This is a genomic window from Meridianimarinicoccus marinus, assembly GCF_040689105.1.
In the GTDB taxonomy this organism is placed as follows: domain Bacteria; phylum Pseudomonadota; class Alphaproteobacteria; order Rhodobacterales; family Rhodobacteraceae; genus Meridianimarinicoccus; species Meridianimarinicoccus marinus.
The window spans coordinates 1-56,234 of the sequence record NZ_JBFBVU010000006.1; the positions used below are offsets into that span (position 1 = coordinate 1).

The 56,234-nt window shown below is 65.2% G+C and carries 54 protein-coding genes, 3 pseudogenes and 1 riboswitch (1 of these 58 running past the window's edge); of the genes and pseudogenes, 25 read left to right on the forward strand and 32 right to left on the reverse strand.

Features of this window, described 5'->3' with window-relative positions:
• The 15 genes from AB0T83_RS06550 to xseA form a co-directional block, all read right to left on the reverse strand.
• A partial coding sequence (locus tag AB0T83_RS06550; RefSeq protein ID WP_366192396.1) for a dihydroneopterin aldolase occupies positions 1–298 on the reverse strand: 298 nt, incomplete at its 3' end.
• A gap of 114 nt (positions 299–412) precedes the next feature.
• Positions 413–1,090: a cell wall hydrolase gene (locus tag AB0T83_RS06555; protein WP_366192397.1), complete on the reverse strand. Its 678-nt coding sequence runs from the start codon at positions 1,088–1,090 to the stop codon at positions 413–415.
• A 185-nt stretch (positions 1,091–1,275) separates the two neighbouring features.
• Positions 1,276–3,825 carry a putative PEP-binding protein gene (locus tag AB0T83_RS06560; RefSeq protein WP_366192243.1) on the reverse strand — a complete coding sequence of 850 codons (2,550 nt, stop codon included), beginning with the start codon at positions 3,823–3,825 and terminating at the stop codon, positions 1,276–1,278.
• A gap of 65 nt (positions 3,826–3,890) precedes the next feature.
• A complete protein-coding gene (gene glyS / locus AB0T83_RS06565) occupies positions 3,891–5,987 on the reverse strand; it encodes a glycine--tRNA ligase subunit beta (RefSeq protein WP_366192244.1) in 2,097 nt (698 codons plus the stop codon).
• Positions 5,988–5,996: 9 nt separating this feature from the next.
• Positions 5,997–7,205: a sodium/glutamate symporter gene (gene gltS / locus AB0T83_RS06570; RefSeq protein WP_366192245.1), complete on the reverse strand. Its 1,209-nt coding sequence runs from the start codon at positions 7,203–7,205 to the stop codon at positions 5,997–5,999.
• A 4-nt stretch (positions 7,206–7,209) separates the two neighbouring features.
• Positions 7,210–7,680, reverse strand: coding sequence for a DUF6446 family protein (locus tag AB0T83_RS06575; RefSeq protein WP_366192246.1), 471 nt, complete (start codon positions 7,678–7,680; stop codon positions 7,210–7,212).
• A 64-nt stretch (positions 7,681–7,744) separates the two neighbouring features.
• The gene (locus AB0T83_RS06580) at positions 7,745–8,683 is read right to left on the reverse strand and encodes a glycine--tRNA ligase subunit alpha (RefSeq protein ID WP_366192247.1); all 939 of its coding nucleotides are present in this window, start codon (positions 8,681–8,683) and stop codon (positions 7,745–7,747) included.
• 90 nt (positions 8,684–8,773) lie between these two features.
• Positions 8,774–10,219 (reverse strand): TrkH family potassium uptake protein, encoded by a 1,446-nt coding sequence (locus AB0T83_RS06585; RefSeq protein ID WP_366192248.1) that lies wholly within the window; start codon positions 10,217–10,219, stop codon positions 8,774–8,776.
• A gap of 214 nt (positions 10,220–10,433) precedes the next feature.
• Positions 10,434–11,534 (reverse strand): GTP cyclohydrolase FolE2, encoded by a 1,101-nt coding sequence (gene folE2 / locus AB0T83_RS06590; protein ID WP_366192249.1) that lies wholly within the window; start codon positions 11,532–11,534, stop codon positions 10,434–10,436.
• 89 nt (positions 11,535–11,623) lie between these two features.
• Complete coding sequence (gene metZ / locus AB0T83_RS06595) at positions 11,624–12,817, reverse strand: O-succinylhomoserine sulfhydrylase (RefSeq protein ID WP_366192250.1); 1,194 nt, start codon at positions 12,815–12,817, stop codon at positions 11,624–11,626.
• Between the two features lie 35 nt (positions 12,818–12,852).
• Positions 12,853–12,930: riboswitch (SAM riboswitch) on the reverse strand.
• 40 nt (positions 12,931–12,970) lie between these two features.
• Complete coding sequence (locus tag AB0T83_RS06600; protein ID WP_366192251.1) at positions 12,971–13,582, reverse strand: inner membrane-spanning protein YciB; 612 nt, start codon at positions 13,580–13,582, stop codon at positions 12,971–12,973.
• Between the two features lie 61 nt (positions 13,583–13,643).
• Positions 13,644–14,546, reverse strand: coding sequence for a DMT family transporter (locus tag AB0T83_RS06605; RefSeq protein ID WP_366192252.1), 903 nt, complete (start codon positions 14,544–14,546; stop codon positions 13,644–13,646).
• An 87-nt stretch (positions 14,547–14,633) separates the two neighbouring features.
• Complete coding sequence (ftsY, locus tag AB0T83_RS06610) at positions 14,634–15,701, reverse strand: signal recognition particle-docking protein FtsY (protein WP_366192253.1); 1,068 nt, start codon at positions 15,699–15,701, stop codon at positions 14,634–14,636.
• Between the two features lie 306 nt (positions 15,702–16,007).
• A complete protein-coding gene (locus AB0T83_RS06615) occupies positions 16,008–17,705 on the reverse strand; it encodes an NAD(P)H-dependent oxidoreductase subunit E (protein ID WP_366192254.1) in 1,698 nt (565 codons plus the stop codon).
• A gap of 99 nt (positions 17,706–17,804) precedes the next feature.
• On the reverse strand, positions 17,805–19,397 hold the full coding sequence (gene xseA / locus AB0T83_RS06620) for an exodeoxyribonuclease VII large subunit (protein ID WP_366192255.1): 1,593 nt from the start codon (positions 19,395–19,397) through the stop codon (positions 17,805–17,807).
• 73 nt (positions 19,398–19,470) lie between these two features.
• On the opposite strand from xseA, the gene purD reads away from it, so the two are divergent.
• The 3 genes from purD (at position 19,471) to AB0T83_RS06635 (ending at position 22,509) form a co-directional block, all read left to right on the forward strand.
• The gene (gene purD / locus AB0T83_RS06625) at positions 19,471–20,736 is read left to right on the forward strand and encodes a phosphoribosylamine--glycine ligase (protein WP_366192256.1); all 1,266 of its coding nucleotides are present in this window, start codon (positions 19,471–19,473) and stop codon (positions 20,734–20,736) included.
• A gap of 125 nt (positions 20,737–20,861) precedes the next feature.
• Positions 20,862–21,281 carry a hypothetical protein gene (locus tag AB0T83_RS06630; RefSeq protein WP_366192257.1) on the forward strand — a complete coding sequence of 140 codons (420 nt, stop codon included), beginning with the start codon at positions 20,862–20,864 and terminating at the stop codon, positions 21,279–21,281.
• Positions 21,274–22,509 (forward strand): HlyD family secretion protein, encoded by a 1,236-nt coding sequence (locus tag AB0T83_RS06635; protein WP_366192258.1) that lies wholly within the window; start codon positions 21,274–21,276, stop codon positions 22,507–22,509. The genes AB0T83_RS06630 and AB0T83_RS06635 overlap by 8 nt, the downstream gene beginning before the upstream one ends.
• A gap of 282 nt (positions 22,510–22,791) precedes the next feature.
• On the opposite strand, the gene AB0T83_RS06640 is transcribed toward AB0T83_RS06635, so the two are convergent.
• From AB0T83_RS06640 to AB0T83_RS06650, 3 genes are all read right to left on the reverse strand, one after another.
• The gene (locus AB0T83_RS06640; RefSeq protein WP_366192259.1) at positions 22,792–23,166 is read right to left on the reverse strand and encodes a cupin domain-containing protein; all 375 of its coding nucleotides are present in this window, start codon (positions 23,164–23,166) and stop codon (positions 22,792–22,794) included.
• Between the two features lie 91 nt (positions 23,167–23,257).
• The gene (locus AB0T83_RS06645; protein WP_366192260.1) at positions 23,258–23,965 is read right to left on the reverse strand and encodes an FG-GAP repeat domain-containing protein; all 708 of its coding nucleotides are present in this window, start codon (positions 23,963–23,965) and stop codon (positions 23,258–23,260) included.
• A gap of 2 nt (positions 23,966–23,967) precedes the next feature.
• Positions 23,968–24,291 carry a 2Fe-2S iron-sulfur cluster-binding protein gene (locus AB0T83_RS06650; protein WP_193142469.1) on the reverse strand — a complete coding sequence of 108 codons (324 nt, stop codon included), beginning with the start codon at positions 24,289–24,291 and terminating at the stop codon, positions 23,968–23,970.
• Between the two features lie 126 nt (positions 24,292–24,417).
• Between AB0T83_RS06650 and AB0T83_RS06655 the strand changes: the two genes are divergently transcribed.
• Entirely contained in the window at positions 24,418–24,780 is a 363-nt protein-coding gene (locus AB0T83_RS06655) for an OB-fold nucleic acid binding domain-containing protein (RefSeq protein WP_366192261.1), read from the forward strand.
• A 24-nt stretch (positions 24,781–24,804) separates the two neighbouring features.
• Here AB0T83_RS06655 and AB0T83_RS06660 read toward each other — a convergent pair whose 3' ends face one another.
• From AB0T83_RS06660 to AB0T83_RS06715, 12 genes are all read right to left on the reverse strand, one after another.
• Complete coding sequence (locus AB0T83_RS06660) at positions 24,805–25,503, reverse strand: DUF2270 domain-containing protein (RefSeq protein WP_366192262.1); 699 nt, start codon at positions 25,501–25,503, stop codon at positions 24,805–24,807.
• A gap of 180 nt (positions 25,504–25,683) precedes the next feature.
• On the reverse strand, positions 25,684–27,156 hold the full coding sequence (locus AB0T83_RS06665; RefSeq protein ID WP_366192263.1) for a Do family serine endopeptidase: 1,473 nt from the start codon (positions 27,154–27,156) through the stop codon (positions 25,684–25,686).
• Positions 27,157–27,283: 127 nt separating this feature from the next.
• Complete coding sequence (locus AB0T83_RS06670) at positions 27,284–28,168, reverse strand: TonB-dependent receptor (protein WP_366192264.1); 885 nt, start codon at positions 28,166–28,168, stop codon at positions 27,284–27,286.
• An 81-nt stretch (positions 28,169–28,249) separates the two neighbouring features.
• Positions 28,250–28,444, reverse strand: a complete 195-nt coding sequence (locus AB0T83_RS06675) for a DUF2065 family protein (protein ID WP_366192265.1) — start codon at positions 28,442–28,444, stop codon at positions 28,250–28,252.
• A complete protein-coding gene (gene hflC / locus AB0T83_RS06680; RefSeq protein WP_366192266.1) occupies positions 28,441–29,322 on the reverse strand; it encodes a protease modulator HflC in 882 nt (293 codons plus the stop codon). The genes AB0T83_RS06675 and hflC overlap by 4 nt, the downstream gene beginning before the upstream one ends.
• A gap of 11 nt (positions 29,323–29,333) precedes the next feature.
• Positions 29,334–30,482 (reverse strand): FtsH protease activity modulator HflK, encoded by a 1,149-nt coding sequence (gene hflK, locus AB0T83_RS06685; protein WP_366192267.1) that lies wholly within the window; start codon positions 30,480–30,482, stop codon positions 29,334–29,336.
• A gap of 66 nt (positions 30,483–30,548) precedes the next feature.
• Positions 30,549–31,907, reverse strand: a complete 1,359-nt coding sequence (gene gor / locus AB0T83_RS06690) for a glutathione-disulfide reductase (protein ID WP_366192268.1) — start codon at positions 31,905–31,907, stop codon at positions 30,549–30,551.
• Between the two features lie 24 nt (positions 31,908–31,931).
• Entirely contained in the window at positions 31,932–32,711 is a 780-nt protein-coding gene (gene rpiA / locus AB0T83_RS06695; RefSeq protein ID WP_366192269.1) for a ribose-5-phosphate isomerase RpiA, read from the reverse strand.
• A 73-nt stretch (positions 32,712–32,784) separates the two neighbouring features.
• The gene (locus tag AB0T83_RS06700; RefSeq protein WP_366192270.1) at positions 32,785–33,471 is read right to left on the reverse strand and encodes a thiamine diphosphokinase; all 687 of its coding nucleotides are present in this window, start codon (positions 33,469–33,471) and stop codon (positions 32,785–32,787) included.
• Complete coding sequence (locus tag AB0T83_RS06705; protein WP_366192271.1) at positions 33,468–33,710, reverse strand: DUF2842 domain-containing protein; 243 nt, start codon at positions 33,708–33,710, stop codon at positions 33,468–33,470. Before AB0T83_RS06705 ends, AB0T83_RS06700 begins: the two co-directional genes overlap by 4 nt.
• A gap of 59 nt (positions 33,711–33,769) precedes the next feature.
• Positions 33,770–35,065: an adenylosuccinate synthase gene (locus AB0T83_RS06710; protein ID WP_366192272.1), complete on the reverse strand. Its 1,296-nt coding sequence runs from the start codon at positions 35,063–35,065 to the stop codon at positions 33,770–33,772.
• 131 nt (positions 35,066–35,196) lie between these two features.
• Positions 35,197–35,763, reverse strand: a complete 567-nt coding sequence (locus AB0T83_RS06715) for a carboxymuconolactone decarboxylase family protein (protein ID WP_366192273.1) — start codon at positions 35,761–35,763, stop codon at positions 35,197–35,199.
• Positions 35,764–35,907: 144 nt separating this feature from the next.
• On the opposite strand from AB0T83_RS06715, the gene AB0T83_RS06720 reads away from it, so the two are divergent.
• The 3 genes from AB0T83_RS06720 (at position 35,908) to AB0T83_RS06730 (ending at position 38,484) form a co-directional block, all read left to right on the forward strand.
• The gene (locus tag AB0T83_RS06720) at positions 35,908–36,513 is read left to right on the forward strand and encodes a TetR/AcrR family transcriptional regulator (protein WP_366192274.1); all 606 of its coding nucleotides are present in this window, start codon (positions 35,908–35,910) and stop codon (positions 36,511–36,513) included.
• A 94-nt stretch (positions 36,514–36,607) separates the two neighbouring features.
• Positions 36,608–37,639 carry a M42 family metallopeptidase gene (locus tag AB0T83_RS06725; RefSeq protein ID WP_366192275.1) on the forward strand — a complete coding sequence of 344 codons (1,032 nt, stop codon included), beginning with the start codon at positions 36,608–36,610 and terminating at the stop codon, positions 37,637–37,639.
• Complete coding sequence (locus AB0T83_RS06730) at positions 37,639–38,484, forward strand: phosphatase PAP2 family protein (RefSeq protein WP_366192276.1); 846 nt, start codon at positions 37,639–37,641, stop codon at positions 38,482–38,484. The genes AB0T83_RS06725 and AB0T83_RS06730 overlap by 1 nt, the downstream gene beginning before the upstream one ends.
• Here AB0T83_RS06730 and AB0T83_RS06735 read toward each other — a convergent pair.
• A pseudogene (locus AB0T83_RS06735) lies at positions 38,469–39,335 on the reverse strand (helix-turn-helix domain-containing protein). The gene AB0T83_RS06730 and the pseudogene AB0T83_RS06735 sit on opposite strands and share 16 nt — an antisense overlap.
• A gap of 768 nt (positions 39,336–40,103) precedes the next feature.
• On the opposite strand from AB0T83_RS06735, the pseudogene AB0T83_RS06740 reads away from it, so the two are divergent.
• The 8 genes and pseudogenes from AB0T83_RS06740 to AB0T83_RS06775 all read left to right on the forward strand — a co-directional run.
• Positions 40,104–40,274, forward strand: a pseudogene (locus AB0T83_RS06740) (c-type cytochrome); the annotation flags it as partial.
• A 103-nt stretch (positions 40,275–40,377) separates the two neighbouring features.
• A pseudogene (locus tag AB0T83_RS06745) lies at positions 40,378–40,737 on the forward strand (DUF302 domain-containing protein); the annotation flags it as partial.
• 228 nt (positions 40,738–40,965) lie between these two features.
• Complete coding sequence (locus AB0T83_RS06750) at positions 40,966–41,535, forward strand: YeeE/YedE thiosulfate transporter family protein (protein WP_366192398.1); 570 nt, start codon at positions 40,966–40,968, stop codon at positions 41,533–41,535.
• Between the two features lie 31 nt (positions 41,536–41,566).
• On the forward strand, positions 41,567–41,953 hold the full coding sequence (gene secG / locus AB0T83_RS06755) for a preprotein translocase subunit SecG (protein ID WP_366192277.1): 387 nt from the start codon (positions 41,567–41,569) through the stop codon (positions 41,951–41,953).
• Positions 41,954–42,119: 166 nt separating this feature from the next.
• On the forward strand, positions 42,120–43,763 hold the full coding sequence (pyrG, locus tag AB0T83_RS06760; RefSeq protein WP_366192278.1) for a CTP synthase: 1,644 nt from the start codon (positions 42,120–42,122) through the stop codon (positions 43,761–43,763).
• 86 nt (positions 43,764–43,849) lie between these two features.
• A complete protein-coding gene (locus AB0T83_RS06765; RefSeq protein ID WP_366192279.1) occupies positions 43,850–44,422 on the forward strand; it encodes a hypothetical protein in 573 nt (190 codons plus the stop codon).
• The gene (locus AB0T83_RS06770; RefSeq protein ID WP_366192280.1) at positions 44,419–44,994 is read left to right on the forward strand and encodes a hypothetical protein; all 576 of its coding nucleotides are present in this window, start codon (positions 44,419–44,421) and stop codon (positions 44,992–44,994) included. Before AB0T83_RS06765 ends, AB0T83_RS06770 begins: the two co-directional genes overlap by 4 nt.
• 294 nt (positions 44,995–45,288) lie before the next feature.
• Positions 45,289–46,224: a hypothetical protein gene (locus tag AB0T83_RS06775; RefSeq protein WP_366192281.1), complete on the forward strand. Its 936-nt coding sequence runs from the start codon at positions 45,289–45,291 to the stop codon at positions 46,222–46,224.
• Here the strand turns inward: AB0T83_RS06775 and AB0T83_RS06780 are convergent.
• On the reverse strand, positions 46,203–46,535 hold the full coding sequence (locus AB0T83_RS06780) for a GYD domain-containing protein (RefSeq protein ID WP_366192282.1): 333 nt from the start codon (positions 46,533–46,535) through the stop codon (positions 46,203–46,205). The two genes, AB0T83_RS06775 and AB0T83_RS06780, sit on opposite strands and share 22 nt — an antisense overlap.
• A 139-nt stretch (positions 46,536–46,674) precedes the next feature.
• Between AB0T83_RS06780 and AB0T83_RS06785 the strand changes: the two genes are divergently transcribed.
• From AB0T83_RS06785 to AB0T83_RS06830, 10 genes are all read left to right on the forward strand, one after another.
• The gene (locus AB0T83_RS06785; RefSeq protein ID WP_366192283.1) at positions 46,675–46,929 is read left to right on the forward strand and encodes a hypothetical protein; all 255 of its coding nucleotides are present in this window, start codon (positions 46,675–46,677) and stop codon (positions 46,927–46,929) included.
• Between the two features lie 123 nt (positions 46,930–47,052).
• A complete protein-coding gene (locus tag AB0T83_RS06790; protein ID WP_366192284.1) occupies positions 47,053–47,493 on the forward strand; it encodes a tellurite resistance TerB family protein in 441 nt (146 codons plus the stop codon).
• Between the two features lie 116 nt (positions 47,494–47,609).
• The gene (locus AB0T83_RS06795; RefSeq protein ID WP_366192285.1) at positions 47,610–48,383 is read left to right on the forward strand and encodes an ABC transporter ATP-binding protein; all 774 of its coding nucleotides are present in this window, start codon (positions 47,610–47,612) and stop codon (positions 48,381–48,383) included.
• Between the two features lie 34 nt (positions 48,384–48,417).
• Positions 48,418–49,134, forward strand: a complete 717-nt coding sequence (locus tag AB0T83_RS06800) for a transporter substrate-binding domain-containing protein (protein WP_366192286.1) — start codon at positions 48,418–48,420, stop codon at positions 49,132–49,134.
• A gap of 170 nt (positions 49,135–49,304) precedes the next feature.
• Entirely contained in the window at positions 49,305–50,186 is an 882-nt protein-coding gene (locus AB0T83_RS06805; protein WP_366192287.1) for an ABC transporter permease, read from the forward strand.
• Entirely contained in the window at positions 50,183–51,022 is an 840-nt protein-coding gene (locus tag AB0T83_RS06810; protein ID WP_366192288.1) for an ABC transporter permease, read from the forward strand. Before AB0T83_RS06805 ends, AB0T83_RS06810 begins: the two co-directional genes overlap by 4 nt.
• A 4-nt stretch (positions 51,023–51,026) precedes the next feature.
• Entirely contained in the window at positions 51,027–52,340 is a 1,314-nt protein-coding gene (locus AB0T83_RS06815) for a glutamine synthetase family protein (protein WP_366192289.1), read from the forward strand.
• Positions 52,341–52,463: 123 nt separating this feature from the next.
• Positions 52,464–53,834: a glutamine synthetase family protein gene (locus AB0T83_RS06820; protein WP_366192290.1), complete on the forward strand. Its 1,371-nt coding sequence runs from the start codon at positions 52,464–52,466 to the stop codon at positions 53,832–53,834.
• Positions 53,831–55,135, forward strand: a complete 1,305-nt coding sequence (locus AB0T83_RS06825; RefSeq protein ID WP_366192291.1) for an NAD(P)/FAD-dependent oxidoreductase — start codon at positions 53,831–53,833, stop codon at positions 55,133–55,135. The genes AB0T83_RS06820 and AB0T83_RS06825 overlap by 4 nt, the downstream gene beginning before the upstream one ends.
• Positions 55,136–55,251: 116 nt before the next feature.
• Positions 55,252–56,234, forward strand: partial view of a DegT/DnrJ/EryC1/StrS family aminotransferase gene (locus tag AB0T83_RS06830; protein WP_366192292.1) — the 5' portion only. 211 nt of this gene lie beyond the right edge of the window; the window shows 983 of its 1,194 coding nt (coding positions 1–983); the start codon lies at positions 55,252–55,254; its stop codon lies off the right edge, out of view.

Consider the following 56,234-nt stretch of genomic DNA (forward strand, 5'->3'; position numbering starts at 1 on the left):
CCTGCGCCACCTGCTTGTGCGCCAGAACCCGCGCGGCGACGCCTTCGGCAAGGGTTTCCATCAGGTTGAGCCGGCCGGCGGCCAGTTCATCCTCGATCGCTTCAGGCAGAATGTCATAGCTGAGGATGCCGTCCACATCGTCATGGGCGGCCCCCGGCGCGGTCTGCTTCAGATCGGCAACGATGTTGAAGCGCACGCGCTGGGTGTGGCCACGTTCCTGCTGGAACGCGCCGATCTCGACCTCAAGGACGTGGTCGTGCAGCAGCAGCTTGTCGGCGGTCCCGCTTTGCGCGGTCATCTGGACATCCACGGGCGCAACGGGGCGCGTGTTCAAGCCAGTGGGCTGGTCGGTCACGGTCGGTCCTTCTCTGATGCGGCGGGGCGGCGTGAGAAGGCCGGTTTAGACCAAAGTTCAGCGCGTCGCCACCCGCGAGGGCTGACGATAGAAATGGTGCACGCCGATGGTGGCAGTGCGCGGGAACTTGCGCGACCAGGACGGGCGAACCTGCTTGGTATGATAATGCGTTGCACCCTGCGTCAGATCTTCGGAAACGCCGCGCAGCACCGCATCCGCGACCTTGCTGACGTTGGTATAGGCGCGTTTCTCGCGGATCACCTCGGGATTGCCATCGCAGGTGTAGGTAAACTGGCACTGGTACTTGCGCCCGGTGCCCTGATTGATGACGCCGCAGACCGAGTCGGGATACCGGGGCGAGGACACACGGTTCATGATGACCTCGGCCACCGCAAACTGGCCTTTCACGCTTTCACCGCGCGCTTCGAAGTACAGCGCCTCGGACAGGCATTTCAGATCTTCGCTGGCTTTCGGCGCGGGCTGGGCCGCCAGCCACGCTTTGGTGTAGCTGACCTGCGGTTTGTTGCGCTTGGACGGCGTCGCGCTCTGCACCGGCGCATTGGACGGTTGCGGCACCACAAGGCGCAGCAGATCGCCCTCCTCAAGGCGCGAGATCTCGGATTTCTCCTGACCGAAGAGAGCGCTCAACTGGCCGTTGACACTGACCGACGGATCGTTGGAAGTACTGACAGTGGCACCCGCATGAACAGCGGAAGACAGGCAGATCGAGAACATCAAGGCAGCGGCAGCACGAATAGTCACGGTTTTTTCCCAAATTTGTTGGAACCAGAAGGGTGCTACCGGAGTTGACCCCTCGTTGGCAAATCCGTGACCGTGCGGAAGGTCAAAGCCGTTGTCATAACACTACAATTTAAAATGCTGCAGGTGCGAAGATGCCGGTTTTGCAGGCACTTAGCGCCCTAGGTTCCGTAAGCGGATTTCAGCGCAGACTGGGCCGCCGCAAGCCGCGCCAGGGGCACGCGGTATGGCGAACAGGACACATAATCGAATCCCTCGCCCCGGCAGAAGGCAATAGATTCGCTGTTTCCGCCGTGTTCGCCGCAGATCGACAGGGTCAGATCGGGGCGAGCCGCGCGCCCCCGCGCCGCTCCGATCTGCAACAATTCGCCGACGCCATCGGTGTCGAGGCTGAGGAACGGATCCTCGGAAAACACCCCCTGGCGGACATAAGCGCCCATGAAACGCCCCGCATCGTCGCGCGACAGCCCATAGGTCATCTGCGTCAGGTCGTTGGTGCCGAAGCTGAGAAACTCGCAATGGGCCGCGATTTCGCCGGCTTTGAGGGCCGCACGCGGGGTTTCCACCATGACGCCCAGCCGATAGGTCAGCTTGCCCCGGCGTTCGGTCTGCACCGCGGCCGAGATCGCCTCGACCCGCGCCTTGACGATTTCCACCTCGCGGCAGGCCGAGACCAGTGGGATCATGATTTCGGGCACCACCGGCGCGCCGCCTTCCGAGGCATCCAGCGCCGCCTCGAAAATCGCGCGGGCCTGCATGTCGTAGATTTCCGGCAGGGTCAGGCCGAGGCGCACGCCGCGCAGGCCCAGCATCGGGTTGAATTCGGTCAGCGCGTCGATGCGGCGCTGCACGTCCGACACCGGGCGGTTCAGCGCCTCGGCCAGTTCGATGATGCCCTGACGATCGTGCGGAAGGAACTCGTGCAGGGGCGGGTCGAACAGGCGGATGCAGACCGGTTTACCGGCCATGATCCGGAAGATCTGGGTAAAATCGGCGCGCTGCATCGGCAGCAGCTGCGCCAGCGCATCGGCGCGATCCTCGGGCAGGTCAGCGAAGATCATCTCGCGCATGGCGGTCAGCCGGTCCTCGGCGAAGAACATATGCTCGGTGCGGCACAGCCCGATACCATCGGCGCCGAACCGGCGGGCCAGCGCCGCATCCTCGGGGGTGTCGGCATTGACCCGCACGTCGATGTCGCGGACCTCGTCGGCCCAGCCCAGGAAGGACTCGAAAGCATCGTCGCGGCCCGCCGCCACCATCGCCACAGCACCCTTCAGCACTTCGCCGGCGGTGCCGTCCAGCGTGACGATCTCGCCTTCCTTGTAAATGGTGCCATCGGCGGTGGTCATGGTGCGGCTGCGGCGATCGATGGTGACGCTGGAGGCGCCGACCACGCAGGGCACGCCAAGGCCGCGTGCGATCACCGCCGCATGGCTGGTGGTGCCGCCGCGCTCGGTCAGGATCCCGCGGGCGGCGTGCATGCCGCGCACGTCCTCGGGGGTGGTTTCGCGCTTGGCGAGAATACAGGCTTCATCCTGCGCCGCCATCGCCTGCGCCGTGGTCGAGGAAAACACCAGCTTGCCCGCCGCAGCACCGGGGCTGGCGGCAATGCCCTGCACGATCCGGGTGCGCGGCGTTTCGGGGTCGATGCGCGGATGCAGAACCTCGTTCAGGGCGCGTGGCGGAATGCGGCTCAGCGCCTCGTGGCGCGAGATGATGTTGTCCTCGGCCAGACCGACCACCACCCGCACCGCCGCCTGCGCGCTGCGGATCACCGGAATCGCATCCAGGATCGCCAGATCGCCTTCGTGGATAGTGAATTCCACCTGCGCCTCATCGCGCAGCGTGGTCCGGCAGCGTTCGCCGTACTGCACCAGCCGGTCGAAAATGTCCGGGCAGAGCTCTTCCAGCGAGGGGCCGCGCGGATCGCGGGTCAGGTACAGCGCCCTCTCCCGGTCGACCAGCGCGTCGCGGCCCTGGCTCTGGCCCAAATAGCGGCCGGTGATCTGCGACTGGCCGGTGACCGGATCGATGAACTGCATCACCCCCGAACCGCTTTCGTCCGCCCCCACCCCAAGCGCCATTTCCTGCACCACAAGGCCCAGCCCGGCTTCGGCGGGTGCGCCGCGCGCCTGCCGCAGCAGCCGCGCCGAGGTGCTTTCCCAGGCCCGCGCCATGGAGCGCAACACGCCGACCAGCTGTTCGGCGGGATTCTGCGGGAAATAATCCTCGGTCTCGATCTCGTATTCCCGCAAGGCGGTTTCGACGGCCGTGCGCGACGGGGTGTCGGGGCTGTCGAACAGGTCGTCATCCAGATGCGAGACCTGCACCGCGTAGGTCTGGATGAACCGCAGGTACAGGGCGCTGGCCGCGGCCTCGCCCAGGGTTGTCACCATGTCCTCGTAGCGGGCATCGTTCATGCCGATGTTCAGAACCGCCCCCGGCCCGCCCCAGCGTGCCTCTTGCGAGGACGGGCGCACCGACACCAGTGGTGCGCCGCCAAAGGCGCTCAGGATCCGCTCCACATCCGGCATCCGCCCGGCGGCGATGCCATGCACCGTCTCGAACGACAGCGCTACGGTGCGCGGCACCGGCAGATCCAACTGGATCAGCGTCTGCAACCGCCCCGCGCGCCACCCGTGCTGGCGCGTGTCGATCGACGCGCTGCGGGTGATCGTGGTAAATTCCTTGAAGGTGACGAGCTTCTGCATCGGCGGGTACTCCTGGCGCAGAGCCTAGCCTTCCCCCGCCGTCAATGAAAGCGGCCCGGCGGGGATTACCCCGCCAGACGTGTCAGATCGGCCACCTGCCCGCAGGTCTGGCGGATCATGTGCAACAGGTTCAGGCGGTTGCGGCGCACGACTTGGTTGTCGGCATTCACCTGCACCGCCTCGAAGAAGGCATCGATCGGCCCGCGCAACTGCGCCATGGCGCCCATGGCGCCAGCGAAATCCTCGGCCTTGATGGCTGAGGAGATCGCTGCCCCCTGCGACTCCAGCGCCGCGAACAATGCCTTTTCCGCGTCGGTTTCGGCCAGCTTGACCTCGGCGCCATAGGAGTACTCCACCCCATCGGCCTCTTCCGCCTGGGTCAGGATGTTGTTGGCGCGCTTGAACCCCTGGATCAGGTTCTCGCCATCGTCGGTCTTCAGCACCGCCGCCAGCGCCTCGGCCCGCTTGACCAGCAGCGCCAGATCGTCATTGCCCGGCATGGCCAGGCAGGCGTCGATCACGTCATGCGGAATGCCCCGGTCGCGCAGATAGACTTTCAGGCGGTCGTGGATGAAGGAGAGAAGGTCATTCTCGTCGGCGAAGCTGGAGCCGCCCTGAGTCACTCGGACACCAACCAGTTCCTTTGCTTTCGCAAGGACACCGGGTCGCGACTTGAGATTGCACCTAACACCATTCTCCAGCACCAGCCGGATCACCCCCAGTGCCGCACGGCGCAAGGCAAAGGGGTCTTTCGAGCCGGTGGGCTTTTCATCGATGGCCCAGAACCCGGTCAATGTGTCGATCTTGTCGGCCAGCGCCACGGCGACCGAGATCGGCGCGGTGGGGACATCGTCGGACGGACCAAGCGGGGCGTAGTGTTCCTGCGCCGCCACCGCCACATCAGCGGGCAGGCCCGCGGCCTCGCTGTAATACCGCCCCATAACCCCCTGAAGTTCCGGGAATTCATAGACCATTTCCGACGACAGATCTGCCTTGGCCACCTGCGCGGCCTTCTCGGCGGCCTCGGGATCGGCGCCGACCAGCGGCGCGATCTCGCGCGCCAGCGCGGCGATGCGGTCGATGCGGGCCTTCTGGCTGCCCAGCTTGTTGTGGAAGGTCACATTGTCCAGCGCCGCCAGCCAGGTGCCCATGCCGGCGCGGGCTTCGCGCAGGTCGTTCTCCCAGAAGAACTTGGCATCCGACAGCCGCGCCGACAGCACCTTCTGGTTGCCCGCAAGGATGGTCGCGCCGTCATCCGCCGTCACCCGGTTGGCGACGGTGATGAAATGGGTGATCTTGCCGCCCTTGCCCACCGAGAAGAACTTCTGGTGTTCCTTCATCGAGGTTTGCAACACCTCGGCGGGCAGGCCCCGGAAGGCTTCGTCGATCTCGCCCAGCAGGACCACCGGGCATTCGACCAGCCCGGCGACCTCGGTCAGCAGGCCCTTGTCCTCGACCACTTCCAGCCCCTGCGCGAAGGCGGCGTTGGTGGCGTCGTGCCAGATCTGCGCCCCGCGTTCCTCGGCATCCAGGATCACATGGGCGCGCTTCAGCTTGGCGGCGTAATCGTCGAACGAGGTCACGGTGAAGGCATCGGGCGCCATGAAGCGGTGCCCGCGCGTGGTGTTGCCCGCAACGATCCCATCCACGTCCAGCGGCACCACTTCGGCCCCGGCGTCATCGGTCATCAGGCACAGGATCGAGTGCAGCGGGCGGACCCAGCGCAGCTCTCCGCTGCCCCAGCGCATGGATTTGGGCCAGGGGAAGTTGCGGATGGTCGCCTCCAGCACCTCGGCCACGATCTGCGCCGCCGGGCGGCCTTCCTTCACGATCATCGCGAAATAGGCCTGGCCCTTCTTCTCGTCGCGCACCTCAAGATCCTCGCGCGCGACGCCTGCGCCGCGGCAGAAGCCTTCGATGGCCTTGTCGGGCGCGCCGACGCGCGGGCCCTTGCGTTCTTCGCGGGTGGTGGGGCTTTCGGCGCTCAGCCCCTGCACCGTCAGCGCCAGGCGGCGCGGCGTGGTGAAGGCCTGCGCCCCGGCATAGGTCAGCCCGGCCTCGACCAGCCCGTCGGTGATCAGGCGCTTCAGGTCCGCACCGGCCTTGCCCTGCATCCGCGCGGGGATTTCTTCGGAAAACAGCTCGATCAGAAGGTCAGGCATGGAAGGGTCCTAGAAACTCAGAAGGGTCTGGATCACCGCCGCATTCGCCAGATCGACGAAAAAGGCAGAGACAAGCGGAAGGATGACGAAGGCGATGGGCGACGGGCCATAGCGTTTGGTCACGGCGTTCATATTGGCGATGGCAGTGGGCGTGGCGCCCAGCCCGAATCCGGCGAACCCGGCGGACAGCACCGCGCCGCGATAGCCCGATCCCATCAGCGGGAACACCGCCAGCAGGACGAACAGAACCGTCACAAGCGTCTGCAGCCCCATGGTCACCGCCATCAGTGCCCCCATCCCGGCCAGTGTCCACAATTGCAGCGACATCAGCGACATGGACAGAAAGATGCCCAGCGAGAATTCCGACATCAGCGCCAGCGCCGGGGTGCGCGACACCCGCGGCCCGATCCGGGTCAGCCCCAGCAGGTTGCCGACGACGATCCCCATCAGCAGGCAGGGCACGAACAGCGGCAGATTGAGCCCGGTGGCAGCAATGGCCTGGCTGAGCAAATAGCCCAGGATGATGGTCACATGCAGCACGAACAGCACGCGCATCAGGTCCACATGGGTGACGCGGGCCTCGTCGACCTTGTCGAACGGCAGGCCGACGGTATGGGTGTGTTCGGGGCGGTCCGGGGTCAGCTGGCCGCGTTCGATCAGATACTTGGCAATCGGTCCGCCGATCAACGCCGCCAGCACCAGCCCGATGGTGGCCACCGCGATGCCCAGTTCCGCCGCCCCGGCAAAGCCACTTTGTTCGGCTACCATCGGCGCCCAGGCAATCGCCGTGCCGTGGCCGCCGATCAGGGCCGCCGAGCCCATCAGCACCCCCAGTTGCGCAGGCATCCCGAAGGCCAGCGCCGCGCCAATGCCCACGATGTTCTGCACCACGATGAACACGATGGTCAGCCCCAGCAGGATCGCCAGAGGCTTGCCGCCGGTTTTCAGGTCGGACAAGCGCGCGTTCAGCCCGATGCCCGCGAAGAACACCACCAGAAAGTAGTTGCGCGAGCCGAGGTCGAACTCGACGCTGCGATCCATCAACAGGAAAATTCCCCAGGTGATGGCCGCGGCGACCAGCCCGCCGGACACCGGTTCGGGTATGTTGAAATCGCGCAGGACCCGGATCTTGCGGGTGACCTGCACACCCACCAGAAAGACCAGCAGGCCCAGGGTGGTGGCGACGAAATCGGGGATGACGAGGGGGGTAGATTCCATGCGCTCAGTCCCGGAATTCCGCGTTCAACTGGTGCCAGGCATAGGCACGCCCGTCGTCGAACACCGCGACCACGCGATCCACGCCCTGCGAGATGCTTTCTTCGGACAGGAAGGCGATAGCCCGGCCGTCCTGGATTGCGGCCCCGATCTCGGTGGCGTCGAAGCAGTCGAACCAGCCCGGCGCATTCAACGGCTCGGCCCCGTCGTACAGCCGAAAGGTCTCGGTCAGCAGCGCCTGGCTAAGGGGCGTGGTAAAACAGGCCCGGAACCGGATCGGCGAACTGGTCGCGTCGATGGCTTCGATCCCAGCAGCAGGGATCGGCTCTGGCGCGCCCTCGTGGATCGGGGTCAGCCGGATCTCGACCGTCTCGGTCGCGACCTCGTCGTAGAAATGATAGACCTGCAGGTAATAGAGCGACACCCCCGCGATCAGTGCGAACGCCAAGATGACTCCTCCGACGATCTTGCCATTCATGCGGCACCTCGGACGGGGCGCAGTGCCGCGTGGCGTGCCTGCCGGGAAAAAGGGAATCGCCGGGTCACGCGGCATCCCCCGCCACGAAGCCGCCGGCCTCGGTCTGCACGAAGGCATCGGCGCAAAGCTTGGCCAGCGCCCGGACCCGACCGATATAGGCCTGTCGTTCGGTGACCGAGATCACCCCGCGCGCGTCCAGAAGGTTGAACATGTGGCTGGCCTTGATGCATTGGTCATAGGCCGGATGCGCCATGACGATGCGGCGCCCGGTCTTGGGATCCTCGGCGGGCTGGTTCAGGATCGCCTGGCATTCGGCCTCGGCTTCCTCGAACTGCTTCAGCAGCACCTCGGTGTTGGCCTGATCGAAGTTCCAGCGCGAATATTCCTGCTCGGTCTGGCGGAACACATCGCCGTATTTCAGCGCGATCGGCGCGTCGGGGTCGTTGAAGGGCATGTCCATGACGTGATCGACGCCCAGAACATACATCGCCAGTCGTTCCAGCCCATAGGTCAACTCGCCCGAGACCGGCTTGCAGTCGTGGCCGCCGACCTGCTGGAAATAGGTGAATTGCGAGACTTCCATACCGTCGCACCAGACCTCCCAGCCCAACCCCCAGGCGCCCAGCGTCGGGCTTTCCCAGTCGTCTTCGACGAAACGGATGTCGTGCAGGTCCATGTCGATGCCGATGGCTTCCAGGCTGCCCAGATACAGCGCCTGAAGATCGGGCGGGCTGGGTTTGATCAGCACCTGGTACTGGTAATAATGCTGCAGGCGGTTGGGGTTTTCGCCATAGCGCCCGTCCGTGGGCCGCCGCGACGGCTGCACATAGGCCGCCGCCCAGGGTTGCGAGCCCAGCGAGCGCAGCGTGGTGGCCGGGTGGAAAGTGCCCGCGCCCACTTCCATGTCATAGGGCTGCAGAATGGCGCAGCCCTTTTCGGCCCAGTAATTCTGAAGCCGCAGGATGATCTCCTGAAAACTGCGGGGGCGGGATTTCGGATCCATGGGGCACCTTTCGCAACGCGTCGCGCCTCTCCATAGGCAAGAGGCCGGACAGGGTCAATCAAGCCCCGCCCGCCGTGCCCGGCAAAGCCGTCAGGCGCGCCAGAATTGCGGGGTCATCAGGGCAAAGACCGCCAGCAGTTCCAGCCGCCCCAGCAGCATCCCCGCCGACAGCATCCATTTCGCCAGATCATTGAGCGAGGCGAAATTCCCCGCCGGTCCGATGGTGTGGCCCAGACCCGGGCCGATGTTGGCAACCGCCGTGGCCGCACCCGACACCGCCGTAATCAGATCCAGCCCGGTCATCCCCAGCCCGACCGACAGGAAGCCGATACTCAGAATGAAGGCGGCGAAGAAAACCATGACCGAGGACAGCACCTCTTCGCTCACCGGCTTGCCGTCATAGCGCGGAATCACCAGCGCGTTGGGTGAATGGATGCGCCGGATCTGCGAATTGAGCGAGGCAAACAGCAACTGGAACCGGAAAATCTTGATCGAACAGGCGGTCGAGCCCGCGCAGCCGCCGATCAGCCCGATGATGAAAAAGAACACCACCGGGAAGCTGCCCCACAGCATGTAGTCGGCGCTCGCATAGCCGGTACCGGTCAGGATCGAAACGGTGTTGAACAGCGCCTCGCGGAACGGCGCCTCGCCGACGCCGGCCCGCTGCCATTGCCACAGCGACAGGCAGACCACCAGAATGCTGGCGACCATGAAGAACCCACGCACCTGGCGATCGCGCCACAATTGCTCGGGCGCGCCGGCCACGAATTGCACATAGCGGACGAAGGGCAGCGCGGCCAGCATCATGAAGGCCACCGCCACGTATTGGATGGCCGGGCCGAAGGCGGCAAAGGAATTGTCGTAATTGGCGAAACCGCCGGTGGCCACCGTGGTCATGGCGTGCACCGCCGCATCGAAACCGGACATCCCGAACGCGGCATAGAACAGCGCGCAAGACACCGTCAGAACAAGGTAGATCACCGAGATCTGCGAGGCGATCTGGCTGGCCCGCGGCAGGATCTTGCCATCGGTCTCGAAGCCTTCGGATTTGAAGATCTGCATGCCGCCAACGCCCAGGGCGGGCAGAAAGACCATGGCCACGACGATGATACCTACCCCGCCAAACCATTGCAGCAACCCGCGCCACAGCAGGATTCCCTGCGACATGGTATCGAGCCCCGAAAGGACCGTGGCGCCGGTGGTGGTCAGCCCCGACATGGCCTCGAAGAAGGCATCCACGTAGCGCGCCTCGGGGGCACCCAGATAGAATGGCAGGGCGCCGAAGATCGGCAGGATCAGCCAGACCGTGGTTGTCAGCAGGAAGATCTGTTGCAGGTTCAGCCGCCCGCCCGCGCCATTGGCGCTGGTCATCGCCACGAACATCCCCACCGCCATCGAGGCCACGGCGCTTTCCAGCATCGGCAGCCAGTTCTCGTCGCCGCGAGACAGGTCGAAGGCCATGGGCACCAGCATCGTGGCGCCCAGAACCGCAACCAGCAAACCCACCACATAGGAAACAGGGCGAATATCAATCATCCGCCAGTCCTGCGGCGCGCGCCGGTTCCTGTCAAGCGGTGGTGGAGAGCCGTGGTCCTTGCCGCGCTCCATCTGCGTTCGGGACGCCACCCTTCCGGGGCTCCGCCCGTTCGCGGCTCAAACGCTCCCCCGGAGCGTTTGCGGGACGCCACCCTTCCGGGGCTCCGCCCGTTCGCGGTTCAAACGCTCCCCCGGAGCGTTTGCGGGACGCCACTCACCCTACGTGGTACAGGGAATTGAACAGGCGGGGGTCGAGGCTTTCGGCGGCGAAAGTCGGGCCTTCGGTCAGCACGCTGACCGCATCGTGGCTGTGCAGGCTTTCCTGATGGCTGGCCACCACCCGGAAATCGCCCACGCGCGCATCGCCCAGAAGCTCGGCACAGAACAGCCGCGCGGCATCTTCCACGAATATCGGGTTTGCGGCGTTCAGCTCGGCGAAGGCCTGTTCATCCTCGCGCTTGACCATCACCTGCGTTTCCGTCGGCACCGCCCGGCGGCACAGGTCGATCAGATCCTCGAACCACAGGCAGGGCGCATCCTCGGCCAGTTCCACCGACACCCGCGCCACCGAGCGCTGGGAATGCGGCGTTGCCAGTTGCCCGCGCTCTCGCCGGGCATGCTCGCTCAGTTCCAGTGAACAGGGGCAGGTCGAAGAATAGACGAAGTCCAGATGCACGATCTTCTTGCGCACCCCGTCCTGTTCCACCAGTTCCAGCGCGATGTCGTAATACTGGTACCCCGACAGGCCCGAGCGCAGGCTGTCGACCTTTACCGGAAAGGAAAACCGCATCTGGATGCGGGCGTCGAAGCTGTCCAGATCGGTCTTGTAGGCATCCAGCGCCGCCTCGATCACCTCGAAGCTGAAGGTCTCTTCGGCATGGCGATAGAAGGTGCGCATGATGCGCGACATGTTGATGCCCTTCTTCTCGGCCTCAAGGCTGACCGTGCCGGTAACCGAGGTTTCCAGCGTCAGATCGCCGTTGTCACGGGTGTGAAAGCGGATCGGCAGGCGGAAGTTGGAAATGCCCACGTGCTGGATCTGCTGCCGCGCCCCCCGGATCAGGCTGGCGGGCCCGTTCTGCAGGTCCGGCAACGCCGCCTTGTAGGCCGGCGTCACCTGGAAGTCCGAAGGATAGTCGCGGGCCAGATCGGGATAGGCGCCGGCATTGCGCCCGGTCAGTGCGCCGATGCCGGGATGCAGGGTGTCCACCTCTTGCGCCCCGCTCTGCCGCGCCCAGCGGCGCAGCAGCGCCAGCGCCTCGGCGGCGTCTTCCCTTGTCGGTTCACGATCCTGCATCGGCGTATGAATATTCATCCTTGGGCTCCTCAGCTGGCGCTTGGCCGATCATGCCCGATCCCGCGGACAAAATCAGCCTCACACAAGCATACGTGAGCCAGCGTGACTCAGATCACTTCCAATCCGTACAGAAGATCCTGAAGCAGATCGCCGGCATCCTCCAGCCCGCAGCTGATGCGGATCAGACCCGGCGTGATGCCCAGTTCGGCCTTCTGGTCATCGGGCAGCCGCTGATGGGTGGTGGTGGCGGGATGGGTGACGATCGACTTGGCATCGCCCAGGTTGTTCGAGATCGTGAAGATCTCCAGCGCGTTCAGCAGCTTGAACGCCGCGTCCTGGCCGCCCTCGACGTCAATCGACAGCACAGTGCCGCCGCCTTCCATCTGCGCCGCGGCCACGTCCTTCTGGGGATGATCGGCCAGCGTCGGATAGAGCACCCGGCGCAGTTTGGCATGTCCTTGCAGGCTGTTGGCCAGCGCCGTCGCGGTATCGGCCTGTGCCCGGCAGCGCAGATCCAGCGTTTCCAGCCCTTTCAGCAGCACCCAGGCCGTGAACGGCGACATCGAGCCGCCGGTATGTTTCATGTAGGGTTCCACGGTCTTTCGGATGAATTCCTCGGTGCCAAGGATCACCCCGCCCAGCACCCGGCCCTGCCCGTCGATGTGCTTTGTCGCCGAATAGATCACCACATCCGCCCCCAGCTCCAGCGAGCGCTGGAACACCGGCGTGGCGAACACATTATCCACAAGAACCAACGCCCCCGCCGCATGGGCGATGTCCGAGATCCCGCGAATGTCGGCCACTTCCAGCGTCGGATTGGAGATCGCCTCGAGGAACACCGCCTTGGTATCGGGGCGCATCGCGGCCTTCCAGGCGTCCAGATCGGTGCCGTCGACGAACGTCACCTCGACACCATAGCGGGTCAGGATCTCTTCCAGGATATACAGGCACGATCCGAACAGCGCGCGCGCCGACACCACGTGATCCCCGGCTTTCAGCATTGCCGCCAACGCGCCGTTGACCGCCGCCATGCCCGAGGCCGTGGCGAAGGCATCCTCGGCCCCTTCCAGCGCGGCGATCCGCTCTTCGAACATGCGCACGGTGGGGTTGCCGTAGCGGGCATAGATGAACTCGTCCGGACCGCTTTCGATAAAGCGCGCCTCGGCCTGTTCGGCGGTGTCGTAGACGAAGCCCTGGGTCAGGAAGATCGACTCGGAGACCTCGTTGTACTGACTGCGGCGGGTTCCGCTGTGCACCAGCTTGGTACGGGTGTTCCAGGACGGATTCGTATTCTTGGCCATCGGGCCACTCCTTTCACCAATGTACCGGGAGAAAAGACGGCCGAAGCCTGACCTCTTTAGCGGTATATTTAACGTGGCCCGCAATCCGGCAACAAAGCGCCACAGGTGGCGCGATACAAATCCCCGCGCCTTGCGTCAAGGGGGGATGGCGGTTCAGGCCTCGGGATTGCTGTCGTCTTCGATGCCATAGGTCGCGAAAAGCCGGGTCTGCGCCATGAAAAAGGCCATGGTGGCCAGCGGCAGGCCGAAGGTCTTGAAATTCACCCAGACATCGGTGGAAAAGCTGCGCCAGATCACCTCGTTGGCGACCATCAGCAGGGCAAAGAACAAAGCTACGCGCCGGGTCAGCAGCATCCAGCCGTCATGTTCCAGCGGCACCAGTTCCTCCATCACGTAGCGCAGGTAGGACTGGCCGCGCAGCAGGCCGATGCCCAGCACGCCCGCGAACAGCGCATAGATCAGCGTCGGCTTCATCTTGAAGAAGCGCTCGTCGTTGAAAACCACCGACATGCCGCCGAACACCACCACCAGAACCGCCGTGACCACCTGCATCTTCGACAGATGCCCGGTCAGGGCCCACAGAGTGGCGGTTGCCGCCAGCAGGATCGGGATGAACAGGGCGGTGACCAGGATGAAGCCCGAGTATTCGGTGCCGCCGTATGTGAAGACCTGATCCTTCAGCCGCACGTAGCCGACGAAGAACAGCACCACCGGCCCCAGTTCCAGCGCCAGTTTCAGGTAGGGGTTGATCTTGCGGCCGGCCATGGGTCTTCCTTGCTGTGATCGCGCGGGGTTGCCTGTCACATCGGACGCCCGCGCGCCGGGGTCAAGCCCCCAGCTGGACGATGATGGCGCCAAGGGCGATCAGCGACATCAGCGCGATGCGGCGCGGACCGACGGTTTCCTTCAGCACCAGCCAGCCGATCAGCGCGGCAAACACCGGCGAGGTTTCCCGCAAAACCGCCGCCTGCCCGACCTTGCCGATGCGTGTGGCCAGCATCACCGATCCGAAGCTGCCATAGGCGACGAAGGCGCCGATCAGTCCGCGCAGCATCAGCGGTTTCAGCGCCGGACGCACGGCCATGTGCCGCCAGCGGCGCAGCGCCAGCACCGGCATCAGCAGCCCGTCGAGGAAGAAAAACCACGCCAGGAAGGTGAACGGATTGGCCGTCGCACGGATGCCGTAGGCGTCATAGGTGGTATACAGCGCCACGAAGCCCCCCGTCGCCACCGCCAGCCACAGCGCCGGAACCAGTGTCTCGCGGTCCAGCTTCACATGGATCAGGTTGTAGATCGCCAGCCCGAAGATCCCCGAGACCAGCACCGCCACCCCCAGCCACTGTGTCGCCGAATAGGTCTCGTTGAAAATCAGCCAGGCCGCGATCACGGTAAACAGCGGCCCGGTGCCGCGCACCACCGGGTAGACCACCGTATAGGCGCCGCGCTCGTAGGCCAGCGCCTGCAACAGCTTGTAGCCCGCGTGGATGAAGAAGACGCCGGCGAAGATGATCCACATGTGCGGCTCGGGCCAGGGCGTGACGAACAGGGCGATGGGCGCGGCCATGGCGCCATAGCAGAAATCGATCGCCCCACGGCTGAGCCAGGGATCGTGCCGCCCCTTCTGCAAGGCGCCGAAGACCGCGTGCAACAGCGCCGCCGACAGTGCCAGGAACAGCGCCACCTGCTGCCCGGCCTCGGTGCCTTCAAGGGAGATCAGCCATTCGCTCATGCGCCGTCGCTATCCGCTGCGGCGCGCCTGCACAATCGGTCTCGCGTCAATCCCGCGCGGTCACATGGCGGGATTGCACGGGCTGCATCACTCCGACAGGCCGGTCAGGGCGACGGCGAATTCTTCCGGGTCGAAGGGCGCCAGATCGTCGATCTGCTCGCCCACGCCAATGGCATGGATCGGCAGGCCGAAACGGTCGGCCAGCGCCACCAGCACGCCGCCGCGCGCGGTGCCGTCCAGCTTGGTCATCACCAGCCCCGACACATCAGCCAGCTTCTGGAACTCCTGCACCTGGTTCAGGGCGTTCTGCCCGGTGGTGGCATCCAGCACCAGCAGCGTGTTGTGCGGCGCGTCGGGGTCCTTCTTGCGGATCACCCGGACAATCTTGGCCAGCTCTTCCATCAGGTCGGCGCGGTTCTGCAAGCGCCCAGCGGTGTCGATCATCAGCAGATCGGCACCGTCGCGTTCGGCACGGGTCATCGCATCGAAGGCCAGACTGGCGGGATCCGAACCTTCAGGCGCGGTCATCACCGGCACGCCGGCGCGCTCGCCCCAGACCTGCAGCTGCTCGACCGCTGCGGCGCGAAAGGTGTCGCCCGCCGCAATCACCACCGATTTCCCGGCCGCGCGAAACTGGCTGGCCAGCTTGCCGATGGTGGTGGTCTTGCCCGCGCCATTGACACCGACCACCAGAACCACCTGCGGGCGCTTGTTGTAGATCGGCATCGGGCGGGCGACCGGTTCCATGATCCGCGCCACCTCCTGCGCCAGAAGCTGCTTGAGCTCGCGGCTCGACAGCTTGCTGCCCATGCGGCCCTGCGCCAGCGCCGCCGTCAACCGGCTGGCGGTCTCGACCCCCATGTCGGCGGTGATCAGCAGATCCTCGATCTGCTCCAGCATGTCATCGTCCAGCGCCCGGCGCGGCGCCCCCGTCGTATCGGCGCGCCCCATTAGTCGGCCGAGCAAACCCGGCTGTGTGGTGGCGGGCTTGGTCTCGGGTTTCGGGGCCTCTGGCTTCGGTGCCGGTGCCGCCGGAGCCGTCTCGTGCGCGGGCGACGCGGCTTCCGCCTCCTCCTCCACGATCGCTTCGATCCCTTCCTCCAGCCTGGAGGAGGACTTGAACATGCGATCCTTGAGTTTCGAGAAGAAGGACATCGGCTCAGCCTTTCAATACACCTGCCTTTCCCTAACCGCCTGTGTCCCCGGATGGAAGACCGCGCCCGCTTGCCGTGCACGGGTCAAGGGCGGCGCAGCCGGGGCGCAGCCTGCACCCTTGAGGCGGGTGCGGCAAGCCTCCACCCTCGCAAAGGCGCTCTGAGGACGCGCACCGCGCCCTCAGACGCCTCTCAGCAGATGCCCAACCCTTGCCGCCCTCCCGCCGCCGGGCACGGGGCGGCAACTGCCGGACCTCCGGTCCGGCCAGCAGGAAATGCGCCCGTCAGGGCGCGCCGTGTGACAGGATCAGATCTCGTCGGGGAAATGCTTCATGGTCAGCCGGATCGGGTTGGGCGCCGCCTGCCCCAACCCGCAGATCGAGGCATCGGCCATCACCGTGCACAGGTCTTCCAGCAAACCCCGGTCCCAATGTTCCGCCCGCATCAGTTGCACCGCCTTTTCGCAGCCCGCCCGGCACGGCGTGCACTGGCCACAGCTTTCATCCTCGAAGAACCGCAGCATGTTCAGCGCCGCATCGCGCACCCGGTCCCGGTCCGACAGAACCACCACCGCCGCCGAGCCGATGAAGGTCTCGTGCCGGTGCAGCGTGTCGAAATCCAGCGGCACGTCGTTCAAGCTGGCAGGCAGAATGCCCGAGGACGGCCCGCCCGGCTGGTAGGCCTTGAAGACATGCCCCTCGGCCATGCCGCCCGCCGCCGCGATCACATCCGTGATGGTGGAGCCTGCGGGCAACAGGTAGACCCCCGGCCGCGCCACCCGGCCCGAGACCGAATAGCTGCGCAGCCCGGCGCGGCCGTTCTTTTCATGGGCGCTCAGCACCTGTGGCCCCTCGCGGCAGATGCGCGCCACCCAGAACAGGCTTTCGACATTGTGCACCAGCGTGGGCCGCCCGAAGATCCCGACCTGCGCCACGTAGGGCGGCCGGTGCCGGGGCAAGCCGCGCTTGCCTTCGATCGATTCGATCATCGCGCTTTCTTCGCCGCAGATATAGGCGCCCGCCCCGCGCCGCAGATCGACATATCCCGGCGCGACCAGCCCGGCGGATTCCAAAGCTGCGATTTCCCGGCGCAGGATCTCCAGCACGGCGGGGTATTCGTCGCGCAGGTAGATGAAGCAGGTCTCGGCCTCCACGGTCCAGGCCGCGATCAGCATACCTTCCAGGAACAGATGCGGGCGGCGCTCCAGATAGTAACGGTCCTTGAAGGTGCCCGGCTCGCCCTCGTCGGCATTCACCGCCAGATAGCGCGGCCCGTCCGCGGCCCGCACGAAGGACCACTTGCGGCCCGACGGGAAGCCCGCGCCGCCCAGTCCGCGCAGCCCCGATTGCAGGATGCGGTCCTGCACCTCTTCGGGATCGCCCCCGGCGCGCAGGGTTTCCAGTTCGGCATAGCCGCCTTCGGCCCGATAGGCCGCCAGCCCTTCATAATCCGGGATCACCGGATGGGTGCGCCCCTCGGCCACGGCGGCCAGAACCGTTTCCGGCGTGGCATGATCTTCGTGGTAATGGCCCAGTTCGACCACCGGGGCGATGTCACAGCGGCCCATGCAGGGGGCGCGCAGCACCCGCACCTGCGCCGGATCGGTCCCGGCTTCCAGCGCCGCTTTCAGCGCCTGCGCCCCGGCCATCTCGCACGACAGCGAATCGCAGACCCGGATCGTCAGGGCCGGCGGCGGCGTCTCGCCTTCCTTCACCAGGTCGAAATGGGCATAGAAGCTGGCCACTTCCCAGACCTCGGCCTGCGACAGGCGCATTTCCTCGGCCAGCGCCCGCAGATGCGCCGCCGACAGATGGCCATAGCGATCCTGGATCAAGTGCAGGAATTCGATCAGCAGATCCCGGCGGCGCGGGCGATCGCCCAAAAGGGCGCGCACCTCGTCCCAGGCGGCATCGTCCAACTGCCGCCCCTTGGGCGTCTTGCGGCCTTTGCCGGGCGCCGACTTCCAGATCCCCTTGTGGAGCGTTTCCGTGCTGTCGCCTGCCATGGTTCCCTTCCTCCGACCGTCCTGTTTCTTGCTACGCAGCGGATACCGGACCCTGCCTTTCAGAAACGACGCTTTCCGGCCCGCAAGGGCCGTTTGCCCCTAGAACAGCGATCCCTGATCCGGCGGCGCGTCCTTCGGCTTGCGGCGTTTGCCGGACGGCGCGGGTTTTTCCGCAGACCCGGCGCCCACGCCCGTCGCGGGCACCGCCTCCAGCACCCCATCGCGAAACTGGATCTGCAGGGCGCTCTGGTCAGCCCCGGTCGCGGCACTGGTCACCAGCATATCGCCCGCGCGCACCACGGCAAAGCCGCGCGCCAGCGTCGATTCGTAGCCCAGCGAGCCGCGCAAGCGCTCCAGTGCCGCCAAGCCCTGACGCCGTTCCCCCATGCGGGCCTTCCATGCCTGCCGCAGCCGCGCCTGCAACCGCGCCAGATCGCCCGGTGCCGCCGCCTGCTTCTGCCGGATCGGGCGCAGGGTGAGCCTTGCCGAAATCCCCGCCAGATCCAACGTACGACGCGACGCGACAGCCTCGGCGGCGCGGTCCAGCCGCTTGCCCGCCACTGCCAGCCGCTGCCGCTGTGCTTCCAGCCGGTCGTTCAGGCGGCCCGGATGCAGGCTGCCCCTGGCGCTGTTCAGCCGCGCGCGTTCCTGGTGCACACGGCTGCGCAAGGCCACCGGCAGGCGTTGCGCCACCGCGTCGAACCGTTGCTCCGCATGGCGGGTCAGATCCTGCGGGCGCGGCAATGCACGCGACAGGTCCCGCAACCGCTGGCCGCGCTGTGCGGAACTGCGCGCGTGCGCCCCGGCCAGTCGCGCGCCCATGCTTTGGGTAACCGCCAGAAGCTCGGCCAGCACCGGCACCGCCATTTCAGCCGCCGCTGTGGGGGTCGGCGCACGCCGGTCCGAGACGAAGTCGATCAGCGTGGTGTCGGTTTCATGCCCCACCGCCGAGATCAGCGGGATCTCGGAGGCCGCCGCCGCCCGCGCCACGACCTCCTCGTTGAAGCCCCACAGATCCTCGATCGAGCCGCCGCCGCGCGCCACGATCAGCACATCGGGCCGGGGCAGCGACCCGCCGGGGGTCATGCGGTTGAACCCCTCGATGGCACGCGCCACCTCGGGCGCGCAGCGGTCGCCCTGCACCGCCACCGGCCAGATCAGCACCTTGGACGGAAACCGGTCGCGCAGCCGGTGCAAGATGTCGCGGATCACCGCGCCCGAGGGCGAGGTCACCACGCCGATGACATTGGGCAGATAGGGCAGCGGCCGCTTTCGCTCGGGCGCGAACAGCCCTTCGGCCTCCAGCATCTTCTTGCGCTTTTCCAGCATCGCCATCAGCGCCCCGGCCCCGGCAGGCGTGATGCTGTCGATCACCATCTGGTATTTCGACTGGCCGGGGAATGTGGTCAGCCGACCGGTGGCGATTACCTCAAGCCCTTCTTCGGGTTGGGTCACCAGCTTGGCCGCCTGCCCCTTCCAGATCACCCCCGCCAGCACCGCGCGGTCATCCTTCAGGTCCAGATAGACATGGCCCGAGCGCGGCCGCGACACCCGGCCCAACTCGCCGCGCACGCGGACGCGAGCGAATCCCCCCTCGATGGCCTTCTTCACCGCGCCGGAGATCTCGGAAACGGTGAATTCCGGGGCATTGTCCCCCGCTGCGGGGCTTGGATCTTCGAACAGGTCGGACATTGGCGGGCCTTTGCTTGCGCATCTCGGACCCGCACCCTAGAACCCAAGGCCGAAAAGGCCAAGGAGGGCGGCGATGAACATTCTGATCTTGGGCGGCGGGGGCCGTGAACATGCGCTGGCCTGGGCGGCGCAGCAAAACCCCAAATGCGACCGCCTGATCGCGGCGCCCGGAAACGCCGGAATGGCCGATATCGCTGAACTGGCCGTCCTCGACATCGAGGACGGCCCGGCGGTCGCCCAGTTCTGCGTCGAGAATGCCATCGACTTCGTCATCATCGGTCCCGAGGCGCCGCTGGCCGCCGGGGTGGCGGATGAATTGCGCGCCACCGGCATCCTGTGTTTCGGCCCGTCGGCGGACGCGGCCAAACTGGAAGCGTCGAAATCCTTCACCAAGGAAATCTGCGACGCCGCCGGCGCCCCCACCGCCGCCTGGGCGCGCTTCACCGAGGCCGCCCCGGCCAAGGACTATATCCGCGCACAGGGCGCGCCCATCGTGGTCAAGGCCGACGGTCTGGCCGCGGGCAAGGGCGTGATCGTCGCGATGACCGAGGCCGAAGCGCTGGACGCCATCGACGACATGTTCGGCGGCGCCTTTGGCGGCGCCGGGACCGAAGTGGTGATCGAGGAATTCATGGAGGGCGAAGAAGCCTCGTTCTTCGTGCTCTGCGACGGCGAGACCGCCCTGCCCGTGGGCACCGCGCAGGATCACAAGCGCATCGGCGAAGGCGATACCGGCCCCAACACCGGCGGCATGGGCGCCTATTCCCCTGCGCCGGTGCTGACCGACGAGATCGCCGAACGCACCATGGCCGAGATCGTTTATCCGACCCTGCGGGAAATGGTGGCACGCGGCACCCCTTACCAGGGCGTGCTCTATGTCGGGCTCATGATCAAGGACGGCGCGCCGCGTCTGGTGGAATACAACGTCCGCTTCGGCGACCCCGAATGCCAGGCCCTGATGCTGCGGCTGGGGGCACAGGCCTTCGACCTGCTGCACGCCGCCGCCGAGGGCCGTCTGGCCGACACCCAGGTCACCTGGGCCGACGATCACGCCATGACCGTTGTGCTGGCCGCCCATGGCTATCCCGGCAGCTATGCCAAGGGCAGCGAGATCAAGGGCCTCGACACCCTGCCAGCCGACAGCTTCCATATGATGTTCCACGCGGGCACCAAGGAAGTGGACGGCAAGATCACCGCCAATGGCGGCCGGGTGCTGAATGCCACCGCCCGCGGCGCCACCCTGGCCGAGGCCCGCGACCGCGCCTATGCGCTGGTCGACGGCACCGACTGGCCCGAAGGCATCTGCCGTCGCGACATCGGCTGGCGCGCGCTTGGGTAAGGTCCGGGTCACAAGCCCCTGATCGCCTGTCGTTTTGCACCCTTGCGCCAAAATCGCACGGGTTGCTACAAGACGGGAACGACCCGGTCCCGGGTCCGCCCCCCTGTCAGAGGATCCCTGCCCCCATGACCCAACCGTCACTGCCCATGCATCCGATGGCGCCGGAGCATCTTCCGGCGTTCGTCACTCCTCCCGGCGCGTCGGATACCCTGATGATCGGGGTCGGGGTCTTTCTGGTGGTGGCGATCCTGCTGCTAGGGGTGCTGTACCTGTATCTGCACTCCCTGCCTGACCGGATGGCCCATCATTCCAACTCGGCGCAGTTCCAGTTGATCGGCGTGATGACCTTGTTGGCCTTGTTCACGCATAACAACGTCTTCTGGATCGCTGCCCTGCTTCTGGTCTTTGTCGACATTCCCGACTTCATGACACCGCTGCGCAGCATCGCGGCCTCGCTTGAAAAAGCCACCGGGCGCGAGGGGCTGCCCGAAACGGTCTCGGCCGACGACCTTGAAACCGCCGAGGGGGCCGACCGCCATGTTTGAGCTGATGTTCTGCTCGTTCTTCACGATCCTGCCCGACTACCTGTACCGCCGCCTTGTGCAGGGCAAGCGGTTTGGCAAGGAAATCAACCTGTTCTCGGTTTGGTACGAATTGCGCTGGGGTCTGACGGGCTGCTTCATGCTGACCGTGGGGCTGATCACCACGGTGTTCTACTTCCATCCCTCGACGACCGCGGTCTCGTCCTATTACCGGACGGTGACGATCCTGCCGCAGATTTCGGGCCGTGTTGACGAGGTCTTCGTGGTCTCCAAGCAGGAGGTGAAAGCCGGCGACCCGATTTTCAGGATCGAGGATTCCACGCAGCAGACAGCGGTGGAAACCGCCACCCGCCGCATCGCCGAGATCAATGCCGCCATGCATGTGGCCGAAGATCAGCTTGTCGCCGCCCAGGGCAATCTCGACCAGGCCGTCGGCCTGCTGGAACAGACCGCCGATGAACTGGCGCGCCAGTTGAACCTGCAAGCCCGCAATCCCGATGTGGTCGCGGGCCGCGAGATCGACCGGCTGCAAAACACCGCGGAGGCACGACAGGGCGCCGTGGATGCGGCACAGGCACAGGTCTCATCCATCGAGACCCAGATCAATGAATTGTTCCCGGCACAGCTTGCCACCGCCAATTCACAGCTTGCGCAGGCGCAGGCCGAACTGGACAAGACCGTGGTGGTCGCCGGTGTAGACGGGACGGTGGAACAATTCGGATTGCAGGAGGGCGACTATATCTCGGCCATCCTGCGTCCGGCCGGCATCCTGATCCCGCATGAGTTCGATCACGGCGTGTTTGCGGCGGGCTTCGGACAGTTGACCGGCCAGGTCGTGCAACCCGGCATGCTGGCCGAGATTGCCTGCGCCACCCAGCCCTTCCAGGTGATCCCGATGGTGGTGACCGCGGTGCAGCCGGTGATCTCCTCCGGCCAGTTCCGGCCGACCGACCAGTTGATCGATCCGGCCAAGGCCCCGGCGCCGGGGTCACTGACCACCACGCTGCAACCTCTGTTCGAAGGTCAGGCCAACGCCATTCCGCCGGGCAGCACCTGCATTGCCAATGCCTATACCAGCTTCCACGAACAGCTTGAGAACCCCGATCTGGGGTTCTGGACCAAGCTCGGCATGCATGGGGTTGACACTGTAGGGCTGCTGCACGCCATCATCCTGCGCATCCAGGTGCTGCTTCTGCCGGTCAAGACGCTGGTCTTCTCGGGCGGCCACTAGGCTGCCGGCCAGCGATGGCGCGGGTCCGGCGGGCCGGGTCAAGGCGCGCGCAGCGCCCGCGCACCGCGCGGCCTGGCCTTGATGCGGACCGGCGTACCCTGACCATGGACGCGGCGCTTTGAGGGGCAGACCTGCCCCTCAAACGCTTCTCAGCAGATAGTCCCCCATCCCGCCACAGGCGCTGTACCGATCCGTCCGCGCAACCGCCGCGCCCGTCAGGGCGCGGCGCGGCCCAACCCCGTCAGACACCGCAAGGTGTCGCAACGGGGGCGGGAGCGCCCCCTATCCGCCGGTCGGGAACTGCACCACCATCATGTCGACGGGTTCACCATTCATCGCGCGCGAGCCATGGCCGCCACCCGATACATCCTTCATCCAGAAGATGTCCCCCGGCCCGAAATCGCGCACTTCGCCGTCACCGGCCTCGACCCGGAACTGGCCACGCAGGATGAAGGCCACCTGTTCCAGCGGCGAATTATGCGGCACCCCCACCCAGCCCGCCGGAAGGGTCAGGGCCACCAGCGCACTGGCCGGAATCTTCTCGGACAGCAGCATCGGGGCGGCCGGCGGCGCGAAATGGGTGTCTTCCAGCAGGAAATCGGCCTCCTGAAAATGGGACACCCCCTCGGCATCTTCATCCAGTATCGTGTAGCGCATGGCGGTTTCTCCCTTTCCGAAAATCGTCGGACCGGGAGAAGCCTAGCATGGGAGCGGAAATTCCCGAAGAGGCCGCTGCCACGGCGGCCCGTCAGTCGGCACAGGCCAGAGCGGCGTCAAAGCCCGCCGCATCGGCGGGCAAACCCAGACGCCGGGCCCTCAGTTGTCCCGCATGAAGCTTCACGGCCACCAGACCGCGCCAGTCCGCCGTGGCCAGCACCAGTTCGGCACCCTGCCCGCAGCGTCGCAGCCCGCCCGAGATGTCCCGCTCTCCGATCCGGTGGTTGGTCACGCCCGGCAGCGCTGCAACCGGCACCAGCGCGCCGTCCTCGACCCGCCAGACGCGCAGGGTCCTGGCCAGATGCGGGCGGTCCACATAGGCGATCTCGATCCGTCCGTCGCCGTCCAGATCCCCGATCCCCGCCGGCGCCAGCCAGCGGAACCGCGTGCCGATGAAAGGCGTGGCATAGCGCAGGCCGCTGGCGTCATAGACCGCCAGACGTGCGCCGCGCCGCTGGTCGCTTTCGACCACCACGACCTCGGCCTGCCCGTCGCCATCCAGATCCGCCAGACGTGGGGCGGTATCTTCGAACACCCGGCTGTCGGGCAGCACCAGCCGCAGCGGCGGCGCGTCGGCGCGCTCCAGCACCAGCGCACCATATTCGATGCCGTCGCCCAGCACCGCGTGCGGATAACGGGTTGTGGGGTCGGCGTAGCGGGCGCCGGTGATCTCGGCGGCCACCGGCAGCGCCAGAAGCACGGCCAGCAATCCCAGCGCCGCTGCCCGCATGATGCGCATGCTCAGATCTGCTTTTCAGGCATCTGCACCACCAGCCCGTCCAGATCGTCGGTGACCTTGATCTGGCAGGTCAGGCGCGACCGGCCCGGCTCGGGCTCATAGGCGAAGTCCAGCATGTCCTCTTCCATCGGATCGGCGGCGGGCACCTTCTCGATCCAGTCGGGATGCAGGTAGACATGGCAGGTGGAACAGGCACAGGCGCCGCCGCAATCGGCCTCGATGCCCGGCACGTTGTTGTCGCGCGCGCCTTCCATCACGGTCAGCCCGACGGGCACATCGACAACGTGCTCGGTTCCATTGTGCTCGATATAGGTGATCTTCGGCATGTTCTGCCCCTTTTGCCTGGCTCACTTGCAAACTGTCGCTGGGGCGGGACATAGGCCAGCGCGGCGGGATTTTCCAGAGCCGCGCGCGCCCTTGTGAAATCGCCGCATTGTTCTATCTTTGTTCACATGCCCCGCAGCCTGACCCCAGCCCCGTCCGACATCCAGTGGCCCCGCCCGCCGCTGGCCCTGCCTGCCGCCTGGCTGGACCGACCGCCCAACGGCGCGCGGGTGACCGTGGCCGGGCTGGTGCTGGTGCGGCAGCGGCCCGGCACCGCGAAGGGGGTGATCTTCCTGACGCTCGAGGATGAGACCGGCGTGGTCAACGTGGTGGTCTGGAAATCGCTGTTCGACGTGCATCGCCGCGCGGTGATCGCCGGACGGTTGCTGCGTGTGACCGGGCGCATCCAGCGCGAGAATTCGGTCACCCACGTGGTCGCCGAACAGGTCGAGGATATCTCGGCCCTGCTGGACACGCTTGTGACACCGTAAGCCGCGCCCCGGCGAAAGGGGTCGTCAGGCGATCGAGATCAGATGCTTGCGTCCTGCCGCGGCGCGCACACGTTTCTCGATCATCAGGGTCCAGACCGCGACGATGATCCAGCTGCCATGGAAGGCCACCCCCAGCAGGAAAACCCAGCCGCCGTGCACCGGACCGATGGCGGCGCGCTGGATGAACTCGGCGAAATCGGCGGCGGGAACCGGATGGATCAGCAGCTTGCCGAAATAGGCCGTCGCCTGAACCGACAGGATATAGGCATAGTTGCGCCGCAGCCGCCGTCCCGCCGCCCGCAGGAACGAGATATGGAACGTCGGATAGATGTAGTCCGAGGCCAGCAGGGTGTTCCACTTGCCATCCATGTGCACGCCCTCGCCGCGCAGCATCGGGCCGTACATGTCGGTTTCCATCAGCCGGCAGCGCGCCCGCCAGACGTTGAAATAGCGATAGCGGCGCGCTTCGAACATCAGGAACACGCCCACCAGCAGGCCCACCAGCAACAGCGGCAGCGGCGTCGCCTCGGGTCCGGCAAAGGTCAGCGACAGCGCCAGACCCGTGGTCACCACAGACCAGTTGGTGGTCTGGTCCAGCCGGGTGCGCCAGATCGTGCTGCGATAGACCTCGCCACGGTAGAGATGCGCCAGCGCCCCCAACTCGGCGGCCGAGAAGTCTTCGGCTTTTTCCAGTGTCTGGGGTTTGAAATTCGGATGTGTCATCGGGCTTTCCGTCTGGTGCCCTCCGACTATTGCACCCCATCCGCGACCCGCCTAGGGCAAGTTCGCAAACTGCCCGGATTTTTAGCAGTTGCCGGAATGCGGTCCGCTGTGCCGATGGCGGCCTGGCGCCACGAAAAAGGGCGCCCGAAGGCGCCCCATCCATCATTCAAATAACCGGTGTCATTCCACCGACAGCGCCACGAAGCGCGGATCCCCGCCCCGGCGCACCAGCAGCAGCAGCGATTTGCGGCCAGCGTCACGGGCATCGGCGATGCGGTCCTGAAGTTCGGTCACCGAGCCGACTTTCTCCTGCCCGGCCTCGGCGATCACGTCGCCGCTGCGCAGACCCTTCTCGAAGGCGTCGCTGTCTTCGTCCACTTCGGTGACCACCAGACCGGTGCTGTCTTCTTCCAGACCCAGCTGGCTGCGCAACTCGTCGTTCAGAACGGTCACATCCATGCCCAGAACCGTGTCTTCGATCGGCTCGTTGGCAATGGCGGCGGCGGGCACGGTCTCGGCGGTTTCGCGGCGGCCAAGGGTTACCATCAGCGTTTCGGTCTTGCCATCGCGGAACACGGTGACGCGTACGGCCTTGCCGACCGAGGTGTTGCCGACCTTGCGCACCAGTTCACGGGTGTCGCTGACATCGGCGCCGTCGAAGCTGAGGATCACGTCCCCCGACTTCATGCCGGCATCCAGCGCCGGACCTTCCGGCACATCGGTGACCAGCGCACCGGCGGCGGCCTCAAGACCCAACGCATCGGCCAGTTCCTCGGTCACATTCTGGATGCGCACGCCCAGCCAGCCGCGACGGGTCTCGCCGAACTGCTTGAGCTGATCGACAACGTTCTTGACCACCGAAGAGGACATGGCGAAGCCGATCCCGATGGAGCCGCCGTTGGGCGACAGGATCGCCGTGTTCACGCCGATGACCTGACCGTCCATGTTGAACAGCGGCCCGCCCGAGTTGCCCCGGTTGATCGCCGCGTCGGTCTGGATGTAATCGTCATAGCTGCCCGACAGTGCCCGGCCACGCGCCGAGACGATGCCCGCCGATACCGAGAACCCCTGCCCCAGCGGGTTGCCCATGGCCATGACCCAGTCGCCCACGCGGGCGGCTTCGCTGTCGCCGAAGGTGACGAAGGGCAGCGGCGTGTCGCTTTCGACCTTGAGCAACGCAATGTCCGTCTTCGGATCGGTGCCGATGACCTCGGCCGGAAGTTCGGCGCCGCCGAAGAATTCGATCATGATCTCGTCGGCGGATTCGATCACGTGGTTGTTGGTGACGATATAGCCGTCTTCCGAGACCACGAAGCCCGATCCCAGCGCCGAACCACGCCGCTGGCGCTGCTGGTCGCCCTGGCCGTTGCGATCCATGAAGTCACGGAAGAAATCCTCGAACGGAGAGCCTTCGGGGATGATCGGCATGTTCTCGCCGCTGGCGGCGGCGACGGTTGTGCGCGTGGTGATGTTGACTACGGCGTCGCTGACCTGTTCGGCCAGATCGGCGAAGCTGTCGGGCGCGCCCCGGGCTTCGACGGGCTGGCCCTGTCCAAGAGCGACCGCAAAGCCAAGCCCAAGCGCCACGATGGCCGCCCGCACCTGAGAGGGTTGGGAAATGTCGCTGAAGCGCACTGTGATCTCCTTTTTCATTGGTTCAAGCAGGCCGCTCGGAAATATGCGGTCTGTTTGATAGGCAATATGGGGGTTTGGCGACGGAAAAGCCAACTCCCCCGCTGCTACACGTGCCGTCACACCTGCGTGAAAGAGATGAACCGCTTCAGAAGGTGATGTTCAGGATCGCCCCGAAGATCGGCGCGTTGTCATAGTCGCGCTGCACCTGCTTGCGGCCCTCCTTGTCACTGAGGGTGAAACGGCCATTGGTCTGCACCCCGGCAAAACCGGCAAGGCGGACCCGATCGTTGGGTTCCCAGCCGACACTGGCCACCAGCGGGAAGCTCTGGTCGCGGGCAATGCCGTCCGGCACGGCGGCATCGTCGTCCAGCCGGAATTCCACGTTTTCGACCCGGCCCGCGATGCCGACGCTCCACGCGTCGTTCAAGGCGTAGGTCAGCACCAGACCCGGCCCCTGCGTGGCGCCCAGTCCTTCCCCGGTGGCCAGTTGCAGACGCTCGGTGATGTCCCATTCCACCAGCAGGAAGGGGAACACCTGCACATCGTCGTCCAGCTTGGTGAAGATACCCAGCGCCGGGCCGATCACCAGATTGGGCGAGACCCGCCACGCCGCCCCGGCAAACATCCCCCAGGTCATCGCCTTGTCCATGTCGCCGTCGATCTCGCCGTTCCAGCGCACGGTCGGGGCGATGAAGCCGAAGCCGGTATCACCAAGGCGGAAGTCATAGGACAGCGAGATGCTGTCGCTGCGATAATCGAAACTCTTGCCGATGGCGGGAACGTCGCTGAATTCATAGCGGCCCCGGCCGATCTCGACCCCGACGCCGATGCCGGTGCGGCGGGTCAACAGGAAGGACGCGCCGAAGTTCACCACCCCGGCACTGGCGCTGACCGAGCCGCCGCCGTCAATGTCGGCCTTGGATTGATACAGCGCGCCCGTGGCAATCTCGTAAGTGGCCAGATCGGGACGCTCCTGCGCCAGGGCTGGCAGGGAAAGCAGGGCAAAGCAAAAGACCAGAGCGGAACGCATCGCGAACTCCAAACAAGGCAGGGTATTCCGATTACGCAGGCCAACCCGGTTCGGATCAACACAAACCGCGCATCCAGCGGTTTATCCGCCGCCGGTGCCGCCGGTCAGCCACAACAGCAGCACCCCGAACGCCAACGCGCCAAGCCCGAGGGCCCGGCGCGTGTCGATGGAAAGCGAGGCCAGATAGGCGGCCAGATCTTCAAGTCGTTTCGGGGCCAGTGCCAGCACCAGCCCCTCGGCCACCAGGACAAACCCGATGGCCGTCAGCACGATCACTTGTCGCGGCCCGAGGAGCCGTCCAGATAGTCGAAGAACTCGCTGTCCGGCGTGATGACCATGGACGAGTTGCCGCCCTGGAGCGCCCGTTCATAGGCGGTGAGTGACCGGTAGAACTCGAAGAAGTCCTGATCGGCGCCATAGGCCTGGGCGAAGACGCGGTTGCGTTCGGCATCGGCTTCACCGCGGGTGATCTCGGCATCCCGCGTGGATTCCGACACCAGTTCCACCACGGTCCGGTCGGCTTGCGCCCGAACCCGCTGGGCCGCTTCCTCGCCGCGCGCGATCTCGTCGGCGGCTTCGCGTTCCCGTTCCGCCCGCATCCGGGCGAAGGTGGCGTCAAGGTTCTGATCCGGCAGGTTGGTCTGCACCAGCCGCACGTCGACCACATCCAGCCCCAGCGCCGAGGCGCGCGCGGCGGACTGGTCGCGGATCCGCGTCATCAGCTCGGCCCGATCCGCCGACAGGATGGTGTTCGAGGTGACCCCATCCGCACCCAGCACCTGACGGGTCTGGGTGGTCAGGATCCCGGCCAGACGATCTTCGGCGACGCGCAGCCCGCCGACACCCACGGCCTGACGGAACTGGACCACATCGGCGATCCGGTAGCGTGCGAAGGCATCGACGATCAGGCGCCGGTCATCCGACGGCGTGACTTCGATGGGCGCCGTGTCCAGCGACAGGATGCGGTCGTCATAGCGCACGACCTCCTGGATGAGCGGGATCTTCATCGCCAATCCCGGATTTTCCTTCACGGCCTTGATCTGGCCGAATTGCAGCACCAGGGCCTTCTGACGCTCATCGACGATGAACAGCGAGGACAGCACCAGCGCCCCGACGACAACCGCGACCGGCAGCAGGAAAGTTGCTTTCTTCATGCTCATTCTCCTCATTGCCCGGCGCTGTTGCGACGCAGCTCATTCAGCGGCAGGTAGGGCACGACGCCCTGTCCCGTGCCCGAGCCATTGTCGTTCAGGATGACCTTGTCGACGTCGCCCAGAACCTTTTCCATGGTTTCCAGGTACAGACGCTTGCGGGTCACTTCCGGTGCGTTTTGGTATTCCTGCAGAACAGCGAGGAAGCGGCTGGCCTCACCCTGGGCTTCGTTGACGACCTGGGCGCGATAGCCCTCGGCTTCTTCCAGAAGCTGCGCGGCTTCACCGCGTGCCCCGGCCAGAACCCGGTTGGCATAGGCGTCGGCCTGACGTTGCAGACGGTCCCGCTCCTGCTCGGCGGCCTGCACCTCGCGGAAGGCATCGATCACCTCGATCGGCGGGTCCGCCTTGGCAAGGTTGACGCGGACGATGTTGATGCCGCTGTCATAGCTTTCCAGCGTCGACTGGATCAGTTCCTGCGCGCTGGCCTCGATCATGCCGCGGTCGCGGTTCAGGATTGGCGCCAGTTCGGACCGCGCGATGATCTCGCGCATGGCCGATTCCGACACCGAGCGCACGGTCTGGACCGGGTCGCGCAGGTTGAACAGGAATTTCGCCGGGTCGTTGATGTTCCAGACCACCTGGAAGTCGATGTCGACGATGTTCTCGTCGGTGGTCAGCATCAGCCCGCCATCGTCTCCGGCGTTGCGGCCGTCTCCAATGTCCTCGGATTGTTCGCGCGTCACCGGCAGAACCTCGTAGGTCACGAAGGGCCAGGGCGCGAAGTTCAGACCCGGGTCGCCGGTCTGGCTGTACTTGCCAAGGAACAGTTCCACCGATTGTTCTTCCGGCTTCACGGTATAAAGCGAGGCGAACACCCAAAGGCCCACCAGCACGATGGCGCCCAGTCCAAGCGCCCCCTTGGACATCTTCGGACCGCCGCCGAAGCCGCCGCCCTTGCCTCCGCGGCCGCCCATCAAAACCTTGAGCTGTTCCTGCCCCTTGCGGACAATCTCGTCGATCTCGGGGATCTGGGGCTGATCGCCCGAGCCGGGACGGCGCCCGCCGCCGCGATTGTCGCCGCCGCCGCCATCGCCGCCGCTGCCACTACCTGAATTACGGCCTCCGCCGCTTCCCCAGGGACCTCCGCTGTTTCCTGCCATGTGAAGCCTTCTTCCTGTTTCGTCTCAAGACGTCTTGAATTCTAGATGAGCGCACGAGCGTGAATATCAAGCCGTGCGCATCGGGTCCTTCATGGTGACCAGTTCCTCGGCCATGGTCGGATGCACCGCCACGGTGGCGTCGAACTGTTCCTTGGTGGCCCCCATTTTCACCGCAATGGCGGCCAGTTGGATCATCTCGCCGGCCTGCGGCGCCACGATGTGGCAACCCAGCACGCGGCGCGTTTCCTGGCTGACGATCAACTTCATCAGCACCCGGTCGTCACGGCCCGCAAAGGCCGACTGCATCGCCTTGAACGAGGTGCAGTAGACCTCGATCGGCTCCTGCTCGCGCGCGGCTTCCTCGGTCAGGCCCACTGTGCCCAGTTCGGGCTGGGTGAACACGGCAGAGGCCACAAGTTCGTGATCCGGTGCCGTGGGGTTGCCGTTGAACACGGTTTCCACGAAGGCCATCCCTTCGCGGATCGCCACCGGGGTCAGGTTGATCCGGTTGGTCACATCCCCAATAGCATAGATCGACGGCACCGCGGTCTGCGAATACTTGTCCACGACCACTTCGCCGCGGCGGCCGAACTCGACGCCCAGATCCTCCAGCCCCAGACCTTCGGAATTGGGCACCCGCCCGGTGGCATACATCACCTTGTCATAGGTGCGGTGCGAGCCGTCGGTGGCCTTGACCCAGATGCCCTCGGCGCCGCGATCCTCCATCTCGACCACATTGGTGCCGGTGTGCAGCTTGACGCCGCCTTCGATCATCTTGTCGGCCACCAGACCCCGCGCTTCGTCATCGAAGCCGCGCAGGATCTGTGCGCCGCGATAAAACTGTGTAACTTCGACACCCAAACCATTGAAGATACACGAAAACTCACATGCAATGAAGCCGCCGCCGACGATCAGGATCGACTTCGGCAACTGCTCCAGATGGAAAATGTCGTTCGAGGTGATGACATGCTCTGCGCCGTCCATCTCGGGCACGAAGGGGCGCCCGCCGGTGGCGACCAGGATGTGCTTGGCGGTGTAGCTGGTGCCATCGGCCAGTTCCACTGTGTGCGGATCGCGGATCACGGCGCGCTGGTTATACCAGTCCACGTCGTTGCGGGTCAGGATGCCCTGATAGACGCCTTCCAGCCGATCCAGTTCTGCTTCAAGCTTGCCGCGAAATCCCGGCCAGTCCAATTCGCCGTTCGAGACGTCCCAGCCGTACCCGCGCGCATCGTCAAAGATCGCCCGGTAAGAGGATGCAAACACCATCAGTTTTTTCGGCACGCAACCCCGGATCACGCAGGTGCCGCCCATGCGGCTTTCCTCGGCCAGGCCAACCCTGGCCCCGCCCTGCGCTGCCACGCGGGCCGCGCGCACGCCGCCCGACCCGCCGCCGATCACAAAGAGGTCGAAATCAAAACTCATACCGCGTCTCCTGAAACTGCGTCGTCATGCTACCGGAAGGGCCGCCGCCTCGGCCGGGTCCACCCGGGCAAAGACCGGCGCCGATCCATCCGCACGACGGGTTTCCACGCGCCCATCGGGATGGCCAATCACAACCGCGTCACACAGGCCCAGGAACAGGCCGGTTTCCACCACGCCGGGGACCTGCAGCAGCGCCGCCGCCAGATCCGCCGGGGCGTCGATGCGTTCCAGAGCCAGATCGACGATGTGATTGCCCTCGTCGGTGACGAAAGGTGCGTCCCCCTGCATCCGCAGACGGCTGCCGCGCGCCCCCACCGCAGCGGTTTCCAGCACCTTGCCGATCAGCTTGCTGGTAACGCCCATGCCGAAGGGCGTGATCTCGACCGGCAGGGGAAAGGCGCCCAGTTGCGCCACGTCCTTGCTGGGATCGGTGATGACCACCATCCGGTCCGAGGCCGCCGCGACGATCTTTTCCTGTAGATGCGCGCCGCCGCCGCCCTTGATCAGGTTCAGCGCCGGGTCGAATTCATCGGCCCCGTCGATGGTCAGATCCAGCCATCCGGCCTCATCCAGCGTGACCACGGTCAGACCCAACGCCCGCGCCAGATCGCCGGTCCGGGTCGAGGTCGGCACGCAGGTCAGCGTCAGACCTTCGCGTGCCACCCGCGCCGCCAGCGCCCGCACCATCCAATTCGCGGTCGAGCCGGTGCCCAACCCCAGTTTCATCCCGTCTTCGACAAGATCCACTGCGCCGCGCGCGGCGGCGAATTTTCCGGCATCGGCCTGGGAAAGAGGTTCGGACATCGGTGACTCCCTGCAACTTGCCATATCTATACGCAGCCTTTGACCCGGCTGCGAGGGCAATAGGGTAAAAAGCCTAGCCTTCGGTCCACCGGGGCGCGGCATCCAGCGCATCCAGCAGCACAGTCAGCCGGCCGCGCGGCAGAAAGACCAGCATCCGTGGTGCCTCCATGGTCAGATGCATCGGCCCGGTGGCGCGGTTCGAGGTGCCGATCCGGCCATCCGTCGCAAAATCCTGCCCATCGATCGGCCACTCCAGCCCGGAGCCCTGGCCGGTGACCGCGCCCATGGGAAACAAGGACACGCGGCAGCCCGGTTCCAGCGGTAGCGCGATCTCGGGCGGCAGCAGGGTGATGGCCTCGGACTTGTTGATCAGCACGCAGCGCCGGGTCGGATGGCGGGCCAGCGTGTTGAAGACCGCCAGCGTGTGATCGATGCGCCGGGCGGTAAAGCCCACGCCCAGCACCAGTGGTGCTGCGATGCGGGTCAGGCATTTCTCAAAATCGGTGCTGTCCTGATCGGGGATGTGATGCTGCACCTGCGGAGGCAGTGCCGCACGCCCCGCCGGGGTCAGCGAATCCATGTCGCCGATCACCGCCGTCGGGGTCAGCCCCCGGCCCAGCACCGCATCGGCGCCGCCATCGGCGGCCACGAGCACCGGCCCCCGGGCAAGGCAGGTATGCAGATCCTTGTCCCGCAGCCCGCCGCCGCCCACCAGCGTGACCGGTGCCTGCGAGGTGACCAGAGGCGCAGGCGCTGTCACGGCGATTTGTCCCCCTCCCCGGCTTCGGCGTCAGGGTCGGGCTTGCCGATGCCCCGGAACACGAACCGGAACGGGATCGCCCAGAGCAGGCCCAGCAGAACATAGACCAGCAATTCGACCACGAAGGGCGGCCGGCCCAGCAGGTTCAGCACGGTGACCACCGCGACCACATAGGCCGGCATGCCCAGCAGCAGGATCACCAGCGACCAGCGGCGGCGGGCTTTGTACGACAGGGCCATGGGCTATTTCTCCGCATCCTTTGCCCCGGCATCTGTGCGCCGGGGCGGGGAAGTCAAGGTCAGTCCGCGAAGGGATCGGTCACCAGAATAGTGTCGTCGCGTTCCGGCGAGGTCGACAGAAGCGCAACCGGGCAGTCGATCAGCTCTTCGACGCGGCGCACGTATTTGATGGCATTGGCCGGAAGATCAGCCCAGCTGCGCGCGCCTTCGGTGCTTTCGGACCAGCCCGGCATTTCCTCGTAGATCGGCTGGCAGCGGGCCTGCTGGTCGGCGGCGGTGGGCAGATAGTCCAGCCGCGAGCCGTCCAGATCGTAGCCGACGCAGATCTTCAGGGTTTCGAACCCGTCCAGGACGTCCAGCTTGGTCAGCGAGATGCCGGTCACGCCCGAGGTGGCGCAGGTCTGGCGCACCAGCGCAGCGTCGAACCAGCCGCAGCGACGCTTGCGCCCGGTGGTGGTGCCGAACTCATGGCCGCGCTCGCCCAACCGCTGGCCATCGTCATCGTCCAGTTCGGTCGGGAACGGGCCTTCGCCGACGCGGGTGGTATAGGCTTTCACAATGCCCAGTACATAGTCGATGGAGCCCGGCCCGATGCCGACCCCGGTGGCCGCCTGCCCGGCGATCACATTCGACGAGGTCACAAAGGGATAGGTGCCGAAATCGATGTCCAGCAACGCGCCCTGCGCGCCTTCAAACAGGATCCGCTTGCCGGCCTTGCGCTTCTCGTTCAGCACTTTCCAGACCGGGGCCGCATAGGGCAGGATCTGTGCCGCGATCTCCTTGAGCTGGGCAATCAGCCCGTCGCGGTCCACGGCCTCGATCCCCAAGCCCTTGCGCAGCGGATCGTGGTGCTGCAACGCGCGATCCACACGGGCCTCCAGCGTCGCATCATCGGCCAGATCGGCCACGCGCACCGAACGGCGGCCAACCTTGTCCTCATAGGCCGGCCCGATGCCACGGCCGGTGGTGCCGATCTTGGTGCCTTTCGAGGCGGCTTCTTCACGGGCACGGTCCAACTCGCCGTGAATCGGCAGGATCAACGGCGTGTTCTCGGCGATCATCAGGGTCTCGGGGGTGATTTCCACGCCCTGCGCCTGCACGGTGGCGATCTCCTGGACCAGATGCCAGGGGTCCAGCACCACACCGTTGCCGATCACCGACAGCTTGCCGCCGCGCACAACGCCCGACGGCAGCGCGTGCAGCTTGTAGACCTTGCCATCGATGACAAGCGTATGGCCGGCATTGTGCCCGCCCTGGAAGCGCGCGATCACATCCGCCCGCTCGCTGAGCCAGTCGACAATCTTGCCTTTGCCCTCGTCGCCCCACTGGGCGCCCACGACGACCACATTGGCCATGGGATACTCCTTGTCCTGTGCCGGTCTTCAAACCCGAGCCGTCTTAGCTTGGCTGAGGCGCGGACGAAACCCCCAATGCCAAGAGGCGGCCACAGCGGGCCGCCTCTTGGTGTCACAGGGCTTGCCGGCAATCAGGCGGCCTTGTCAGCCTTCTTTTCCCAGGCAAACTTGCGGAACACTTCGTCCACCGGGGTCTGGGCCACGTGGTTGACGTAGTTCGACATCACCTTCTGGCTGATGCCAAGGATCACTTCCAGCACCTGCTGCGGGCCATAACCGGCCGCATAGAAGGCGGCGATCTGGTCCTCGGACACCTCGCCGCGCTGGCGCACCATGGCCAAGGTGAAGCTGCGCAGCGCTTCCAGCTTGTCATTGCCCAGCGGTGCCTCGTCGCGCAGCGCCTCGGTCAGGCCCGCGTCCACGCCCATCATGTTGGCGATGCCGGTATGGGCCGGAACGCAGTAGTGGCAGGCATGTTCGACGTTGATCGACTGCCAGACGACGGTCAGTTCGTCCTTGTCGAAGCTGGAGTTCTGAAACGCGGCATGGGCCTGCTGGTAGACGTCCAGAAGACCGGGCGCGCCGGCCATCACCTTGTGCAGACCCGGTAGGCGGCCAAACCCCTTCTGCGACTTTTCCAGCAGCGGCTTGGCGGCGTCAGAGGCGGTGTCGAGGTCATAGGACGGAAAATCGGTCATCGGTGCTTCCTTTCGGGGTGTTGCATGTCGATGCGCCCTACCTAGTGGTTTTGAACGATTGCTCAAGAGCTTTTTTGAGCGATCACTCAAGCGTGAGGTCACAGCACCCTGTGCATCGCCGCTAAGCCGCGCTATATCTGACGCATGAGCATTCGTTCCAAATCCCACGATCGCGACAAGGCGCTGGCCCGCGCGCGCGACCTGTTCTGGAAACAGGGGTTCCACGCGACCTCACTGAAGGACATCGAAGCGGCGCTGCACATGCATCCGGGCAGCATCTATGCCGCCTTCGGCAACAAGGAGACGCTGTTCCGCATGGCGCTGGAACGCTACGCCGAAGAGGTCGCCGAAAGCCGTCAGAAGATCCTGGACGCAGCCCCCGACGCGCTGGAAGGGCTGGCGCGCTTCGTGGAAACGGCGCATCCGGTGACACGGGACGACCTTCCACAACCGGCGTGCTTCCTGGCCAAGACCGGGATGGACACCGGGCTGACGCAACCGGCGCTGCGGGCGGCGATCTCGGCGCTGCTGGACCGGACCGAAGCCGCTTTTGCCCAGACCTACCGCCAGGCGCAGGCCGAGGGCGCCCTGCCCGCCAATGCCGATCCCGACAATCTGGCCCGGCGCCTGCACGCCACGCTCACCGGCATCGGCGTCTACGCCCTGCGCCCCGAGCGGCGCGAGCAGGCCCGGCTCATGGCCCGCGATCTGGCCGACGAAATCCGCGCCCTGCGCCACCTGGCCTCCTGAGCCACCCCCAACCTGCCGATGCCCTCTCCGGCCGTCTGGACACCTGCCGCCGGATCGGTCACCGATAGCCCGACGCACAATCCCGAGGATTCCCATGAACATCGACCTGCTGAAACGGCTTTGCGAAACCCCCGGTGTGCCCGGACAGGAGGACCGCCTCCGCGACCTGATCCGCGCTGAAATCGACGGGCTGTTCGACGAGGTGCGCGAAGACAACATGGGCTCGCTGCTGTGCCGCCGGAATGGCAAGGGCGACGCGCCGCAGAAGATCATGCTGCTGTGCCACATGGACGAGATCGGCTTTCTGGTCAGCCACATCACCGACAAGGGCTTCTGCTACCTGCACCCCGTCGGCGGCTTCGATCCGCGCAACCTGTTCTCGCGCCGTGTGCGGGTCTGCACCGAGGGCGGCGATCTGCCCGGCGTGATGAACCCCGGCGGCCGCCCGGTCCACATCGCCACCCCCGAGGAACGCAAGAAGGTGCCCGAAGTGGCCGAATTCTTCGTCGATCTGGGTCTGGGTGAGGCCACGAAAGATCACGTCAAGATCGGCGACATGGTGGTGATGGAAGAACCCTTCGTCGAAATGGGCGACAAGATCGTCTCGAAGGCGCTGGACAACCGCATCGCCTGCTGGCTGGGCATCGAGGCCGTGCGCGCCATGGGCGATCACGCGGCCGAGGCCGAGATCCACGTCGCCTTCACCTGTCAGGAAGAGGTCGGCCTGCGTGGCGCCCGCACCGCCGCCTTTGCCGTGCGCCCCGACATCGGCATCGGCGTCGACACCACGCTGGCCTGCGATACGCCCGGTGTGCCGGAACAGGATGCCACCACGGTGCAGGGCAAGGGCGTCGGCATCCACCTGCGCGACGGATCGTTCATTGCGGATCGGGGGCTGGTGACGACTTTCGAACAACTTGCCGAGGCCAATGACATCGCCTTTCAGCGCACCATGCTGCGGTCGGGCGGTCAAGACGGCGCCGCTGCCCAGCAGGCGGCCGCCGGGGCCCGCGCCATCGGCATCGTGGTCGGCACCCGCTATATCCACACGGTCACCGAGATGATCCACAAAAGCGACCTGGAAGCGGCGCGCGATCTGCTGGCCGCCTATCTGAAATCGGTGTGATGCGCAGGACCTTCCGCCCGGATCTGGCAGTGGCGCGGAAGGTCCAGATCACTCTGCCCGGCGCTGCGCTCAGCCGCTGGCTGCTTTGGCCCGCGCTGGCATTGCTGCTTGCGGCGGCCATGCTGTTCCTCGGCGGCGGCTACCATGCCGGGTTTGCCACGCTGAACGGGCTGATGCCGCTGGTACCGCCCGTGGTCTGGGCGGTGCTGACCGAGTTCGGCGACACCGCCGTGGCGCTCTGCCTGCTGCTGGTGCTGCTGCCGGGGCGCTGGTATCTGGCGTGGACTGTTCTGATTGCCAGCGTCTTTGGAACCGCATTCACACATGTGTTCAAAGGCTTCTGGCCCGCACTTCGACCGTCCGGCCTGTTGTCGCCCGACAGTTTCCACAGCGTCGGTGCGCTGACCCCGGATCAGAGCTTTCCCTCGGGCCACAGTCAGACCGCGCTGACGCTTGCGGGGTTCGTCATGGTCTGCTGCCCAGCCCCCTGGGCGCGGGCACTGGCGCTTGCGGGCGGGCTGGCAGCGGCCCTCAGCCGGGTGCCGGTGGGGATGCATTGGCCGATCGACACGCTGGTCGGCGCGGCGGGAGGGCTGGTCTGCGTCTGGCTGGGGCTGGAGATGGCCCGGCGCTTGCCACAGGGCACCAACCTGGTGGTGGTCGGCGGCATGACCGGGTTGAGTCTGCTGGCCGCCGTCCTGCTGATGGCTGGCCATCCCCCGGCCAATCCGTTGGCGCATGGGGTTATGGCCCTTGTCGGCGCGCTGTCGCTTCTGGCCTTCGCCGGACAGGTGGCGCGCGAGGCACTGCGCCGCGCGAAGCACCGCGATCAGACGGCGATCTGATCCTCGATGTCGGCGATGCTGGCGGCGGCGCAGTCATCATCCAGGCTCGGACCCGGCGCCCCGGACACGCCAATCCCGGCAACGATGGAGCCGTGGCCATCCTGCACCACCAGCCCGCCGCCCAGCAGCAGGGCGATACCGTGATCTGCAAAGAAGGGGATGACCCGGTCGTTGAGCAGGTCTGCCGCCGTGATCGCTGTCTTCCCGGTGTAGAGCTTGCAGATCGCGACAGGGGTGCAGGTATCGACGAAGGTCTGCTGGCAGATCCGCCTCACACCCTTCATCGGGCCCACGTAGCAGATGTCCTGGCTGCCGAGAATGCCGGGATGGGGGCTCTCGATCTCGCCATGCGCCTCCGTCTGGCTCTTGGCCCTCTCCGGCGCCGCCAGCTGCTCCTCGGTCAGCGGGATGCCGTCCAGGGCCGCGCGGGCTTCGAGCGCCTTCAGGCGTTTCTTCGTTCGGTATGGTCCGCAGACGCATGGCGGCCACATGCCTCACTCTCCAACGCATTGCGCAGCCAGATCGAGCGCCCCCCCGGAGGCAGACACCATGATGCCCTTCTGCGGAAGCTCCCACGACGCCGGTTTCTGACCGAGCGCCGGGTTTTCGATGGCGTGTTCCACCACGGCCCTCTCGACATGTTCCGGCCCCCGGTTCTTCAGGACCGGCTTGCGGCGGGACAGATCCATCAGGGCCTCCTCGCCGCCCAGCTCGTAGAGCTTCCCGAACCGATAGAAGCTGTTCCGGCTGCATCCCATGACCTTGCACGCCTGGCTGACGCTGCCGAGTTGCTTGGCAAGTTCCGGCAGCCCGAGCTTCAGTTTGATGATCTTTTCCTGAATGCGTGTCATTGATCCACACTCCTGGCTTGTGCTCCGAAAGAGCAGAAATGTCAGATCAAGTCGTGTGTTCTACAAGTGAATTGTCGATGCGCCGCTGACCCTGCTTCTATGTATTCGGTCTTTCGCCGGGGCCGTTCGATTTGCCGCTGACCAAGATGGGAAGTTGCGCGTCCTGTGTCTCGTTGGCTCATCGGCACTCAAGGTCCATGCAGCCCATCAGACTGACAAAACGCCGATCGGTCGTTGGTCCATCTCCTCCGCGCTCGCAGTTTCCTTTGCCCGGTTTTGCGTCTTCCCGGCTACAGGCCGCTCAGTGCATTCGGTCGATATCGCTCACCCTTCGTCAACACAGCCCAGGCGATACGTGCCATCTTGTCGGCCATGGCGACCGCCGCGACGGCCACGTGCGCTCGCGCCTTCAGGCCGTCTGTCCAAGCTGTTATTGGCGACGTCCTGTCACGCACGAGATGCAGCACCGTTCGGCACTGGCCGACGAGAACCACACGCCGAGCCACACGGCCGAGTTCCGCGCACGCGGCGTTCGGCTTTTCCGCGAACATCGTTCTGACTGCGGCAGCGACAGTGCTGCCTGTCGGGCAATTGCCTCGAAGCCGGGATGTGCGTCTTTCAGCCCGCGGGACCGGTGTCAGCGCGCCGCGCGTGCTGCAGGCGTGTTGTCCGGACCGACGAGCGAGGCGAAGCGAACAAACCTGCACCAAAGAAGCGCGGGCCGTACGAAAAGCGTCAGCCGGAAATTTCACACTGACCTGCTGCCGCGACGACGGCATCCCGGCGATCACGCTCTGGCCCGAAGAGGACTTCGTGGTTTCCATGCACGCCTACAAGCAAAAGCTGCGCCCGCACCCGGTGATGCAGATGATGGCCGGACGGCTGTCGGACGAAGAGGTCGCCGCACTTGCCGCTTACTTCGCCCGGCTGGAGGAGTGACCGCCCCCCATTCCCGCATGAAGAAATCCCGATGACCCTGAACCGACGCAATTTCCTGACCGTTACCGCCGCCGCCACCGCGACCGCCAGCCGGTCCGCGCCGATGCAGGTCGATGATGTCACCACCTATCCCTTCGACCGCAGTTTCGAAGACGCAACCTTTGCGGTGAAATCCGCCATCGTCGGCAAGGGTCTGGTAATCGACTATGTCAGCCATGTGGGCGAGATGCTGGCCCGCACCGGGGCCGATGTCGGGTCAGGGGTGACACTGTTCGCGGCGGCGGATGTGTTCCTGTTCTGCTCGGCCGTCACCTCGCGCAAGGTGATGGAGGATGACCCGATGAACCTCGCCTATTGCCCCCATGGCATCTTCGTGGCCGACCGCGACGGCGATGTCGTGATCGGCTACCGCCACTATCCTGACGGTGCCATGCAGGAAGTCCAGAGCCTGCTGGAAGAGCTGCTCAACACCTATGGCGATGCCGAGGTTCTGGCGACGCTCGGCCTGGTCGTGGGCCTGCTGTTCGGCGCGTCGGCACAACATTCGCGGTTCTGTCTGCGCGCCGCCACCATCGAGGTCGGCAGCGGTCAGGCAGGGCCGCGTCTGGGCGTCTGGCTGATCGTCTTTGCCGCCGCCCTGTTGCTGACCCAGGGTGCGGTGCTGCTGGGCTGGCTTGTGCTCCGCAGCCCGATGCACGCCACGCGCCTCTTTGCGGTCTTCGGCGTCGGCCTTGCGGTGGCTCTGGGCTGGGTCGGCACCCATGCGGTGGCGCAACTGTCGTTCGAACCGGCCTCGGTCTCGAGCGTCACCAATACCGGCCCCGCCACCGACACGCTGATGGCCCTGATCAACGAACGCGGGCTGATCCTGTCGTTCTCTCTTGGGCTGGTGCCGGGGGTGTTCCTGGGCTCGGCCCTGACCGCCCTGTTGACCGGAGAATTCCAGCTGCAGCGCTTCGACTCCAACACCCGCATGGAACGCTATCTTGTGGGGGCGGTCCTGATGGGCTTCGGCGCGATGCTGGCGAGTGGGTGCGGGCGTATCGGGCCGCGCGATCTTCGCCCTGACCGCTTGGCTGGCGGTGTTCTGCATGTGGGTGGGCGCGCTGCTCACCTCGGCGCTGCTGGACCATTTCGACCGCAACAGCCCCCGACAGCCGCGCCCGGCCGAATGATGCCGCCCCGCAATCGGACCCCAAAGGCCGGAAACTGGCCCGCAAGGCGCCAGACCGGGCTTGCGGTGCGGCGGCACATCCCATAAGTAGCCACCTGATCCAACGAAGGCCCGGTTCATGGAAAACGTCCTGCTCATCGTCCATCTCATTCTGGCACTCAGCCTGATCGGCGTGGTGCTTCTGCAACGCTCCGAAGGGGGCGGTCTGGGCATGGGCAGCAGTGGCGGCGGCGGCGGCGTGATGTCCAGCCGGGGCGCGGCCACGGCCCTTGGCAAGCTGACCTGGGCCTTTGCCATCGCCTTCATCGCGACATCGATCACCCTGACCATCGTCGCGGCCAAGAATTCCGCCGGCAGCTCGGTCCTCGACCGCGTGACGGCCCAGCCCGAGGTCACTGCACCGGCCCCGGACGAAACCACCCCGCCGACCCTGCCCGGCGCCGAAGGCGGCCTGCTGCCGCCCAGCACCGGCGATGCCCCGGCCCTGCCGCCGCGCGCCGAGTGATCCGGACGGCCCTTCCGGCCCCAATACGCTGAAATCGACACCGCAACATTCACAGGATGTTGCGGATCACCCCTAAATCTTGTACTTCTTGAATCCCGTGATGCAGCGTTTTGCGGAAGCGAAGCGCTTTTGCCGAATCGAGCTCGTCGCGGGGGAGCAGCCAAACATGACACGTTACATCTTCATCACCGGCGGTGTGGTTTCTTCGCTTGGCAAGGGACTGGCCTCGGCGGCCCTTGGTGCGCTCCTGCAGGCCCGCGGCTTCACCGTCCGGCTGCGCAAGCTCGACCCCTATCTGAACGTCGATCCCGGCACCATGTCACCCTTCGAGCACGGCGAGGTCTTCGTCACCGACGACGGCGCCGAAACCGACCTCGACCTCGGCCACTACGAACGCTTCACCGGCGTCGCCGCCCGCGCCACCGACAGCGTCAGCTCGGGCCGCATCTATTCCAACGTGCTGGAGAAGGAACGCCGCGGCGACTACCTCGGCAAGACCATCCAGGTGATCCCGCATGTCACCAACGAGATCAAGGAGTTCATCGACATCGGCGACGGCGAGGTCGATTTCATGCTCTGCGAGATCGGCGGCACCGTCGGCGACATCGAGGGCCTGCCTTTCTTCGAAGCCATCCGCCAGTTCAGCCAGGACAAGGCGCGCGGCCAATGCCTGTTCATGCACCTGACCCTGCTGCCCTACATCAAGGCCAGCGGCGAGCTGAAGACCAAGCCGACCCAACACAGCGTCAAGGAGTTGCGTTCCATCGGGCTGGCCCCCGACATCCTGGTGTGCCGCTCCGAAGGGCCGATCCCGGCGAAAGAGCGCGAGAAGCTGGCCCTGTTCTGCAACGTCCGCCCCGATGCGGTGATCGCCGCGCAGGACCTGACCTCGATCTATGACGCGCCGCTGGCCTATCACGCCGAAGGGCTGGACCAGGCGGTTCTGGATGCCTTCATGATCTCCCCCGCGCCGCGCCCCAACATGGCGCGCTGGGACGACGTGCACGACCGCATCGTCCGGGCCGAGGGCGAGGTCCGCGTCGCCATCGTCGGCAAGTACATCCAGCTGGAAGACGCCTATAAATCCATCGCCGAGGCCCTGACCCATGCCGGCATGGCCAACCGCGTCAGGGTCCGCGCCGAATGGATCGACGCCGAGATCTTCGAAAAGGAAGACCCGGCCCCGCATCTGGAAGGCTTCCACGCCATCCTCGTCCCCGGCGGCTTCGGCGAGCGCGGCACCGAGGGCAAGATCAAGGCCGTCGAATTCGCCCGCACCCGCAAGATCCCCTATTTCGGCATCTGCCTGGGCATGCAGATGGCGGTGATCGAGGCGGCGCGCAACCTGGCCGGCATTCCCGACGCCGGATCGGAAGAATTCGACGACGAGGCCGGCGAGGCCCGCTTCACCCCGGTGGTCTATCACCTCAAGGAATGGATCCAGGGCAACCACACCGTCGCGCGCAAGAAGACCGACGCCAAGGGCGGCACCATGCGGCTGGGCGCCTATACCGCGCATCTGAAAGAAGGCTCCACCGTGGCCAAGGCCTATGGCACCACGGTGATCGAGGAACGCCACCGCCACCGCTACGAGGTGGACATGAGCTTCCGCGCCGCGCTGGAAGACCACGGGCTGCTGTTCTCGGGCGTCTCGCCCGACGGCCGCCTGCCCGAGATCGTCGAGGTCAAGGACCACCCCTGGTTCATCGGCGTCCAGTTCCACCCCGAGCTGAAAAGCAAACCCTTCGCCCCCCATCCGCTGTTTGCGGATTTTGTGCGGGCTGCTAGAGATGTGAGCAGGCTAGTCTAGACCAAGGATCACCATTGCGGAACATAGGTGATTTTCTCCATTCAGTTTTTGAACTGATCCGCGAAATCATTCGCCGACCATGGCCAGTGAAAGCTGCCGCCCTACTAGTTTCTGCGGGCGTTGCAACGATGGCGGTCGATTGGTGGCTTCCATTTGTCGAAGCCCTCTTTCAAATCCATTTCGATGTCGAACCCGATAGTGTATCAAATTTCGAACAAGGCCTTGTCCTGATTGGAATAGGCATATTCGTGTATTTTCTGCACTATTTCTCTTCAGCGCAGAAACCTCCCGAATCCACGCAGGAAGAACGACCGGAACCTGATCGTCGCATTGCGGCACAGTTCCGAAACAGATCCCCACTATCATTGGCTGACCCTTTGCATCCTTTCGTCCCGGTCCTCTCTACAGATACAGCGCGCCAACGAACGCAACATTTGGTTGAAATCTTGACCCAGGATGGGGTAAAATTCAAAGATCGTGAACTGGATGCTCAGCGAAAAAAGATCGTTGGACAAGCCCGCGAGTTTCTTCACCGGTTAAATGGGCCGCTAGCTATTTCTGAGGACTTCGCAGCCTCGGCAAGTGGCCTAAGTCAAGCTCGTCTAATTGACCAACAGCTTTCTGAACTGATATCCAAAGCTGCAGGGAACGAACAATGACGCAATTTGACCCGCAAGACGGAATCCACAAACTCGTCGAAGGATTTTTAGAAGACGTGACCAGTTATCACCGGCAAAGGCGCGTCATGTTCCTATGCGGGGTTATTCTTCTTGTCCTTTTGATCCTCGCACGCGCATTTGGCACAGCTCCGCTATATTCTTCAAAACTTGAGAATGAAGCGGTCTTTTTGCGAACAGAAGTGGCAGACCTAGACACGCGGCTCGGCAGTCACAGTTCCAGCACCGAAGGCCAGTTTGATTTCAATATATCTAACGAAGATATTGAAAAAATTCTGACAAAACAGACCGAGATTCTCGCCCGAACAGAATTGCTTGTGGCCGAGGCAAAGCGCTTGGCAGACACGGATTTCAAACACGACGACCAGTTATTCTACTTTATGGCCGGAATGTCTGCGATCCTGATCTTGGGCGCCGTGGGCCCCGGTATCATTTTCGGCACACGCTACGGTGATAAATTGTTGCAGTCTTTGGAATCCAGCGAAGCGAGACGTATGCAAACGCCGGACATCCAAGGGGACAGTCCCCAGCAGAATTCGCCCGGAAGCGATTGAACCTCGGTCAGTTCCCTGCGTTCGTCTGGGTGTCCGGCATTTATCAAGAAACATCACCATAACTGTTTCATACCGTCCCCAAGATCCCCCTCAATCCCTCGGCTTGCGATAGCTCGCCGCCCCCCCTTTGACAATGCGCGTCCCTCTGGTCGGCTCATGTCCACACGAAATTGCACCACAACCACCGCATCGGAACTCCCCGGTCCAATGCTGAACGTTGCGCCCACCTGTGCGGCCGCGACCTCGGGCGCGATTTTCGGTATACTGGGCCCGATCCCATCGTGAGGGTTGGTCATGTCCGAACTGGAACTCAAGAAGCTGGAGCTTGACGCCGCCCATGAGGCGCAGGTGCTGGAGCATCAGACCCGCCGGGCGGAAATCGCCGCCGGGGTGCGCAAGGTCGTCTACGGCACCATGATCGTCGGCATCGTCGCCGCGATGTTTCCCTTCCTGATCGCGCTGGCCGAATTGTTCACCACGCGGTCGGTCGAACAGATCAAGGCCGACGCCGAGATCCGGGTGGTCGAGGAAACAAACCGGCTCGAACGCGAACTCGCGGCGGAAAAGGCCGGGATCGAACGCCAGAAAGACACCCATTCCCGGCTGGAATCGCTGGCCAAGGAGGGCCGCAGCGAGGACATCGCCAAGCGCATCGTGCTGGCGCAATACTATTCGCATCTGGCGGTGGACGATGACGACCGGAAACGCTGGCAGGCCTTCCTTGCCTATCTGGTCGGCCTGCAAGGCGAGGAAATCGCCGCCTCGAACCGGGCCGTCGATACCGGGCTGAGCGACGCCGAGCGTGGCGAGGCGCTTCAGGATCTGGCCCGCATCCAGGAAATCACGCGGCCGTCGCCCTCGATCTACGTCTCCAGAAACATTGCCGTCCTTCAGGATGCCATGAACCGCAGCCAGCTCTGCGCAAACCAGGACCTTGGCGACAGGATTTTTGTCGACGGCATCTACGGACCGCAGACCGAGCACTGCTTGCGCACTGCGCTCGGTCTTTCGGGAGCCGACATCCGCGATTTGCTCGCATACCAGGAAGGCATCGCCCTCCTGCTGGAGGTGATCAACGGGCAGGCCGACACCAGTATCCTGTCCACCGCGGATCGGACCGGCTGGCGCCCGGTTCCAACCGACGGTTTCCTCGGCTCACCATCCACCAATCCGATGATCTACGACCAATCCCGCGACCGTTCGGCGGATCAATCCCCCGGCTTGCGATAGCTCGACGCCGCCGCGCCGGCCTTCTTCGCGATCTCGGCGAATTCCGCCGGGGTCCAGGCGCGCACCGTCTGCAGTCCGGTCCCGGCCCCCGACGCGCCGGCCACCATCGCCGCGGCCACCGCCGCGTTGGGATCGTCCGACTCGACGATCATCAGGATGTCGCGCTCGCCGGCGGTAAAATACAGATCCTTCAGCGTGGCGCCGGTGGCGGTGAACAGCGCGCCCAGCGCCGCGCGGCGATCCTCGGGCTTGTCGATCATCCCCTGCATGCTCTGTTGCGTCAGGTTGGCGGTCATGATGAATGTTGGCATCGGTCGTTCCTCCCCTTGATTGACCTTGCGTCATTTTAGCACAGTTTCGCCCGGCATCAGAGAGGCCACTGGGGTGTTTCCCGCATGGACCGGTCCGAATTTCCCGCTAGGGTAGCCGAAACACTCAGGAGACCTTGCCATGACCCCCACCCGTATCGCCTTGTTCGCCGCCCTGCCCCTGCTGGCCGCCTGTGTCGTGCCGGCGCCCTTCGTTTCGGCCTACAACGGTGACAGCGTGACCGTGACCCTGCCGGTGGGCGGCGCCGTGGGATCGGCCTATACGATGGCGACGGAAACCTGCCAGCGCGGCGGCAAGGGCACTTCGCAACTGGCGTCCTCCAAGGCGCTGCCGAGCTATGGTGGCACCGAATTCCTGTTCCTCTGCCTCGACTGAGGCTGCCGCACGCGCCCGGGCAGCAGCCATACGCCCGCCATACCTTTTCCAGACGGTTTCCAGACGCGGTGTTTTGCCATTTCAGGGCTTGGCCCGCGCCGCACTCCGGCCTAGCCTGCGGCCATGTTTGGAACGCTTCTGAAAGGCCTGATGGCCCCCGATCCCAAGCCGCTGCCCGATGCCGACGCAAGGCTGGCGCTGGCGGCGCTTCTGGTGCGCGTGGCACGCTCGGACGGCGATTATGCCGATGCCGAGATCGACCGCATCGACCGTATCCTCGCCACCCGCTATGGCCTGTCGCCCTTCGAGGCCACGGATCTGCGCGCAAAGGGCGAGGCGCTGGAGGCCGAGGCCCCCGACACCGTGCGCTTCACCCAGGCGATCAAGGAAGCGGTTCCCTATGAGCACCGCACGGCGGTGCTCGAGGCGCTCTGGGCCGTGGTGCTGGCCGATGGCGCCCGCGACGGCGAAGAGGACAGCGTGTTGCGCATGGTCGCCAGCTTTCTGGGCGTGAACGATCGCGACAGCAACCTGGCGCGCCAGCGCGTGCAATCGAAGCTCTGACGCGGCGTTATTTCGGGCAGGTGCGGGTTTTTCCGCCGCACCTGCCCGGCAAGCCTTGTATTCCTGCCCCTTTTGCACCGTAATCCCCGGATGAAACGCGCAAGGGGTGGGCAAGCGTGGCAACGGACCCGGTCATCGAAATCCGAGAGCTTCACAAGGCCTATGGCCAGTTGGAGGTGCTCAAGGGCGTGTCGATCAACGCCCACAAGGGCGATGTGGTCTCGCTGATCGGCTCGTCGGGGTCCGGTAAATCCACCATCCTGCGCTGCCTCAACCTGCTGGAAGACAGCCAGAGTGGCGAGATCCTGTTCGATGGCGAGCCCATCGCCTGGAAGGGCGAAGGCCACAACCGTCGCCCCGCCGATGGCAAGCAGGTGCTGCGGGTGCGCACCAATCTGTCGATGGTGTTTCAACAATTCAATCTTTGGGCGCATCTGACGGTTCTGGAAAACGTCATGGAGGCGCCCGTCACGGTTCTGCGCCAGGACAAGGCCGAGGTCGAGGCCCGCGCGCGCGGGTTGCTCGACAAGGTCGGCATCGGCGACAAATGCGATGTCTACCCGGCACAGATGTCCGGCGGCCAGCAACAGCGCGCCGCCATCGCCCGCGCGCTCTGCATGGAACCGCAGGCGCTGCTGTTCGACGAGCCAACCTCGGCGCTGGACCCCGAACTTGAGCAGGAAGTCATCAAGGTCATCAAGGACCTGGCCGCCGAAGGCCGCACCATGCTGATCGTGACCCATGACATGCGCATGGCCCGCGACATTTCCAGCCACGTGGTGTTCCTTCACCAGGGGCTGATCGAGGAACAGGGGCCGCCCGAAACGCTGTTCGACGCGCCGCGTTCGGACCGGCTGCGCCAGTTCCTGTCCCATTCTCAACCGGCGTAGACCGGATCCAACCCAACCAGCACGGGAGTTTTCCATGAAAAAACTGCTACTTGGCACCGCCGCCCTGGCGCTGTCCGCCACCTTCGCCACCGCCGATGTGGTGCGCATGGCCACCGAGGGCGCCTACCCTCCGTTCAATTTCATCAATGACGCCGGCAATGTGGACGGGTTCGACATCGCGGTCGGAAACGAAGTCTGCGCCCGCGCCCAACTGACCTGTGAATGGGTCACCAACGAATGGGACAGCATCATCCCCAACCTCGTGTCGGGCAACTACGACACCATCGCCGCCGGCATGTCGATCACCGCCGAGCGGGACGAGGTCATCGACTTCACCCAGGCTTATGCGCCGCCGGATCCCTCGATCTACGTGGCCATGTCCGAGGATGTGGACTTGAACGGCGGCGTTATCGCGGCGCAGACCGGCACCATCCAGGCCAACCACGTTGCCGAAAGCGGTGCCACGCTGGTGGAATTCGCCACGCCCGACGAAACCATCGCCGCCGTGAAGAACGGTGAAGTGGACGCGGTGATTGCCGACAAGGGGTTCCTTGAGCCCTTCGTGACCGAAGACGCCGAACTGATGTTCGTCAGTGACAACGTGATGCTGGGCGGCGGTCTGGGCATCGGTGTGCGCGAAAGCGATGGCGAGTTGAAGGCCGCGCTGGACGCCGCGATCCAGTCCATGAAGGACGACGGCACGCTGAACGAGCTGATCAAGAAATGGCTGCCCGCCAGCGCCTTGTTCTGAACCTGTCCGGTGATCGGACAAGAGATTTCAAGGCGGCCCGGTTGATCCCTCGACCGGGCCGTTCCATGACCGGACACGGCCGCAGGACGCAATGGTTGCCGGGTGACAAGCCCCCCGACCGCCGCCATACTGCATCGACTGTCCCACGACGATGATCGGTTCCGCTCTCAGTGTTCGACTTCTGCACCGACCCCGACGCAATTGAAGGAATGACCTGGCTTGCCTGCTATCTGACCACGGGCAAGCACATGGCGTTCTACACCTCCTTCGGGACGGTGCTGCTGTTGCTTGCCATCACCGCTCCCATCGCGTTGCTGTTCGGCTTTTTCGGCGCGGTGGCGGCCCGGTCCCAGATCGCACCGCTGCGCTGGCTGGGCAAGGGCTATACCGCCATGGTGCGCGGCGTGCCGGATATCGCGTTTTTCCTGTTCGTGCCCATTGCCATGGATCAGGGGTTCGAATGGCTGCGCCACAAGGCCAAATGCCCCGACTGGGACTTCCCGGTGCGCCAGGGCAGCGATTTCGTGGTCTGCGACATTGCCAAGCTACCGCAATCAAGTTCGGCGCAATGGGTGCATGAGGCCTATGGCTTCACCCTGGCGGTGCTGGCTTTCGCGGTGGTGTTCGGGGCATTCGCGGCCAATGTCCTTTACGGTGCCATGAACACGGTGCCACGCGGACAAGTGGAAACCGCCGAGGCCTATGGCATGTCCAGGCGTCAGACCTTCTGGCGCATCGTGATGCCGCAGATGTGGGTCTATGCCCTGCCCGGCCTGTCGAACCTCTGGCAGATCCTGATCAAGGCGACACCGCTGCTGTTCCTGCTGGGGGTCGAGGACATCGTCTATTGGGCGCGGGAGTTGGGCGGTTCGAAAACCTCGACCTACGCCTATCCGCATCCTGACTGGCGGCTGTATTACTTCACGGCGCTGCTGGTCTTCTACCTGACCCTGACCTCGCTGTCCGAACGGTTCTTCTCGGGCATGACAAACCGATTGTCCCGTGGGCAGGCCACCATGGGCGGGGATGCCCAACGAAAGGCCGAGGCATGAGCTGCTGGCAAACCATTCAGGACTATGGCCTGCGGTCGCTGGGCCTTGGCGAACGCCTGCTGCCCAGGTCCGATTTCACCCTGTGCCAGCAGTTCACGCTGATCGGCTCGGGGATGTTGTGGAACATCTATTTCGGGCTGCTGGCGCTGTTGCTGGGGTTTTTCCTGGCCACCGCCGTGGCGCTTGGCAAGGCCGCGCCCAACCCGCTGATCCGCAAACCATCTGAATGGTTCATCTTCCTGTTCCGCGGCTCGCCGCTGTTCATCCAGTTCTTCCTGGCCTATCAGGCCTTCGTGCTGCTGCCGCGCAACGGGATCGAGATCAACCTGGGCTTTGTCGAACTGACCGCCCAGACCCGCTGGCTGACCAAGGCCTGGGCCGGGGCACTGATCGTGCTGTTCCTGAACACCTCGGCCTATGCCGGAGAAATCTTCTATGGCGCCCTGCGCTCGGTCCCGAAGGGAGAGCTTGAGGCCGCCGATGCCTACGGGCTGTCGGGCTGGGCCAAGTTCCGGCGCATCACCTGGCCCACCATGCTGCGGCTGGCCTGGCCGTCCTACACCAACGAGGCGATCTTCCTGTTCCATGCCACGGCGCTGGTGTTCTTCTCGGGGTTCCCGGCGTGGCAACAGATGGGCGACGCGCTGTATTACGCGAACTACTTTGCGGACAAGACCTTCAACCCCTTCGTGCCCTACCCCATCTTCGCGGGCTATTTCATCGTGCTGACCCTGTGTGTCATCACCCTGTTCAGCTACATCAACCGGCGCCTGAACCGGCACCTTCCGGCGGCGCAGCGGCGGCGCCTGCGCATCCGCCCGCAGGTCATCCGATAACGGCATGGAGATCGAGACCAAAAGCCTGCGCACCGCCTGTGCCGACCTGAACGGCCAGATGCGCGGCAAACGCTTGCCGGCCTCGCAGGCGGCCATGCTGGAATACGCGGGCCAGAGGATGCCGCTGTCGGCGCTGTCGCTGGACATCTGGGGCCGCGATGTCGAGGACAGCCCGCTGGTCTTTGCCTCGGGCGATGCGGACGGGCAGTTGCGCTGCACCGAACGCGGCCCGGTGCTGATGCCCTGGCTGGACCAGCCCGCCACCCTGATCCCCATGTGGATGTATTGCGAGGACGGCCAGCCGTTTCAGGCCGACCCGCGCCATGCCCTGGCCAGCGTTCTGAAACGCTTCGACCGCAAGGGCTGGAAGGTCGTGGCGGGCACCGAGATCGAATTCACCCTGGTGGACAACCGCACCGGCAAGCTGGCGCCGGTGCATGCGCCCGGTGTCGGACGGCCCCTGTTCGCGGGCGAGATCACCGGCGTGGCCGAGATGGATCGCTTCGCCGCCTTCTTCGATGACCTGTACGACGGCGCCGAAGCGATGGGACTGCGCCCGCTGGCGGCATCTTCCGAAGGCGGGGTCGGGCAGTTCGAGGTCAGCCTCCAACACGGACCCGCCATGCGCACGGCTGACGACACCTGGCTGTTCAAGACGCTGGTGCGCGGCATGGCGCGCAAGCACGGCATGGCCGCGACCTTTCTGGCCAAGCCGTTCGACGGCGATGCGGGCAACGGGCTGCACGTGCATTTCTCGATCACCGACAGCAAGGGCCGCAACCTGTTCGACAACGGCGTGATGACCGGCACCGCGCTGCTGCATCACGCGGTGGCGGGTCTGATCTCGGGCATGCCGGGCGCCACGCTGATCTTCGCACCCCATGCCCCGAGCTATGACCGGTTCGCGCCCTACAGCCACGCCCCCACCGGCGCCAGTTGGGGCTATGAGAACCGCACCACCGCAATCCGCATTCCCGGCGGCGCCAACGCCCACCGCCGGATCGAACATCGCATGGCCGGCAGCGACACCAACCCCTATCTGGTGATGGCCGCCATTCTGGGCGCGGCCTTCATGGGGCTGGAAGACGAGCTGACCCCGCCCGAGCCGATCATGGGCAACGCCTATGGCCAGCGCGTGCTGATGATCCCCACCGACTGGGACGAGGCCATCGCGCGCTGGGAATCCTCGCCCAAGATGGCGCGGATCTTTCCCGGCCTGCTGATCGACATGCTGCAACGGCTCAAGCGCCAGGAACAGCGTCTGTGTCAGGGCCTGTCGCCCGAACGGCTGGCGCTGGAAACCTTCGAGACGGTCTGAACACTGGACGCTTGCACCGCACGCAGCTAGCGTCGCCGCACGCGCAAAAGATCGTGCTGGCCGTACTGCGCCGCCCCGAAGCCGCAAGTCCGGCCAAGCCGACCGCAACACAGATGGAAGACCATGACCAAAGCTCCACCTGCCTGGCTCTCTCAGGCCCCCGAAGCCGCCCGCAGCTTTCTGGAAGGGCATCGTCTGGACGAGGTCGAATGCATCATCTCGGACCTGCCCGGCATCGCGCGCGGCAAGGCGGTGCCGGCGGGAAAATTCGCCCGTCAGAAGCATTTCTACCTGCCCGAATCGATCTTCTTCCAGACCATCGCCGGCGGCTGGGGCGAAGCGGCGGGGCCTTCAGGATTCACCGAACCCGACATGGTGCTCGTGCCGGATTACTCCACCACCAGTGCCGCACCCTGGACTGGCGACTGGACCCTGCAGGTTATCCATGACGCGGTGAATGCCAAGGGCGCGCCAATCCCCTTCGCCCCGCGCAACGTGCTGAAACGGGTGGTGCAGGCCTATCGCGATCGCGGGCTGGAACCGGTGGTGGCCCCCGAGATGGAATTCTACCTTGTCGCCCGCAATCTCGATCCGGCCCGCGCCATCGAACCGATGCTGGGCCGCAGCGGCCGCCCGGCCGCCGCACGGCAGGCCTACTCCATGTCGGCGGTGGATGAATACGGCCCGGTCATCGACGACATCTATGATTTCGCCGAAGCGCAGGGCTTCGAAATCGACGGCATCACCCAGGAAGGCGGCGCAGGACAGGTCGAGATCAACCTGCGGCATGGCGATCCGGTGAAACTGGCCGACGAGGTGTTCTACTTCAAGCGGCTGATCCGCGAGGCCGCCCTGCGCCACGATTGTTTCGCCACCTTCATGGCCAAACCGATCGAGCAGGAACCGGGCTCGGCCATGCACATCCATCATTCGGTGCTCGACAAGGCCACCGGCCAGAACATCTTCTCGCATCCCGACGGCAGCGAGACCCCGGCCTTCCGCCATTTCATCGGCGGCCTGCAGGCGCATCTGCCCGAAGCGGTGGCGATCTTTGCGCCCTATGTGAACTCGTACCGGCGCTACGTGCGCGACCACGCGGCCCCGATCAACCTGGAATGGGGCCGCGACAACCGCACCACGGGCATCCGGGTGCCGGTGTCGGACGCGGTCTCGCGCCGGGTGGAAAACCGGCTGGCGGGCATGGATTGCAACCCCTACCTCGGCATTGCGGTGTCGCTGGCCTGCGGGCTGCTGGGACTGGACCACGAGGTCGAGCCGCGCGCCATGTTCAACGGCGACGCCTACAGCGGCGAGGCGGACATGCCCTGGGGGCTGTTCTCGGCGTTGGAACTTTTCGCCGATGCGCACGGTCTGCGCGACCTGCTGGGCGAGGATTTCGCGCGGGTCTATGAAATCGTGAAAGACACCGAATACAATGAATTCCTGCAAGTCATCTCTCCATGGGAGCGTGAACACCTGCTGATGAACGTATGAACCTGCTGCACGAAAATGACCGGCCCGGCGCCTATCCAGACAGCTGGTACGCGGCGACCTCGGGTCCCATCGGCCCCTTCCCGGCGCTGACGGGAGAGGTGCGCACCGACATCTGCGTGATCGGTGGCGGCTATACCGGGCTGTCCGCGGCGCTGCATCTGGCGCGGCGGGGCTTTGACGTGCGGCTGCTGGAGGCGCAACGCATTGGCTTTGGCGCCTCGGGGCGCAACGGCGGCCAGGTCGGCTCGGGCCAGCGGGTGGATCAGCCGGGGCTTGAGAAGCTGATGGGCGACGCGGATGCCCGCCTGCTGTGGGACATGGGCGAAGACGCCAAGGCCCTGGTCCGCAGCCTGATCGACGACCTGAAGATCGACTGCAACTGGCGCGACGGGGTGGCGCATGTCTACCACCAGCGGGTCGGGTGGCAACACGCCTGCACCGAGGCCGAACACCTGCGCCGCTCCTATGGCCACGACAAGCTGGAAATCCTCGGCCCGCGCGAAGTCGAAGCCGAAACCGGCTCGCAACTGTTTCGCGGCGGCGTCATCGACTGGAGCGCCGGACACCTGCACCCGCTGCGCTTTGCTATCGGGCTGGGACGCGCCGCCCAGCATCTCGGGGTCAAGCTGCACGAGCAGAGCGAAGTGACAGAACTGGACCCCGGCGAGCAGGTCGTGGTGCGCACCGCCCAGGGCAGCGTCCGCGCCCGGCAGGTGATCCTGGCCTGCAACGGCTATCTTGGAAAACTCTCGCCGACGGTGGCGCGGCGGGTGATGCCGATCAACAATTTCATCGTGGCGACCGAACCGCTGGGCGAGATCGCCCCCGAGATCCTGCCGCGCGACATTGCCGTGGCCGACAGCCGCTTCGTGGTCAACTACTGGCGGCGCGGCAGCGACGGGCGGCTGCTGTTCGGCGGCGGCGAAAGCTATGGCTACCGGTTTCCGCGCGACATCGCGGCGCTGGTGCGCAAGCCGATGCTCGAGATCTATCCGCAACTGGCCGATGCACGCATCACCTATGCCTGGGGCGGCACGCTGGCGATCACCCGCTCGCGCCTGCCGCATTTCCACCGGCCCGAGCGCAACGTGCTGTCGGCCTCGGGCTATTCCGGGCACGGCGTGGCGCTGGCGACGCTGGCCGGGCAGATCCTGGCCGAAACCGTCGCCGGCACAGAGGAGCGCTTTGACCTGATGGCGCGCCTGCCCACGCCCGCCTTCCCCGGCGGCACGGCCATGCGCAGCCCGCTGCTGGCGCTGGCGATGACATGGTTTTCCCTGCGCGACCGTCTGGGCTTCTGAGCCGCCTGCCCCTTCGTCATGTCACATGTCCCCGGATTTTCCGGAATCGGTGTCATGCAATTGTCGCCAACCGTGTTATACGGATTTTCGAAAGATGATTTTCAGGAAATCCGAACATGCCGCAAACCACCGCCCCGAACGTCTATGATGCCGAACCGATCCCCGAGGCCGCCCGTGCCGAAGTGGCGCGCCTGCTGAGCAGCGGCGATCTGTTCCGCTACACGTCCGAGGCATCTCCGGTGGCACTGCTGGAGGCGGAGTTCGCCGAGATGATGGGCAGCCGCTATGCGCTGGCGGTGGCCTCCTGCTCGGCGGCACTGTTCCTGACCCTGAAGGCGCTGGATCTGCCGCGTGGTGCCAAGGTCCTCATACCGGCTTTCACCTTCGCCGCCGTGCCCTCGGCCGTGGTACATGCCGATTGCATGCCGGTGCTGGTCGAGGTTGGCCGCGATTACCGGATCGACATGGCGGATTTCGAAGCCAAGCTGACCGATGACGTGCAGGCCATCCTGATCTCGCACATGCGCGGCCACACGTCGGACATGGATGCGATCCTGCGTCTGGCCGAGGCGCGCGGCCTGCCGGTGATCGAGGATGCGGCGCATTCTCTGGGCACCGAATGGCACGGTCGCAAGATCGGCACGCTGGGCCGGGTTGGCTGCTTCTCGTTCCAGTCCTACAAGCTGTTGAATGCGGGCGAAGGCGGTATCCTGATCACCGATGATGACGAGAATGCCGCCCGCGCCGTCATCATGTCCGGTGCTTACGAGCACAACTGGAAGAAACACGCGGCGGTCTCGGGTCGGATCGCGCACTGGCAGAACAAGCTGCCGCTTTACAATACCCGGTTGAACAACCTGTCGGCGGCGCTGATCCGGGCCCAGCTTGACGAACTTCCGCGCCGGGTGCGCGATGGCCGCGCCAATCATGACCATGTGACCGCGCAACTGAACGCCTCGCCCTGGCTGGAGGTTCCCGCCCCCCTGCCGCCCGAGGTTCGCGCGCCGGATTCGCTGCAATTCAATCTTCAGGGCTTTACCGACGACGAGGCCCGCGGATTTCAGCAGGCCGCCGCCGCGCGTGGCGTTTCGGTTCAGAT

Coding starts and splice junctions, on each gene's coding strand:
- ftsY (WP_366192253.1), bottom strand. CDS start 15,701: ATGTCCTTCTTCTCGAAACTCAAGGATCGCATGTTCAAGTCCTCCTCC.
- gltS (WP_366192245.1), bottom strand. CDS start 7,205: ATGGAATCTACCCCCCTCGTCATCCCCGATTTCGTCGCCACCACCCTG.
- AB0T83_RS06600 (WP_366192251.1), bottom strand. CDS start 13,582: ATGGCCGGCCGCAAGATCAACCCCTACCTGAAACTGGCGCTGGAACTG.
- AB0T83_RS06715 (WP_366192273.1), bottom strand. CDS start 35,763: ATGACCGATTTTCCGTCCTATGACCTCGACACCGCCTCTGACGCCGCC.
- AB0T83_RS06815 (WP_366192289.1), top strand. CDS start 51,027: ATGGAGATCGAGACCAAAAGCCTGCGCACCGCCTGTGCCGACCTGAAC.
- xseA (WP_366192255.1), bottom strand. CDS start 19,397: ATGTCCGACCTGTTCGAAGATCCAAGCCCCGCAGCGGGGGACAATGCC.
- AB0T83_RS06790 (WP_366192284.1), top strand. CDS start 47,053: ATGTTTGGAACGCTTCTGAAAGGCCTGATGGCCCCCGATCCCAAGCCG.
- AB0T83_RS06725 (WP_366192275.1), top strand. CDS start 36,608: ATGAACATCGACCTGCTGAAACGGCTTTGCGAAACCCCCGGTGTGCCC.
- hflK (WP_366192267.1), bottom strand. CDS start 30,482: ATGGCAGGAAACAGCGGAGGTCCCTGGGGAAGCGGCGGAGGCCGTAAT.
- AB0T83_RS06555 (WP_366192397.1), bottom strand. CDS start 1,090: ATGTTCTCGATCTGCCTGTCTTCCGCTGTTCATGCGGGTGCCACTGTC.
- AB0T83_RS06705 (WP_366192271.1), bottom strand. CDS start 33,710: ATGGCCCTGTCGTACAAAGCCCGCCGCCGCTGGTCGCTGGTGATCCTG.
- rpiA (WP_366192269.1), bottom strand. CDS start 32,711: ATGTCCGAACCTCTTTCCCAGGCCGATGCCGGAAAATTCGCCGCCGCG.
- AB0T83_RS06580 (WP_366192247.1), bottom strand. CDS start 8,683: ATGGATCCGAAATCCCGCCCCCGCAGTTTTCAGGAGATCATCCTGCGG.
- AB0T83_RS06655 (WP_366192261.1), top strand. CDS start 24,418: ATGCCCCGCAGCCTGACCCCAGCCCCGTCCGACATCCAGTGGCCCCGC.
- gor (WP_366192268.1), bottom strand. CDS start 31,907: ATGAGTTTTGATTTCGACCTCTTTGTGATCGGCGGCGGGTCGGGCGGC.
- pyrG (WP_366192278.1), top strand. CDS start 42,120: ATGACACGTTACATCTTCATCACCGGCGGTGTGGTTTCTTCGCTTGGC.
- AB0T83_RS06630 (WP_366192257.1), top strand. CDS start 20,862: ATGACCCAACCGTCACTGCCCATGCATCCGATGGCGCCGGAGCATCTT.
- hflC (WP_366192266.1), bottom strand. CDS start 29,322: ATGAAGAAAGCAACTTTCCTGCTGCCGGTCGCGGTTGTCGTCGGGGCG.
- AB0T83_RS06660 (WP_366192262.1), bottom strand. CDS start 25,503: ATGACACATCCGAATTTCAAACCCCAGACACTGGAAAAAGCCGAAGAC.
- AB0T83_RS06670 (WP_366192264.1), bottom strand. CDS start 28,168: ATGCGTTCCGCTCTGGTCTTTTGCTTTGCCCTGCTTTCCCTGCCAGCC.
- AB0T83_RS06720 (WP_366192274.1), top strand. CDS start 35,908: ATGAGCATTCGTTCCAAATCCCACGATCGCGACAAGGCGCTGGCCCGC.
- AB0T83_RS06810 (WP_366192288.1), top strand. CDS start 50,183: ATGAGCTGCTGGCAAACCATTCAGGACTATGGCCTGCGGTCGCTGGGC.
- secG (WP_366192277.1), top strand. CDS start 41,567: ATGGAAAACGTCCTGCTCATCGTCCATCTCATTCTGGCACTCAGCCTG.
- AB0T83_RS06650 (WP_193142469.1), bottom strand. CDS start 24,291: ATGCCGAAGATCACCTATATCGAGCACAATGGAACCGAGCACGTTGTC.
- AB0T83_RS06710 (WP_366192272.1), bottom strand. CDS start 35,065: ATGGCCAATGTGGTCGTCGTGGGCGCCCAGTGGGGCGACGAGGGCAAA.
- AB0T83_RS06615 (WP_366192254.1), bottom strand. CDS start 17,705: ATGGCAGGCGACAGCACGGAAACGCTCCACAAGGGGATCTGGAAGTCG.
- AB0T83_RS06770 (WP_366192280.1), top strand. CDS start 44,419: ATGACGCAATTTGACCCGCAAGACGGAATCCACAAACTCGTCGAAGGA.
- AB0T83_RS06800 (WP_366192286.1), top strand. CDS start 48,418: ATGAAAAAACTGCTACTTGGCACCGCCGCCCTGGCGCTGTCCGCCACC.
- AB0T83_RS06635 (WP_366192258.1), top strand. CDS start 21,274: ATGTTTGAGCTGATGTTCTGCTCGTTCTTCACGATCCTGCCCGACTAC.
- AB0T83_RS06575 (WP_366192246.1), bottom strand. CDS start 7,680: ATGAATGGCAAGATCGTCGGAGGAGTCATCTTGGCGTTCGCACTGATC.
- AB0T83_RS06585 (WP_366192248.1), bottom strand. CDS start 10,219: ATGATTGATATTCGCCCTGTTTCCTATGTGGTGGGTTTGCTGGTTGCG.
- AB0T83_RS06665 (WP_366192263.1), bottom strand. CDS start 27,156: ATGAAAAAGGAGATCACAGTGCGCTTCAGCGACATTTCCCAACCCTCT.
- AB0T83_RS06605 (WP_366192252.1), bottom strand. CDS start 14,546: ATGAGCGAATGGCTGATCTCCCTTGAAGGCACCGAGGCCGGGCAGCAG.
- AB0T83_RS06645 (WP_366192260.1), bottom strand. CDS start 23,965: ATGCGCATCATGCGGGCAGCGGCGCTGGGATTGCTGGCCGTGCTTCTG.
- metZ (WP_366192250.1), bottom strand. CDS start 12,817: ATGGCCAAGAATACGAATCCGTCCTGGAACACCCGTACCAAGCTGGTG.
- purD (WP_366192256.1), top strand. CDS start 19,471: ATGAACATTCTGATCTTGGGCGGCGGGGGCCGTGAACATGCGCTGGCC.
- AB0T83_RS06825 (WP_366192291.1), top strand. CDS start 53,831: ATGAACCTGCTGCACGAAAATGACCGGCCCGGCGCCTATCCAGACAGC.
- AB0T83_RS06775 (WP_366192281.1), top strand. CDS start 45,289: ATGTCCGAACTGGAACTCAAGAAGCTGGAGCTTGACGCCGCCCATGAG.
- AB0T83_RS06820 (WP_366192290.1), top strand. CDS start 52,464: ATGACCAAAGCTCCACCTGCCTGGCTCTCTCAGGCCCCCGAAGCCGCC.
- AB0T83_RS06730 (WP_366192276.1), top strand. CDS start 37,639: ATGCGCAGGACCTTCCGCCCGGATCTGGCAGTGGCGCGGAAGGTCCAG.
- AB0T83_RS06780 (WP_366192282.1), bottom strand. CDS start 46,535: ATGCCAACATTCATCATGACCGCCAACCTGACGCAACAGAGCATGCAG.
- AB0T83_RS06640 (WP_366192259.1), bottom strand. CDS start 23,166: ATGCGCTACACGATACTGGATGAAGATGCCGAGGGGGTGTCCCATTTT.
- AB0T83_RS06785 (WP_366192283.1), top strand. CDS start 46,675: ATGACCCCCACCCGTATCGCCTTGTTCGCCGCCCTGCCCCTGCTGGCC.
- glyS (WP_366192244.1), bottom strand. CDS start 5,987: ATGCCTGACCTTCTGATCGAGCTGTTTTCCGAAGAAATCCCCGCGCGG.
- AB0T83_RS06560 (WP_366192243.1), bottom strand. CDS start 3,825: ATGCAGAAGCTCGTCACCTTCAAGGAATTTACCACGATCACCCGCAGC.
- folE2 (WP_366192249.1), bottom strand. CDS start 11,534: ATGAATATTCATACGCCGATGCAGGATCGTGAACCGACAAGGGAAGAC.
- AB0T83_RS06750 (WP_366192398.1), top strand. CDS start 40,966: ATGCACGCCACGCGCCTCTTTGCGGTCTTCGGCGTCGGCCTTGCGGTG.